General features: G+C 34.6%; 52 protein-coding genes and 1 riboswitch. Of the genes, 45 read left to right on the forward strand and 7 right to left on the reverse strand.

What is annotated here, in order from left to right:
• The 38 genes from ACH0B5_RS06385 to map form a co-directional block, all read left to right on the forward strand.
• Positions 1 to 306: hypothetical protein (locus ACH0B5_RS06385; RefSeq protein ID WP_406927593.1), on the forward strand; the 306-nt coding region annotated here is incomplete at its 5' end.
• 66 nt (positions 307 to 372) lie between these two features.
• Positions 373 to 564 (forward strand): gamma-type small acid-soluble spore protein, encoded by a 192-nt coding sequence (locus tag ACH0B5_RS06390; protein ID WP_406927594.1) that lies wholly within the window; start codon positions 373 to 375, stop codon positions 562 to 564.
• 84 nt (positions 565 to 648) lie between these two features.
• Positions 649 to 1,986, forward strand: a complete 1,338-nt coding sequence (locus ACH0B5_RS06395) for a DUF2252 domain-containing protein (protein WP_406927595.1) — start codon at positions 649 to 651, stop codon at positions 1,984 to 1,986.
• A gap of 18 nt (positions 1,987 to 2,004) precedes the next feature.
• Positions 2,005 to 2,799 (forward strand): arginase, encoded by a 795-nt coding sequence (locus tag ACH0B5_RS06400; RefSeq protein ID WP_341362679.1) that lies wholly within the window; start codon positions 2,005 to 2,007, stop codon positions 2,797 to 2,799.
• Between the two features lie 57 nt (positions 2,800 to 2,856).
• On the forward strand, positions 2,857 to 3,096 hold the full coding sequence (locus ACH0B5_RS06405) for a hypothetical protein (protein ID WP_122971525.1): 240 nt from the start codon (positions 2,857 to 2,859) through the stop codon (positions 3,094 to 3,096).
• A gap of 177 nt (positions 3,097 to 3,273) precedes the next feature.
• Positions 3,274 to 4,422, forward strand: a complete 1,149-nt coding sequence (locus ACH0B5_RS06410) for an acyl-CoA dehydrogenase family protein (RefSeq protein ID WP_406927596.1) — start codon at positions 3,274 to 3,276, stop codon at positions 4,420 to 4,422.
• Between the two features lie 52 nt (positions 4,423 to 4,474).
• Entirely contained in the window at positions 4,475 to 5,980 is a 1,506-nt protein-coding gene (locus ACH0B5_RS06415) for a class I adenylate-forming enzyme family protein (protein ID WP_406927597.1), read from the forward strand.
• A gap of 13 nt (positions 5,981 to 5,993) precedes the next feature.
• Positions 5,994 to 7,175, forward strand: a complete 1,182-nt coding sequence (locus ACH0B5_RS06420) for an acetyl-CoA C-acetyltransferase (RefSeq protein WP_341362675.1) — start codon at positions 5,994 to 5,996, stop codon at positions 7,173 to 7,175.
• A 232-nt stretch (positions 7,176 to 7,407) separates the two neighbouring features.
• The gene (locus ACH0B5_RS06425) at positions 7,408 to 8,628 is read left to right on the forward strand and encodes a carboxylate--amine ligase (protein ID WP_122971528.1); all 1,221 of its coding nucleotides are present in this window, start codon (positions 7,408 to 7,410) and stop codon (positions 8,626 to 8,628) included.
• Entirely contained in the window at positions 8,625 to 9,350 is a 726-nt protein-coding gene (cuyB, locus tag ACH0B5_RS06430; protein WP_122971529.1) for a cysteate racemase, read from the forward strand. The genes ACH0B5_RS06425 and cuyB overlap by 4 nt, the downstream gene beginning before the upstream one ends.
• Before the next feature lie 237 nt (positions 9,351 to 9,587).
• On the forward strand, positions 9,588 to 14,195 hold the full coding sequence (essC, locus tag ACH0B5_RS06435) for a type VII secretion protein EssC (protein ID WP_406927598.1): 4,608 nt from the start codon (positions 9,588 to 9,590) through the stop codon (positions 14,193 to 14,195).
• Positions 14,176 to 14,427: a ubiquitin family protein gene (locus ACH0B5_RS06440; RefSeq protein ID WP_122971531.1), complete on the forward strand. Its 252-nt coding sequence runs from the start codon at positions 14,176 to 14,178 to the stop codon at positions 14,425 to 14,427. The genes essC and ACH0B5_RS06440 overlap by 20 nt, the downstream gene beginning before the upstream one ends.
• 31 nt (positions 14,428 to 14,458) lie before the next feature.
• Positions 14,459 to 14,761 (forward strand): WXG100 family type VII secretion target, encoded by a 303-nt coding sequence (locus ACH0B5_RS06445; RefSeq protein WP_341362673.1) that lies wholly within the window; start codon positions 14,459 to 14,461, stop codon positions 14,759 to 14,761.
• Between the two features lie 18 nt (positions 14,762 to 14,779).
• Positions 14,780 to 15,085 (forward strand): WXG100 family type VII secretion target, encoded by a 306-nt coding sequence (locus ACH0B5_RS06450; RefSeq protein WP_122971533.1) that lies wholly within the window; start codon positions 14,780 to 14,782, stop codon positions 15,083 to 15,085.
• A 153-nt stretch (positions 15,086 to 15,238) separates the two neighbouring features.
• Entirely contained in the window at positions 15,239 to 15,976 is a 738-nt protein-coding gene (locus tag ACH0B5_RS06455; protein ID WP_122971534.1) for a hypothetical protein, read from the forward strand.
• A 5-nt stretch (positions 15,977 to 15,981) separates the two neighbouring features.
• Complete coding sequence (locus ACH0B5_RS06460) at positions 15,982 to 17,694, forward strand: Mbeg1-like protein (RefSeq protein WP_406927599.1); 1,713 nt, start codon at positions 15,982 to 15,984, stop codon at positions 17,692 to 17,694.
• 313 nt (positions 17,695 to 18,007) lie between these two features.
• A complete protein-coding gene (locus tag ACH0B5_RS06465; protein WP_122971536.1) occupies positions 18,008 to 18,739 on the forward strand; it encodes a hypothetical protein in 732 nt (243 codons plus the stop codon).
• Entirely contained in the window at positions 18,739 to 20,298 is a 1,560-nt protein-coding gene (locus ACH0B5_RS06470; protein WP_406927600.1) for an Mbeg1-like protein, read from the forward strand. The genes ACH0B5_RS06465 and ACH0B5_RS06470 overlap by 1 nt, the downstream gene beginning before the upstream one ends.
• 14 nt (positions 20,299 to 20,312) lie before the next feature.
• On the forward strand, positions 20,313 to 20,576 hold the full coding sequence (locus ACH0B5_RS06475) for a hypothetical protein (protein ID WP_122971538.1): 264 nt from the start codon (positions 20,313 to 20,315) through the stop codon (positions 20,574 to 20,576).
• Positions 20,577 to 20,586: 10 nt separating this feature from the next.
• On the forward strand, positions 20,587 to 20,892 hold the full coding sequence (locus tag ACH0B5_RS06480; protein ID WP_122971539.1) for a WXG100 family type VII secretion target: 306 nt from the start codon (positions 20,587 to 20,589) through the stop codon (positions 20,890 to 20,892).
• A 12-nt stretch (positions 20,893 to 20,904) separates the two neighbouring features.
• Positions 20,905 to 21,207: a WXG100 family type VII secretion target gene (locus ACH0B5_RS06485; protein ID WP_191707386.1), complete on the forward strand. Its 303-nt coding sequence runs from the start codon at positions 20,905 to 20,907 to the stop codon at positions 21,205 to 21,207.
• 25 nt (positions 21,208 to 21,232) lie between these two features.
• On the forward strand, positions 21,233 to 22,456 hold the full coding sequence (locus ACH0B5_RS06490) for an FHA domain-containing protein (RefSeq protein ID WP_406927601.1): 1,224 nt from the start codon (positions 21,233 to 21,235) through the stop codon (positions 22,454 to 22,456).
• Between the two features lie 18 nt (positions 22,457 to 22,474).
• Positions 22,475 to 23,242: a PP2C family protein-serine/threonine phosphatase gene (locus ACH0B5_RS06495; RefSeq protein ID WP_122971542.1), complete on the forward strand. Its 768-nt coding sequence runs from the start codon at positions 22,475 to 22,477 to the stop codon at positions 23,240 to 23,242.
• Between the two features lie 23 nt (positions 23,243 to 23,265).
• Positions 23,266 to 24,939: a serine/threonine protein kinase gene (locus ACH0B5_RS06500; RefSeq protein WP_406927611.1), complete on the forward strand. Its 1,674-nt coding sequence runs from the start codon at positions 23,266 to 23,268 to the stop codon at positions 24,937 to 24,939.
• A 15-nt stretch (positions 24,940 to 24,954) separates the two neighbouring features.
• Positions 24,955 to 25,536 carry a hypothetical protein gene (locus ACH0B5_RS06505; protein WP_122971544.1) on the forward strand — a complete coding sequence of 194 codons (582 nt, stop codon included), beginning with the start codon at positions 24,955 to 24,957 and terminating at the stop codon, positions 25,534 to 25,536.
• Positions 25,514 to 32,128, forward strand: a complete 6,615-nt coding sequence (locus ACH0B5_RS06510) for an Ig-like domain repeat protein (RefSeq protein WP_406927602.1) — start codon at positions 25,514 to 25,516, stop codon at positions 32,126 to 32,128. The genes ACH0B5_RS06505 and ACH0B5_RS06510 overlap by 23 nt, the downstream gene beginning before the upstream one ends.
• 14 nt (positions 32,129 to 32,142) lie before the next feature.
• Positions 32,143 to 32,367, forward strand: coding sequence for a hypothetical protein (locus tag ACH0B5_RS06515; protein ID WP_122971546.1), 225 nt, complete (start codon positions 32,143 to 32,145; stop codon positions 32,365 to 32,367).
• 201 nt (positions 32,368 to 32,568) lie between these two features.
• On the forward strand, positions 32,569 to 33,717 hold the full coding sequence (locus tag ACH0B5_RS06520) for a DEAD/DEAH box helicase (protein WP_406927603.1): 1,149 nt from the start codon (positions 32,569 to 32,571) through the stop codon (positions 33,715 to 33,717).
• 1 nt (position 33,718) lies between these two features.
• Positions 33,719 to 34,948, forward strand: a complete 1,230-nt coding sequence (locus tag ACH0B5_RS06525) for an aminopeptidase (protein WP_341362664.1) — start codon at positions 33,719 to 33,721, stop codon at positions 34,946 to 34,948.
• 139 nt (positions 34,949 to 35,087) lie between these two features.
• On the forward strand, positions 35,088 to 36,260 hold the full coding sequence (locus ACH0B5_RS06530; protein WP_341362663.1) for an exonuclease SbcCD subunit D: 1,173 nt from the start codon (positions 35,088 to 35,090) through the stop codon (positions 36,258 to 36,260).
• On the forward strand, positions 36,257 to 39,331 hold the full coding sequence (locus ACH0B5_RS06535; protein WP_406927604.1) for an AAA family ATPase: 3,075 nt from the start codon (positions 36,257 to 36,259) through the stop codon (positions 39,329 to 39,331). The genes ACH0B5_RS06530 and ACH0B5_RS06535 overlap by 4 nt, the downstream gene beginning before the upstream one ends.
• Before the next feature lie 222 nt (positions 39,332 to 39,553).
• Entirely contained in the window at positions 39,554 to 40,282 is a 729-nt protein-coding gene (locus tag ACH0B5_RS06540; protein WP_406927605.1) for a hypothetical protein, read from the forward strand.
• Between the two features lie 63 nt (positions 40,283 to 40,345).
• Positions 40,346 to 41,026 carry a hypothetical protein gene (locus ACH0B5_RS06545; protein WP_406927606.1) on the forward strand — a complete coding sequence of 227 codons (681 nt, stop codon included), beginning with the start codon at positions 40,346 to 40,348 and terminating at the stop codon, positions 41,024 to 41,026.
• 20 nt (positions 41,027 to 41,046) lie between these two features.
• Complete coding sequence (locus ACH0B5_RS06550; protein ID WP_406927607.1) at positions 41,047 to 41,502, forward strand: hypothetical protein; 456 nt, start codon at positions 41,047 to 41,049, stop codon at positions 41,500 to 41,502.
• 50 nt (positions 41,503 to 41,552) lie between these two features.
• Complete coding sequence (locus tag ACH0B5_RS06555) at positions 41,553 to 41,762, forward strand: hypothetical protein (RefSeq protein ID WP_406927608.1); 210 nt, start codon at positions 41,553 to 41,555, stop codon at positions 41,760 to 41,762.
• 20 nt (positions 41,763 to 41,782) lie between these two features.
• A complete protein-coding gene (locus ACH0B5_RS06560) occupies positions 41,783 to 42,490 on the forward strand; it encodes a hypothetical protein (RefSeq protein ID WP_406927609.1) in 708 nt (235 codons plus the stop codon).
• Between the two features lie 112 nt (positions 42,491 to 42,602).
• A riboswitch (TPP riboswitch) is annotated at positions 42,603 to 42,710 on the forward strand.
• Between the two features lie 137 nt (positions 42,711 to 42,847).
• Entirely contained in the window at positions 42,848 to 43,408 is a 561-nt protein-coding gene (gene thiT / locus ACH0B5_RS06565; RefSeq protein ID WP_122971920.1) for an energy-coupled thiamine transporter ThiT, read from the forward strand.
• 262 nt (positions 43,409 to 43,670) lie between these two features.
• Positions 43,671 to 44,423: a type I methionyl aminopeptidase gene (map, locus tag ACH0B5_RS06570; protein ID WP_341362656.1), complete on the forward strand. Its 753-nt coding sequence runs from the start codon at positions 43,671 to 43,673 to the stop codon at positions 44,421 to 44,423.
• Positions 44,424 to 44,449: 26 nt separating this feature from the next.
• Here the strand turns inward: map and ACH0B5_RS06575 are convergent, their stop codons facing one another.
• A complete protein-coding gene (locus tag ACH0B5_RS06575) occupies positions 44,450 to 45,181 on the reverse strand; it encodes a hypothetical protein (protein WP_341362655.1) in 732 nt (243 codons plus the stop codon).
• A gap of 519 nt (positions 45,182 to 45,700) precedes the next feature.
• Between ACH0B5_RS06575 and ACH0B5_RS06580 the strand changes: the two genes are divergently transcribed.
• Positions 45,701 to 46,252, forward strand: a complete 552-nt coding sequence (locus ACH0B5_RS06580) for a GNAT family N-acetyltransferase (RefSeq protein WP_341362654.1) — start codon at positions 45,701 to 45,703, stop codon at positions 46,250 to 46,252.
• A 60-nt stretch (positions 46,253 to 46,312) separates the two neighbouring features.
• Here ACH0B5_RS06580 and ACH0B5_RS06585 read toward each other — a convergent pair whose 3' ends face one another.
• On the reverse strand, positions 46,313 to 46,924 hold the full coding sequence (locus ACH0B5_RS06585) for a beta-class carbonic anhydrase (protein WP_341362653.1): 612 nt from the start codon (positions 46,922 to 46,924) through the stop codon (positions 46,313 to 46,315).
• A 95-nt stretch (positions 46,925 to 47,019) separates the two neighbouring features.
• A complete protein-coding gene (locus ACH0B5_RS06590) occupies positions 47,020 to 47,160 on the reverse strand; it encodes a hypothetical protein (protein ID WP_158599695.1) in 141 nt (46 codons plus the stop codon).
• Positions 47,161 to 47,543: 383 nt separating this feature from the next.
• On the opposite strand from ACH0B5_RS06590, the gene motA reads away from it, so the two are divergent.
• The 4 genes from motA to ACH0B5_RS06610 all read left to right on the forward strand — a co-directional run bounded on the left by motA (position 47,544) and on the right by ACH0B5_RS06610 (position 51,234).
• Entirely contained in the window at positions 47,544 to 48,347 is an 804-nt protein-coding gene (gene motA, locus ACH0B5_RS06595; RefSeq protein ID WP_122971923.1) for a flagellar motor stator protein MotA, read from the forward strand.
• Positions 48,331 to 49,089, forward strand: coding sequence for a flagellar motor protein MotB (gene motB / locus ACH0B5_RS06600; RefSeq protein WP_341362652.1), 759 nt, complete (start codon positions 48,331 to 48,333; stop codon positions 49,087 to 49,089). The genes motA and motB overlap by 17 nt, the downstream gene beginning before the upstream one ends.
• A gap of 139 nt (positions 49,090 to 49,228) precedes the next feature.
• Positions 49,229 to 50,320 carry a PfkB family carbohydrate kinase gene (locus ACH0B5_RS06605; protein WP_122971925.1) on the forward strand — a complete coding sequence of 364 codons (1,092 nt, stop codon included), beginning with the start codon at positions 49,229 to 49,231 and terminating at the stop codon, positions 50,318 to 50,320.
• Positions 50,317 to 51,234: a pseudouridine-5'-phosphate glycosidase gene (locus tag ACH0B5_RS06610; protein WP_122971926.1), complete on the forward strand. Its 918-nt coding sequence runs from the start codon at positions 50,317 to 50,319 to the stop codon at positions 51,232 to 51,234. Before ACH0B5_RS06605 ends, ACH0B5_RS06610 begins: the two co-directional genes overlap by 4 nt.
• Positions 51,235 to 51,281: 47 nt before the next feature.
• On the opposite strand, the gene ACH0B5_RS06615 is transcribed toward ACH0B5_RS06610, so the two are convergent.
• A complete protein-coding gene (locus ACH0B5_RS06615; RefSeq protein WP_122971927.1) occupies positions 51,282 to 51,503 on the reverse strand; it encodes a DUF1128 domain-containing protein in 222 nt (73 codons plus the stop codon).
• A gap of 173 nt (positions 51,504 to 51,676) precedes the next feature.
• Here ACH0B5_RS06615 and ACH0B5_RS06620 point away from each other — a divergent pair, with 173 nt between their 5' ends.
• Both ACH0B5_RS06620 and ACH0B5_RS06625 read left to right on the forward strand, forming a co-directional pair.
• Positions 51,677 to 52,009, forward strand: a complete 333-nt coding sequence (locus ACH0B5_RS06620) for a YtxH domain-containing protein (RefSeq protein ID WP_122971928.1) — start codon at positions 51,677 to 51,679, stop codon at positions 52,007 to 52,009.
• Between the two features lie 27 nt (positions 52,010 to 52,036).
• Positions 52,037 to 52,963, forward strand: a complete 927-nt coding sequence (locus ACH0B5_RS06625; RefSeq protein WP_122971929.1) for a YihY/virulence factor BrkB family protein — start codon at positions 52,037 to 52,039, stop codon at positions 52,961 to 52,963.
• 34 nt (positions 52,964 to 52,997) lie between these two features.
• Here ACH0B5_RS06625 and ACH0B5_RS06630 read toward each other — a convergent pair whose 3' ends face one another.
• The 3 genes from ACH0B5_RS06630 to ACH0B5_RS06640 form a co-directional block, all read right to left on the reverse strand.
• Positions 52,998 to 54,896 carry a heavy metal translocating P-type ATPase gene (locus ACH0B5_RS06630; protein ID WP_406927610.1) on the reverse strand — a complete coding sequence of 633 codons (1,899 nt, stop codon included), beginning with the start codon at positions 54,894 to 54,896 and terminating at the stop codon, positions 52,998 to 53,000.
• A 265-nt stretch (positions 54,897 to 55,161) separates the two neighbouring features.
• Positions 55,162 to 56,712: a fumarate hydratase gene (locus ACH0B5_RS06635; RefSeq protein WP_122971931.1), complete on the reverse strand. Its 1,551-nt coding sequence runs from the start codon at positions 56,710 to 56,712 to the stop codon at positions 55,162 to 55,164.
• 182 nt (positions 56,713 to 56,894) lie between these two features.
• The gene (locus ACH0B5_RS06640) at positions 56,895 to 57,092 is read right to left on the reverse strand and encodes an SE1561 family protein (protein WP_122971932.1); all 198 of its coding nucleotides are present in this window, start codon (positions 57,090 to 57,092) and stop codon (positions 56,895 to 56,897) included.
• Positions 57,093 to 57,476: the final 384 nt, after the last annotated feature.

Genomic DNA, 57,476 nt, shown 5'->3' on the forward strand with positions numbered 1-57,476 from the left:
GCAGGGAAACAATCTTTCGGTAACCCATCTATCGGGACAAACCCACAAAAAGTAAGAGAAGAAATCGCTCAAGAAGCGGGTCCATTTGCTTTCGGTAAAACAGGACAAGCTGGACAAGCAGGGAAACAATCTTTCGGTAACCCATCTATCGGGACAAACCCACAAAAAGTAAGAGAAGAAATCGCTCAAGAAGCAGGACCGTTTGCTCAATCAGGACCTTCTGCAAATCAAACAGTGACAGGTACTGATATCAATGAAGTAAAACGCCAAAACCAACAAGCAGAACAAGGTAAGAATAAGTTCTAGTTTGGAAAAACGCAAAACGCCTCTTTATGGGGCGTTTTTTATATCCTTTAGCGGGGTGATGGAAAGATGGATAACAATGGACATCGTTTTACTGTTGCTGGAACTGATATAGAAGAAGTAAAACGAAAAAATGCAGAAGCGGGTATGTCCTATAAAGAAGTGCTGCAATTGCTAGCTAAAACAGGTGGACATAACACGAAACAATACAGCACTACAAAGGTTGAGGAAGTTAAAAAGAAAATTCATCCATATAATTAGAGCCCATCTGGGTTCTTTTTTATTTTCATTCAATTGGTTTGAAATAATGGGTATAATTGTAATATGAGAAAAGGAGGGGTTGTTATGGAAGCGTTATTAAACCGTGTGAAAGACACAAGGGAAGTTTTACGAAAATTAGTTATTGATACAGTATTGAATGAATTTGATGGACACTGTATGGTATTGAGTGATGAGAAAAGAAAAATGAAGTATACAAAAATGATGGAAAGTCCTTTTCGTTTTTTTAGAGGCAGTGCTTATTTATTTTACTATGATATGTCAAAAATTCCGTTTTCCTTTCATACAAGTATTGATAAACCGACTTGGATTCAAGGTGACTTACATATGGAAAACTTTGGGGCTTTTCAAAACGAAAAAGGCGAGATTGTTTACGATGTGAATGACTTTGATGAAGGATACATAGGTTCCTATTTATATGATCTTATACGTATATCTGTAAGCATTGCATTATCTTGTGAAGCTCAAGGACTCTCTAATCATGAGCAACAAAGACAAATAAAAGCATATATTGATGCCTATTACCATCAATTGAAACGGTTTAAAAAAGGAAAGGATGATCCGTTTAGTTTAACCTTTACTGAACAAAATACAAAGGGTCCTGTAAAAAAGGTTTTAAAAAAGCTGGGGAAAAGACAACGAGACCATTTGTTAAAAGATATTACCTACATTAACAATGAGGGGAAACGAGTATTTTCTTGGTCAGAAGAAATTGAGCCGGTTTCCTTTGAAGAAAGTACGATGCTTAAAACGTTAACGGAGAACTACTTCCATTCGTTAGATATAGAAGATAAAAAAGATTTTTCCTTTTATACAATAAAAGATATTGCGAGAAAACATGGCACAGGTACAGCTTCTATTGGGTTAGATCGATATTACATTTTAATTGAAGGGGAAAAGGATGCAAACGGAGTGGATGATTTAGTACTTGAAGTAAAAGAAGTACGCACCCCAATACCAGCTTACTTTCTACCTTATCGCGAAAAATTTTGGAAAAAATACGACCATCAAGGGAAACGGGTTGTGGCAACTCAAAAGGCAATGCACCATTTAGAAGATCCTTATCTTGGTTATTTAACAATTGACGGACGGGAGTTTTACGTGCGGGAACGTTCACCTTATAAAAAGAAAGTGAAAATAACTTCCCTTTTAACGTCAGAGGATTTTGAAGCAACTGTCCAAATTATGGGGAAAGTGACCGCTAAAATTCATGCTCGGGCAGATGTTAATACGGAAAACGAACTGTTCAACCATGAAAGTGAAGAAGAAATTTTAAATGCAATTGGTCAAGACTTTGAAACGTTTTGCAATCAAATTATTTTTGTCTCAATGGCCTATAAAGAACAAGTCAATCAAGATTATGATCTTTTTTGCACGTGGGTTTCTGAGAAATGGAACGATTAAATAAGGTTGTTCTATCATTTGAAATTAAAATTTTTAAAAATTAAGATTGATATAGTAAGCCCATATGATTATATGAGCTTACTATTCGATATTGATTTTGAGGTGATAGAATTGACAAATAGCTTATTATCCATTGATTGGGACTATTTTATTTCCACAAAAAATCAAAACATTGTATCATTCGTTGAAAATAAACGAACCATATTAGATGATTGGTATAAACGATATTTACAGGCGAAAAGTAAGGGTATCAATTTACAAAAATTATACCAACTTTCTGAAGAGACGAAGACTTTTTGGCGCAAAATTAAAAAAGTATTTCATTATGATGGTGACACTCCTGTTTTTGTATCGGATTCCCATGCCTTATCCTACGATCTTGTTAAAATGTATCAATGTGACGAAGTATTTCTTTTCGATGCCCACTCTGATTTAGGGTATGGCGGATTATCCTCTTTAAAATTTGATGTCAATTGTGCTAATTGGTTAGGGAAACTATTACATGAAGATGTAATTGAACAGGCGAACATCGTTTATAGCCCTTACACTTTAGAAAAACCATCATTTTTTAAAGAAATCAACCGTTTATATAATGTAAACTATTTAAAATTTAATGATATTCAAGGAAAAATAAAAATACGTGCTATCCATATTTGTCGATCGGGAGCATGGAGTCCACCTTGGTTCGATTCAACATTCATTGAATTCATAAATAGTTTAGGTTTACGATACGAAATAAAGGATTGCCCTGCTCGAAATTGGAACCCGAATAATATTAGCTTTTCCGAGCAGTTAACCTATTTAATGGCTTAATCCTTTGGAATAATTTATCGATACTCACACACACTAAGTAAAAAGGAGTGGGTATTCATGAATAAAGAAAGAGATTCCTTTCCCGAATCGAAAAAGGTGTTTGAAGATTTACCTATAACAGATAAACCGGATATGGTCGATTCAGAGAATATTAGCCTTTTTGATTTACATGAAGATATGCAAACTGTAGACGCAATTCCAGTACAAGAATTAAATAAACGTGTAAAAACAGAAGATGATGAATTAATTACTGAAGTTTTTAGAAAAGAATCTCCCGATGAGAAAAAACATAGTTAATAGAAGGTGCTGCCTAAGTTAAAGGTGGCACTTTTTCTTTTATATTCTACTTTATGCCTCGATATTCTTGAAAAAATATAAATAAATTCTATGTCCTTATATTGAATAGTTCATAGGGCATTGTTAAAATTTAATTATATTTTCAGAAAAATCCAACAACTGATAGGGGAGATAGAGATGTCAGGGGATTTCTTTTCAGAAGAACATAATATGTTCCGGCGAACCTTGAGAAAAATGTTAGAAAAAGAAGCTTATCCATATTTCGAGGAATGGGAACGTAAGAGGGAAGTACCGAGAGCCTTTTGGTCAAAGTTAGGGGAACAGGGATATTTATGTCCGATGGTAAGTGAAACGTATAGTGGATTAGGCCTTGATTTTGGTTATTCTATGATTTTAGCAGAAGAGTTAGAACGGGTAGGAGCAGGGCTTGCTAGTGGCATTGTCCTCCATTCAGATATCGTCATTCCGTATATTGAACAATACGGAACGGAGGAACAAAAGAAAAGGTGGCTACCAAAAAGTATAACAGGAGAGTTCATTTCTGCTATTGCGATGACTGAGCCAGGAGCAGGCTCTGATTTAGCAGGTATTCAAACGACGGCTTATCGGGAAGGAGATTTTTATATATTAAATGGCGAAAAAACATTTATTACAAATGGAATTAATGCTGATTTCGTCGTCGTTGTTTGCAAAACGAATCCAAACGTTAATCCATCTCACAGAGGGATTAGTTTAATCGTTGTAGAAAAAGACACGCCTGGATTTAAACGGGGAAAAAAGTTAAACAAGATCGGAATGCATTCATCAGATACAGGTGAACTTATTTTCGAAGATGCAAAAGTCCCTGCTGAAAACTTGCTCGGGGAAGAAGGAAAAGGGTTTTACTATTTAATGGACAAATTACAACAGGAACGTCTGCTAGTAGCCATCGAAGTGCAAGTGGAAGCAGAGGAAATGTTCCGCATTACGAAGGAATATGTCAAATCTCGAAAGGCCTTTAACCGTTCAATTGCCGATTTTCAAAATACACAATTTAAATTAGCGGAAATGGCTACGGAAATTGATATTGGACGGAACTACATTCATACATTAGTAGCAAAACATATCGCAGGAGAAAAATTAGTAAAGGAAGTTTCAATGGCGAAATGGTGGATCAGTGAAATGGCAAAAAAAGTTGCTGCCGAATGTCTTCAACTTCATGGGGGGTATGGTTATATGGAAGAATATGAGATTGCTAGACGATTTAGAGATATTCCAGTAGCAGCGATTTATGCTGGGACGACAGAAATTATGAAGGGGATTATTGCAAAGGAAATATTGAAGTAACAAAAGTATGGATTAGGGGATATTCGGTTGTTCACAAATGATAACAGGGGGAATGGGAATGTTTATTACGGAGGTATTAGCACAACATGCGATGGATAGGCCAGATGCATCGGCAATTGAATTTGAAGGGAATCGATGGACATATCGGGAGCTATTAAATAATGCGCAGAAAATAGCGGGTTACATGCAACAGCAAGGATATAAAAAAGGAGACATCGTTGCGCAATTTATGCTTAATTCGGACTTGTTTATGGCTGTTTATTATGGGGTACAGCTTGCAGGATTGACAATTATGCCAATTAATACAAAGCTTGCACCTCCTGAAGTAGAATATATTTTTATGCATTCAGAAGCAAAGGTACTTATTTTTGATGAAAAAATGGAAGAGACAATTAAAGATTCTACTTATAACTTTAAAGAAAAAATCAATTTATCCAAAATACGTGAAATAATTCAAGCTGACTCTGTTCAATATGAGCCTGTTTCATTACAAGGAAATGATACTTCAGTCGTTATGTATACGTCGGGTACGACTGGGAAGCCAAAAGGAGTCATGCTTTCCCATCAGAATGTTTATGAAACAGCAGCTATTTGGTCTGAATCGATGAACATGACAAAAGATGATCGGATGTATATTTGTACCCCTCTTTTCCATTGTGCAGGAAGTCATGTATTTGCTGTACCAACAATGTTTAAAGGTGGTGCAGTGGTAATTGAAGAAGCCTTTTCACCAAGTCGTACATTGAAAAAGTTAGTTGAAACAGAGGCTACTATTTTCTTTGGTGTTCCAGCGATGTACACGATTTTATTAAATATGCCAGAGTTAACAAATTATCATTTTGAACATTTACGATTGTTTTGCTATGGAGCAGCGCCGATGCCCTATGAGCTAGTAAAACGGTTAAAAGACACTTTCCCTCTAGTGAAAGTTCAAAATTTATATGGACAAACGGAAAATTCGCCAGCCGCTTCATCATTAACAGATGAATATGCATTAGAGAAAATTGGTTCTGTTGGCAAACCGTTAACCCGTACACAAATTAAAATTGTGGATTCTTTTGGAGAAGAAGTGGCAGTAGGTGAGGTAGGAGAAATTTGTGTAAAAGGTCCCCAAGTGATGAAAGGTTACCTTCATAATCCGGAAGAGACATCGAATACGATTAAAAATGATTGGCTTTATTCGGGTGATTTAGGTCGTTTCGATGAGGAAGGTTTTTTATATATTGTCGACCGAAAGAAAGATATGATCATTCGCGGTGGTGAAAATATTTACCCAATCGAAGTGGAGGAAGTATTATATCAAATTCCACAAGTTTTAGAGGCGGCCATTGTTGGTGTACCCCACGAAGTATATGGGGAAGTACCGAAAGCGTTTGTTGTATTGAAAGAGGGTCACACCGTTTCTGAAGAAGAAATCGTAACATACTGTAGTACACAGCTGGCAAAATATAAAGTGCCGATTGAAGTTGAATTTTTAGATCAATTACCTCGTAATGCATCGGGGAAAGTATTGAAACATACGTTAAGACCGCAACAAAGTAAAGCAACTCATTTATAAGGGAGGGAAATAGATGGAAAATGTTTATATAGTAGATGGTGCACGTACTGCTTTTACATCCTTTGGCGGTTCCTTTTCTAAAGTAGATGCAGTGGAACTTGGCACATCCACTGCAGTAGAAGCATTGAAAAGATCCAATGTTCGACCGGAACAAATCGACCATGTCATCTATGGGAGTGTCATTGCATCCAATGTAAATGCCTCCTACTTAGCACGGCATATAGGGTTAAAAGCAGGTGTTCCAAAGGAAGTTCCTGCATTAACGTTAAACCGTTTATGTGGTTCAGGGATGCAATCGATTGTGACAGCAGCTCAACATATTTTATTAGAGGAAGGGAATATTATCCTTGCTGGTGGAACTGAAAACATGTCCCAATCTCCTTATGCGAATTTTGAGCAACGATTCAATGGATCAAAAATGGGGAACTTACAATTTGTTGATATGCTACAAGCTACATTAACGGATCAATATACTGGATCAGGTATGGGGATGACTGCAGAAAAACTAGCTGAAATGTATAACATATCTCGTGAAGAACAAGATGAATTTGCCCTTCTATCGCATAAAAGAGCATCCCGTGCGCGGGAATCGGGCTATTTTAAAGAAGAAATCGTACCTTTCACTGTCCAGTTAAAGAAAAGTGAAATTTCCATTGAAATCGATGAACATATAAAAGACAACACAAATATAGAAAGCTTATCGACCCTTCGCCCTGCATTTAAAAAGGATGGAACAGTTACTGCTGGTAATTCGTCAGGTATAAATGATGGTGCGGCATCTATTGTAGTTGCAAGTGGAAAAGCTATAAAAGAAAATGACCTACAACCTATAGCACGTATTGTTTCTTGGGGAGTTGCGGGAGTTGATCCTTCCATTATGGGGATTGGTCCAGTCCCTGCAATAAAACTGGCTCTACAACGGGCTAACTTAGCGCTACATGATATAGATTTAGTCGAAGTAAACGAAGCCTTTGCAGCCCAGTACTTAGCTGTAGAAAAAGAACTCGGATTAAATCGCGACATAACAAACGTAAACGGTGGCGCTTTAGCATTAGGACATCCAGTTGGAGCGAGTGGTACACGAATCATTTTAGCCGCAGCTTATGAACTCAAACGACGTGGAGGGAAGTATGCTGTTGCTAGTCTTTGTATTGGCGGCGGACAAGGAATTGCGTTAGTGATTGAAGCGGTATAATCGTTTGAAGTGCTAGTGAAAAAACGACTAGCACTTTTATTAATGGGAAAATTTACGGGAAAGGCAATTTTAGTTACGTATCCTTATTAACATATTTCTAAAATGTGATAAACTATTTTTTATACTGACATGACTGTAAAATTTACCGTTTCTCAGTAAGTCAAATTTCATTCAATTACATCGATCAATTTTATTTTTAACTACTAAAACAACTAAAGTGAGCTGAAACATAATGGAACAACCATTTTTACCAATATTATTAGGTTCTGACATGAACGCTTATGGCATGGCGCGAGCATTTTACGAGGCTTATGGATTAAAGCCACTCGTATTAGGGCGCTCCCATTTAACAGCGACCCAAGATAGTCGCATTTTAAACTTTCAACAAATTGATAAATTAAATGAACAGGATGTATTTGTTCCTGCCCTTGAAAAAGTAGCAAAGCAATTTCCTGATAAGAAATTGTTATTACTCGCTTGTGGCGATGATTATGCGAAGTTAATTATTAAAAATAAGCCAGAACTTGAAAAATATTTCACGGTGCCATATATAGATGAATCGTTAATGGATCAAATTTTATTAAAAGAAAACTTTTATAAAATGTGTGAAAAATATGATTTTAAATATCCTGGTACAACAACGGTTACTGCTGATAACTATGAAAACTTCACGCCACCTTTTGAATATCCAATTATTTTAAAGGCATCCAACTCAGTAGCTTATTGGGCATGTAAATTCCCAGGGAAAAAGAAAGTGTTTGTGGCAAATAATGAAGAAGAAAAAACGGCTATTTTAAAAGCAATTTACAGTTCTTCTTATCAAGATACAATGATTGTACAAGAATTCATTCCTGGTGATGATTCTTATATGCGTGTATTAAATGCGTATGTTGGAAAAGACGGCAAAGTTAAATTAATGTGCCTTGGAAATCCAATTTTGGAAGAGCACTCACCTGAAGGAATCGGTAGTTATGCGGCAATCATTACTACGTTCGATGAAAAATTAATGGACAAAGTTCGTTTCTTTTTAGAAGATATCGGGTACACAGGTTTTGCTAACTTCGATATGAAATATGACGTGCGTGACGGTGAGTACAAGCTATTTGAAATTAATTTGCGTAACGGACGCTCAAGTTATTTTGTTACAGCAGCTGGCTATAACTTAATGAAATATGTTGCAGATGATTATATGTTAAACATTAAGCAAGAGTTAACATATGCGGACAACAAACATTTATGGATGATTATTCCAAAAGGCGTATTATTTAAATACGCTTCCAATGAAAAGATGAAAATTGAAGCAAAAAGTTTAATTCGCCAAGGAAAATGGACAAACTCATTGTTTTATAAAGAAGACATGAATCCGAAACGTTGGGTTAAACTAACGTTAAATAATTTAAATTATTTCCGTAAATATAAAAAATACTTTAACAAAAAAGGTTTGGAAGAATGAGAAAAACATTAGGTATTATTGGTGGTGTCGGACCGTTAGCAACTATGTTTATAGGCGAAATGATTGTTCGCCGTACGAAGGCATCAAAAGATCAAGAACATGTCCATACTATTATCGATAATGATACTTCGATTCCAGATCGTACAGCATATATTTTAGATCAAACAAAGGATAATCCAGTTCCTTATTTAATAAACGATGCTAAAAAGCTTGCTAATGCTGGAGCAGATTTAATTTGTATTCCTTGTAATACAGCCCATAGTTTTTATGATGAATTGCAGATGGCTTCCCCCGTCCCGGTATTACATATGATACGCGAGACGGCGAAAAGAGCTGCAACGTTAGGAGCAAAACGAGTTGGGATTTTAGCCACAGATGGCACATTAACATCAGGTGTTTATCAAAGGGCTTTAATGGAACAGCATATTGAACCTGTTATTCCAAATGGCATGATTCAGCAGCAAGTCATGTCAGTTATATATGACTATGTGAAGGCAGGCAAAGAAGTTTCGATTTCCCAATGGCAAGTAATCGAGCAAGCAATGCTTCAAATGAACTGCGATAAAATCATATTAGGTTGTACAGAGCTATCAATAGTAAATAAAGAACTAAAGCTAAGTAATCGTTACATTGATTCTCTTATTGTCCTTGCGGAAAGTGCCATCGTTGCATGTGGGTATGAATTAGCACACCCTAATGTTCCGTTAAAATTGAACGTATAAACTAGAAATATTTGGATGTAATAGTGAGTATTTACCTGTATATAAAAGGTAAATGCTCATTTTTTTTATAGTTAAATGGTCCTTCTTTGAATTAATAATTGGTAGGTAAGGGTCATTTACCTTTAATAGGAAATAGTAGATAATGGGTTTTGAAATAAATACCAAAAAAATGAGTAATAATTGGTAAAAAAACTTATTTTTCAGTAATATAAAACTTTTTCAGGAGGTTAAATAAAAGTGATCGTCACATTGCTAAGTAAAAAGAGTATTTCTTCTACTATTTTGCCTGAAAAAGTTACAGGTCAATATTGGATATATGATAATGCAAATACGAAAGAACTAATCAGTATAGAAGCATCTTCTAAACAAGAATGGATATTAAAATCAAATAAAAACTATTCCATTTTAGATTCAAAAGGCAGCCGAATTAAAAATACGATTTTAAGCCCTTTAAGTATTTACAATCTAAGTGTCAAAGACGACACAGATAAAACTTTCATTTTTACTGAACCAAATACATTAGACCGTCAAGAGTTCACGAAATTATTAGTGGATCGTGACATGGAAATTACATTTGGTCGTTCTGAACAAAATGACTTTGTGTTAGATAATCGTTTTGTATCCGGGTCACATTTCAAACTCAGCTTGCATAAGGATCAGTGGCGTATTAAGGATTTAAATAGTACGAATGGTACGTATGTAAACGGGGAACGGGTTTCAGAAAAAGATTTAAACTTTGGCGACTTAATATACGTAATGGGTTTTAAAATTATTGTAGGAAGTTGTTTTATTGCTTGTAATAATCCAGATGGAAGCTTACATATTAAATCTCCTTTATTACAGCGCTTTGAGCCGCAAGAGATAGAGGAAATCAATGAAGATGAAGAAGAAATTGAAAACATAGAACCTGATTATTTTTATCGTTCTCCCCGATTTAAACGGGACATTGAAAAACCTGTGTTTAAAGTAGATTCTCCTCCTCCAAATGCAATTGGTGAAGAAATGCCGATTATGCTTGTCATCGGACCATCCGTAACGATGGGGATGGCTTCTATGGCTACTGCCCTTTTCGCCATTAATAATGCGATGGCTAACGGTAATATAGCAGCTGCCACTCCGGCAATTATCATGTCCTGTAGTATGTTAATCGGTACGATTTTATGGCCAATTCTTTCCAAAAAGTATGATGCAAAACGGAGACGGAAAAAAGAAAAGAAACGCCAAGAAAAATATAAAAAGTATTTGGATCATTTTGCCGCAATTTTTAAAGATGAATGTGATCGACAGTCGGCCATATTACATGAAAATATTGTAACGGTGGACGATTGTATTGGCCGGATTGAAAATAGAGGACGTAATTTATGGGAGCGGGATTTTGGACAAGATGACTTCTTAAAATTAAGAGTTGGATTAGGCCAAGAAGAGTTAAATGCAGAAATTAAATTTGCAGAGAAAAAGTTCTCAATCGAAGATGATAATTTACAAGAAGAATTATATACATTATGTGAAGAACCAAAGATATTAGAAAATGTTCCAAAAACCATTTCATTATATGAAGATCGCTTTGCGGGTGTTATCGGCGAGCGGGAAAAAAGTATCGAATTTGCGAAAGGGCTCATTTTCCAACTATCAGCTTTATATAGTTATGATGAGCTGAAAATGGTGTTCGTTTACGATAAAGATGAAGAAGAAATATTTAAATTTACAAAATGGCTTCCCCACGTTTGGAATAACGAGCGTTCTTTCCGTTTTATCGCTTGTGATAAAAATGAAATGAAAGAACTATCTGCTTATTTAGAGAAGGAAATCGAATCTCGTAAACAAGCGAACGATTCAGAAATCGAAGAAGTTAAACCTTATTACGTCATTTTCTCTATGAGTAAAGAACTTGCCAAACGTGGTGAAATGTTCAAACAGCTATTTGGAGAGAAAAAACAATTAATGATGAGTGTCGTAACGTTCTACGATGAGTTAAAACATTTACCAAAGGAATGTACAAAAGTAGTCGAACTGAAAAATAATAAAGGTTATTTATTCGATAAAAATGATATTTCGGGAAAAATTGTAGAATTCGAACCGGATATTGACGTAAAGGCAGATGCTGAAAAATTAAGTATCCAATTAGCGAATATTCCCTTAGATATTTCCGATGGAAGATTTAATTTACCGAAAGTTATTACATTCCTCGAATTATTCGGTGTTGGAAAGGTAGAACATTTGAATTCCTTAACTCGCTGGAAAGAAAATGACCCGACAAAATCTTTACAAGCTGAAATCGGGGTAGACACTTTAGGCGAAACATTTATGTTGGATTTACACGAGAAATTCCATGGTCCCCATGGTTTAGTTGCTGGGATGACCGGTTCAGGTAAGAGTGAATTTATAATTTCGTATATATTATCTCTTGCTGTGAATTACCATCCAAATGAAGTGGCCTTTATTTTAATCGATTATAAAGGCGGCGGTATGGCAAAATCCTTCGAAAACTTACCTCATACAGCAGGTATTATAACGAACTTAGATGGGGCAGCTATTAAACGGTCCCTCGTATCGATTGAAAGTGAATTAAAAAGACGCCAAGCGATATTTGCACAAGCAAGTAAACAAGTTGGTGAGAGCAATATCGATATTTATAAATATCAACGTCTATATCGTGAAGGTGTCGTAAATGAACCATTACAACATTTATTCATTATTTCAGATGAATTTGCTGAGTTAAAAACCCAACAGCCTGAGTTTATGGCGCAACTTGTCAGTGCGGCACGTATCGGTCGTAGTTTAGGGGTGCATTTAATATTAGCAACCCAAAAGCCAAGTGGAATCGTGGATGATCAAATTTGGAGTAATAGTAGATTCCGTGTCAGCCTGAAAGTTCAAGATAAAGCAGATAGTATGGATATGCTGAAACGTCCGGAAGCTGCCGAATTGAAAGATACAGGTCGATTCTACTTACAAGTAGGGTATAATGAGCTGTTTGAATTGGGTCAATCTGCTTGGGCGGGAGCTCCGTATTATCCATCTGACAAAATTGTAGTTGAAAAGGACAATAGTATCGTCGTAATTGATCGCAACGGAAGACCATTACGAGAAGGAAAATACGATAAGAAGAAAGCGTTAAATAGCAATCCGAAAAAACAATTAGACGTCATTACCCAATATTTAAATAAAATTGCTGATGAAGAAAATATTAAAATTCGTCAATTATGGTTAGAGCCAATTCCAAGCATGATTTTATTAGATGCTTTAATGGAAAAGTATCCTCAACCAAAAACTTCAATTGCATTAAATCCGCTTATTGGGGAATACGATGATCCTGAAAATCAAAAGCAAGATGTATTGCGCCTTCCTTTAACCCAGGAAGGAAATGTAGTCGTATATGGTGCTGCAGGTAGTGGGAAAACAACGTTTATAAATACGATGGTTACATCGTTAATGAAGGAGCATACGCCAGACGAAGTCAATATTTATTTATTAGATTTTGCTTCTGAAACTTTACGTGCTTTTGAATCGGCACCACATGTTGGAGATGTTATTTACGCCCATGAAGGAGAAAAAGTAAGTAATTTATTCCGCATGTTGAAATTAGAAGTCTCGAATCGTAAAAAAATGTTTGCTGACTATGGTGGAGATCAAGCTTCCTATATTCGTCTAACAGGCAATAAGGTTCCTTCCATCGTTGTAGCAATTAATAACTTCTCTGCCTTCACAGAATTATTTGAAGAGAAGGAAGAGGCGGTTGCCTATTTATCCCGTGAAGGAATGAAATATGGTATTTACTTTGTTCTTACGGCTTTAAGTGCAAACTCTGTAAGGTTCCGATTGTTACAAAACTTTAAGCAACAAATCGCTTTACAGTTAAATGATGAAAATGACTACACAATGATTGTAGGGAAAACGGGTGGATTAGTTCCATCGAAACATAAAGGACGCGGATTAATTAAATTAGATAAAGTGTATGAGTTCCAAGTGGCGCATATAACGGAAGAGAATATTCCTTATCCATTTATCGTCAATATGTGTAATGAAGCTCAAAAGGCATGGGGCAAACCGGGAGCAAAACGTATCCCGATTTTACCGAAGAATGTGGATATCGAATTTTTATCTAATTATATTTCAGCTGAAAATACATTAAATCTGCCAGTGGGTGTTGAAAAATCATCATTAAATGTAACCCACTATCCATTTAATAAATTTTATATTAACCTTGTTCTTTCAAATGGAGAAGGTTCAAATATATTTGGAAAAGAGCTGGCCCAATTTATCGGTCAAAAAACAACTCTTCCAATTGAAGTAATAGATTTCAAGCGTGAATTAGAGGTAATGGATTCGCCTCATATTATACGCCACGAATCTTTAGAAGCTTGCAAACAAGCGATCAATGAATTATTTAGTTTAGTCTTATACCGTAATAATACGTATAAAGACGCCTTAGAATCTGGAACAGAGATTGAACCATTTGAACAAAGGGTTTATATGATTCAATCTGTTACGGCATTAAAATCCCAGTTAACGGGTGAAGATGCTAAAAAACTAGAGCTTATCCTTGAAAAAGGTAATGTTAAATATAATATTACGATTATTTTAGTAGAACAATCGAAAAACTTATCAAGCATAACGTTTGAACAATGGTTTAAACAAAATGTCAGCTTAACGGATGCCATTTGGGTTGGTTCGGGCATTACCGATCAATTTAAATTGGAAATTAAAAATGTAAATGCCGAAATGCGTGCTGATATTGATATGACAGATGAGTTTGGATATGTTGTACGAAATGGGAAAGCGACAAAAGTGAAATTGTTAAATCCGATAAAGGAGGAAGAATTTGATGAACAAAGTGTTAGTTGAAATCTTTCTACCTGCATCGAATAGAAGCTTTGATGTGTATCTACCTTTGGAAAGTCGATTAAGTGAAGTGCTACCTGTTGTGAGTGCTTTAATCACTGATTTATCTGGAGGAACATTTAAAGCAAACAATGAAACCATTTTATGTGATTTTGAAACAAGCATTATTTTCAATATTAACATGACAGTTTCAGAGCTCGGTATTCAAAACGGCTCGAAACTAATGTTGATATAAATTTATTATGAATTGAAGGGAGACGAAAAGAATGAGCAAACGTATTCGCGTTACACCAGAGGAACTAGGCCAAGCTTCAGCAAAATTCTCAGAACTTGCAGGTACTTATACTGATATTTATACTCAGCTTTTACAACAAGCAAGTACAATGGGGCAAGCATGGGAAGGGGAGGACAACTTAGCCTTCGTTAACCAAATTACTGGCTTCTCAGAAGATTTAAAAGCGATGGCGAATCACCTAGAGCAAGCTAGCCAAGCATTAAAAACGCAACAACAAAACTATGAGCAACGCCAACAAGCAAACATTTCTTCTGTACAAAAATTAACGAATTAATAGAGAGGATGATTTTTTATGGCAGGACATATTCGCGTTGATACTGGACAGGTAAATCAAATTGCATCAACAATCGAAACGTTAAATAAACGTTTACGTGAAGAATTAGAAAACAGTAAAAAAACGATTTTAAACTTAGGGAATACTTGGGAAGGGGAAGCTTCTCAAGCAACAATCGATTCTTATAACAGCTTTTCAAATCAATATTTCCAAACATACGAAGACATCTTAAATCAATATGTAACATTTCTACGTACGAACGTAGATCAAGGTTACTTTGAAACAGAATCAGCAAACACAAACTTAGCTGACGCATTTAAATAATACTTAGCATGCATGACAAATCTAAAGACGATGGGATAACCATCGTCTTTAGTTGAAGTTGAAAATAATTGGATATACTTTATATAAATTTTTGAACGATATGAATTAAGCGAAGTATTAAAAGCACTTAATTTCAAAAACGGGAGCTTAAATATGAAAAATGTATTAAAAGTTTTATTAACTATTTGTTTTGTAATGGGAGTGAGTGGGTGTATGAATTCAAATACAGGTGATAGTAATACTACAAACAGTGGGCAAAAGGGAAAAGCAGAGTATCTAAATGAACAAACATTAAATTACTTGGAGAAATATGATGATACTTTTAAAGTGGAAAATTTAACTTTACGAGGGGTAATAGAACCCTTTCACACTTTTGTAATAAACTCTTCAAAATATGATGAGAATTTCCATGTCTATATTTATGAAGAAGGAGATAGCTTAACGTTTAAAGACGATTACTTTCAGTTAGATATGTCAAATGAGGCTTCTGAATATATTTACTCCTTAATTCAATCAAAATTACCAAATGCAAGTGTAAAAGTGGAATTTCTTGATCGAACAATTGATTACAAAGGGGAGATTAAGAACTTTCAAGATTATATAAATTTAGGGGAGGTTGCTATAGATAGTTATATTTTTATAGAGAATATTGATTATGAAAAAAGTAGTGATTTATTTAAAGAAGTAGCATTAGAACTTGATAGTCACGACATAATAGGAACTGTACAATTTTTATCGACTACTACCGATATAAGTGAAATAGTTCCAACAAAAACGTTAAATACATTATTGAATTTAGAAACGGTCGTTGCATCACAAACATTTGCAATTGATTCGTCAAAAAAAATTATAACTACACCTGTAGAAAAAACTCCCAATTTTGAGGATTGATAGTTATGACAAAACTTTCCTATGAACAAATTGCAGTATTAGATAATTTAATTTATTGGGATTTCCCTAAGTCCGGAACTGGCACTTGGACAATGGAACGAATTTTGATGGATATGGAGAGAAAACTTAATCTCAAAAATTTTGAAAGTCCAAATATGATGTCAAGGGATGATTGGATAAAAATAAAAAATATAATAAAAAATGATAAACAATTAATGAATTATACAATGGTAGAGTATCGAGACCCTAGTCAAAAATATCCTGAACTTGAGAATGCTAATACTTCATTAGATTTTTATCCGATGCGAGTAGCAACATTTGTTGATAATGTGGAAAATCCTGAAGATGTAAATGTTGTTTTTAGAGGTACTTCATCAAGTTTTGAATGGAAAGATAATTTACAACTTTTGTATTTACCAGAAACTTTAGTACAAGAAATGTCATTGTATTATGTTGATAATGTACTAGATGAAAGATATGGAAACAGTATTCATACTTCTGGTCATTCTAAAGGTGGTAATAACGCTTTTTATACTGCTCTTTTTAGCAATAGAGTTTCTACAGCTTTCTCTTTAGATGGAGTTGGAGTTTCACAAGAGATAATAGAAAATAATCGAGAAAGAATAGATGAAATACGTCCATATTTGACTTTAGTTAGCGCTGAAGAAGATTATGTAAATCCACTTTTAAATAATATTGCAGGGAAAACTATCTATATTGAAATTGAAGAAGGGAGAGACTTTACTCAAAACCATAATCCATCACTAATCTTAAATGAGGATGGAAAGTTTAATAAAGAAGTAGAACAAGGGGAATTAGGGAAATTTTTTGATGCAATATCTAATCAACTATATACCATTGATTCTCATAATCTTCAAAGGATAATCGAATATGGGTTATTAGATATTGTTCAACCCATACTTGATGGGAAGATAGAACTTAATAGGGATTTATTAACTGGTAAATTACTGGATAGTGTATCTGAATTAATTGCAGATGCTGATTTACTAACATTTAGTTATAAATATTTTAAAGAAGAAAAAATATATAATGTAATTGAAGATAAATATGGTTCTTTTACAGCATCTATTTTTAAATTTATTATTGAGATAAATCCAATTAATAAAGCTGTTAATTTAGGTATTGATTTTGCAGAAGAAAATTTTAAAGGCGTCGTTTTAAGTATATTGAGTGTAGTAGATGCAGTTACTTGGATTATAAAAGCGTATGAAACTGCCAAAGAAATTACAGAAAATTACATAAATATATTAACTAAAAGTGCCGAAGTCTTAAAAGAGAGAATAACCTCAACAATTCAAAATTTCATTAATACTGGAAAAGCATTAAAAAAAGCAACTGTTAATTTCTTGAAGCAGGTAATTAATAGTGTAAATTTATTAATAAGTAATACTCTTAAAAAAATATTTACTTCATTCATAGGGACAAATAACGAGGCAAAAGCAACCCCATATATCAACTTAAATACTAATTCATTAAGAAATTACGCTGATCGTTTAGAAAAAGTGAAGTCCCGTTTGGCAGAGTTAGACAGTGATATGACAAGTTTAATTTTTACTGAGTCACTTCCTGCTGTTATTAGTGCGATTCGCACAAATAATTTTCCGTCCCAAAGAAAAATTCAAAAGTGTATCAACTACTTAGATGGTACGGCAGAGGCTTTTGAAAAAGCTGAAAAGAATATATTAAGTCAAGTATAACGGCGCTACTAAAATTGATATTTAAAAAGGTAGGTGGTTATTTTCGCTTGACTTTCTATTTAATGAAACATGCTTCGAAGTATTACAGTTCTTTGATAATCGTTACGGTACTAAAAATAATGATACATTAACAGAATATATTCAATCAAAAAAGAGAGACATTATTTTTAGTGTCGTTGCGAATAATCAAGGAAATACATCTATTTTTAAAAACAAATAATCGTGGCAAATTATTCACACAATTTTGCTCTAACCTTTTTCCTTATAATTGGAATGAAGGTTTAAATATTTCTAATGAAAGTAGGCATATGATATGAGGAAATTATTAAAGAAAGTGGGCGTATTTGTAATGGGCATTTCCATCTTAAGTTTACTAGGGTGCAGTGATGTAAATGAAAAAACAGCTAAAGTTATTGAGGAAAAATTATCAAAAAAATACAATGAATCCTTTGAAGTGCAATATATAGGGGAACGCTGGGGTACGAAAAGCAATGATACGGTAACGACGTATGTAAAAGCATTAGATTCCAACATTCTATTTACTGCCGAAATGGATACTTCTGAAAATATTGTTGAAAATTACCCAGATATGCTTTTAATGAATAAATTTGCATCGGTTTTTAATAAAGCGATTGAAGGTCAAGGCTTAGATGCTTCCTCGTGGATAAGAATTCATCCAAAACAATCTGTTGAAATTACGAAAGATATGACGATTGAAGACTATCTAGAAAAATCGAAATCCGAGTATGTTCATGTAGAAATCGTCATGAAAAATGATGAAAGCATTACAGCGGAGAAGTTAAAAACGATTGTACAGCAATCCTACAATCAGTTTAATGGCCCTTCTATTTCTGCAACGTATTGGCTATTCAATGATGATGAATATAAAAAGGTGAATGAAACTTTAGCGAAAGTAGTAAATATTGTTCCTTCTGATTTAGAAAGTTATGACTATGATAGTACAGTTTTTGTTGAATTAACGGAAAATGGCTTCGTAGAATCCGATGAAGAAATTAATAATAGCCTGGGTGGAGGGACTAATTAATGGCTTTAACTGATTACGAGAAAAAAATCGTTACAGATATCGCTTATCAAGACCTTGTTTATTTTAAAAAAGAAACTGCTGAAGAATCTAACAACGTCATGGATCAAATAAATTTAATGATTAGTGAGGGTAAAAATTTTAAAGGTGAAACTTTATCTGATGAAAAAATAGAAGAATTAACTAGAGTGAAAAATAGATTAACAGAAATAGGTGCCGAAGATTGGAAGGTTAGCTATGTGCAAAATCATAATGAACCTGAACAAAGTGGCTTCTATGGAGTTTTAATCGATACAGGGGAAGAATATGCAGCTGGTTTCCGAGGTAGTGAAAATCCAGGAGAGTTAGGGAATGCGAAAAATGACTGGTATGAAGCGGACCTTAAATTAGTAACAGATATTCAAACAAAGCAACAGCAGCAAGTAGAAGTATTTTTATCTAACTTAAACGAAAAGGTAAATTTAGATAAGTACGGAGAGTTAGAGTTTGCAGGTCATTCGTTAGGTGGCAATCTTGCTGTACACGCAGCCATTATGGCTGAACAATATGAGAAGATAAATAATTTTAACATTGCAGGTTATAACTTAGATGGACCTGGTTATTCTTCAGATTATATTGCAAAACATCAAGAACGCATTCAATATTTGGCGGAAAACGGTAAAGTTGAACATTATCAATGGAGTATTGTAGGGGCAATATTAATACCTATAGTGGAAAGACAAACATTAAAAACAGAAGGGAAAGATAGTGGGTCGTTAATTGCTGAGCACTCAACGGACACTTTAGATTTTAATGGAGATCAATTTGTTATAGGTAAACAGGAACAGAAAGAAAGCATAATGGCTAGTGTTACTAGTTTTGTAGATAAATTGCCTACTGTATCTAAAAATCTATTAATAGATACGTTGGGTGGAATGCTAGTAGCGGCTATTTGGACCAAAGAGAAAATTTTTAACGATCAAGGGCTTACGAATTTTGGCAAAGGGCTTATCGCAGGAGCTATTGTCATTGTAGGAGGAGCTTTACTGGTAGCTGGACCTGCAGCAGTTTTAGCAGCTGTTGGAACAATCATTGCTGGTGTCGTTCAAATTGCGATAAGAGCAGCCATTGCTTTTATAGGTGTAGTTTTAGTTGAAACAATCGCAGAGTTTACAATTAATATGATCAAAGGGATTGCTAATCAAATAGGTGAAGCGGTTCAGTGGACTGGAAAGCAAATTGCAAGTGTCATTGATAGCGCCATCGATATTATCAATAAAGCAGGAGGATTTTTCCAAGATTTATTTGGTATAACAAAAGCAGTTGCAACACCTTATATACAATTAGATACGAATTCACTAAGAAACTATGCAAATCGTTTATCGAAGGTAAAAACTCGATTAGCCGAATTAGATAGTGATATGACAAGCTTAATCTTTAGTGAGTCCCTTCCTGCGGTAATAAGCGCTATTAAAGCGAATAATTTCCCCTCACAAAGGAAAGTTCAACAGTGTATTAACTACTTAGACGGCACTGCCGATGCTTTTGAAAAAGCGGAAAAAAATATTTTAAGTCGTGTATAAGGAGTGAACAATACATGGGTAGAAGTTTAGGCCAAATGCAATCGGAATTACGGAGCATCATTAATGAACTTGAAAGTATTGCCAGCGGTATCGGTAGTAATTTCAAAGGAATTGGTGCCGAACAATGTTCAAGTAAATTACAAGATTTTATAGAAGAATGCGAAGCTTCTATTAAACATCTAGATCATATAAAAGAAGTTCGAAGAGAAGAAAAACGAAAAGAACGGGAACGTCAACGAAAGTTGGAAATGTTATTGAATGGTAAAACGATGATTTAGGAGGGTCTCCATGTCAGAGCAAATTATTGTAGATGTTGATAAAGTAAAGAAAATTGCTAGCAACATTTCATCTTGTAATAAAGCAATCCATAGCGGCATATCCGATGCGGAGCAAAAAATAAAGTCGTTAAACTCCAATTGGGAAAGTGCTGCAGCCGATGCGGTTATTACGAAATTTTATTCGATTAAAAATGACTTCCATTCGAATCGATTTAAAGTCGTTCAAAACTTTTCAACGATATTAAATCAACAAATTTCAGATGGATATAAACAAACAGAAGATACAAACGAATCTTTAGCGAATTTATTTAAGTAGTGGAGGTGTAAAATGGGTAAAATCTCAGTCAATTACAATCACTTCGAAACGGCTGCAAAAGAGATCGAAAGCTATATTAAATTACAAAAAAGTGAGATGGAAAAAGCAACACAAGAAGTCATCACTTTAGGTACAGTTTGGCAAGGGAAGGACTACAATCAGTTTTATAAACAGTGGAATGAATTAGATGATTCCGATTCAACAACTGTTTCTTATCAAAAGTCGCTCCAATCCTATGCAGACTTACTAAGATACACGGCAAGTGAATATAAAAAAGCGCAAGAAAAAGCAATCGACCTAGCAAATAAGATTTAAACCTTTCATTTGAAGGAGAATTATAATGGCAATAACAAATTTAAAACAAACTCCAAATGGTTATTTAGTAACTGCTAAACTCGTTGAAAGTGAAGATATTAATCAACGTCAATTAGAAATGATTAATCATCATCAAAAGTTTATAGCGGGTCGTTATGAAATAACGAAAAAATATAGTCAATTGATTTTTGAAGTAAATCAAATGTTGCCATTAAAGATTTATTTAAAACGTATTATTTGGAAGCATCAATTTTTTAAAATTGTTGAGGAGTTAATCGAAATCGTTAAGGGCAGTGAAGAAATCCACTCGAATCCTGAAAACATATTGTTGGATTTCGATTATGTATTTATTAACCCTACAACAATGGAAATGCAAGCAATTTTATTACCATTAGTAAATAATCATAACCCTTTATCAGTAAAAGGATTTTTTCAAGAGTTTTTACATCAATGCTTATTAGCTAGTACGGAAAATCATGACTATACGACTCGCTATTTTGAGTTTTTTAAAAACAATCAACCATTTTCTTTACAAAGATTTGAGCGGATGTTCTTTGAAATTTCGGGGAAATCAATGGAGTTAGTAAATGAAGACAAAGTAGTTCAAAAACCTTTGCCGAAAGAGCCGGTGAGTATAGCTTATAACCCTATTCAGCGAAACAAGGATTTGAATAAGCAACGGGAAGCTTTTTCGACGAACAAAAGTGTAACGAGCCTCCAAGAAATGCCTCCAAAAACAATCTTTTGTATGGAATGTGGTACTAGTCTCGTTCCTAGTGCAAAATTTTGCATCAGTTGTGGTCATCCAGTGAAAGTTGTACCACCAGTTGCTCACACATTCGTGTATTTAAATGAAGAAAGCTCAACCGAAACCTTTAGTGAAACTACCGTATTAGGCAACTCAGATGAACTCGAAGGCACAACCGTTTTAGGTTCTGAAGAGCTAGAACGAGATATAGTTGCCTACCTACAACGAAAAAGTACGCAAGAAAAAGTCATTATTGATCGGGATGAGTTTAAAATTGGAAAAGATCCTTCCCAATGTGATTTTGTCATTTCTGATAATAAGGCAATAAGTCGATACCATGCGAAAATCATTCGTAGAAACAATCGGTTTTATATTGTTGATTGTCATTCTACAAATAAAACCTTTGTTGAAGGATTGGCCATCTTGCCTGAAAGTGAAATGGAAATTTTCGCAGGAACAAATCTTAAATTTGGAAATGAAGAATTTTTATTTTCCATATAAATAAAGGTGGAAGAATAGATGCAAGTATTGACCGCTTTACATACTGATGTAGGCATAAGGAAGCAAACAAATCAAGATAGTCTCTTACTAAAAGTAGCGCAAACTTCTGTTGGGAAAGTCGTATTAGCGGTTGTTTGTGATGGGATGGGTGGATTGGAAAAGGGCGAATTAGCAAGTGCAACGGTTATTTCCGCCTTTTCCAAATGGTTTGACAACGATCTACCTCCACTTTTACAAAATCATAATTGGAATGAAATTCAAGCTAGATGGAACTTACTTTTAAAAGAGCAAAACCAACGAATCGGAGAATATGGAAAAAGGTTAAATATTAACCTTGGTACTACTTTTTCGGGGTTATTAATTATTGATGAACACTTTTTCTTAATTGGCCACGTTGGAGATACACGAGTATATAAAATTGATTCCAAATTAGAATTGTTAACAGAAGATCAAACATTAGTGAATAGAGAAGTTCAAAGAAAAAACTTAACCCCAGAACAAGCTGAAAAAGATCCGAGAAGAAATGTACTTTTACAATGTTTAGGGGCGTCTCGAGTTGTAGAACCACAGTTTATATCAGGAATACCAACATTACATACAGTGTTCATGCTTTGTTCGGACGGCTTTAGACATATGATTTCTAAAGAGGAAATCTATCAAGCCTTTGCCCCAGAAAAGCTAATGACGGAGCAACAAATGAAAAATAAAGCGATTGAATTAGTTGAATTAAATAAAGTTCGCAATGAAACTGATAATATCTCAATTATTTTAATAAAAGTAGATTAAAGGTGGAAAATAGATTGGCTTCAATGAATCGAATTATTGATAACAAATATGAGATTTTAAGAATGATTGGACAAGGTGGTATGTCCAAAGTTTATTTAGCGATGGACTCCCGCTTGAACAAACAATGGGCTATAAAGGAAATTAGTCGAATCAATAAGAACGGTTTTAGTGAAGTGAATTTAAAGGCCGCACTCGATGAAGCAGATATGATGAAACGTCTAGATCATCCAGCTCTTCCTCGTATTGTAGACATTATTCAAGAAAAAGACGTAATCTATGTAGTAATGGATTACATTGAAGGGGAACCTTTAAGTAAATTATTGGAAAATGGTAATGCACAGCCTCAAGAACAAGTTATTGAATGGGCTAAACAACTATGTAACGTACTAGATTATTTACATACGTGTAACCCACCAATTATTTACCGTGATATGAAGCCAGGTAACATCATGTTAAAGCCGGACGGACAGTTAAAGTTAATCGACTTTGGGATAGCACGGGAATATAAAGAAAATAAAGTAGGGGACACGGTTAATTTAGGTACTAGAGGTTATGCTGCGCCCGAACAATTTGGTTCCCATGGACAGACAGATGCACGGACGGATATATACTGTCTAGGAATGACTTTGTACCATTTAGTAACAGGAAGAAGTCCAGCTGAGGAGCCCTATGGAGGAGTTCCCATTCGAGAATTAAATCCAATACTTTCAAGCGGACTAGAGAAAATTATTTTAAAGTGTACGGAAGCAAATCCTAACGATCGTTATCAATCTTGTGCAGAGCTTTTATATGATCTAGAGCGATATGACGAAGTTGATGATACGTATCGTCAAAACCAAAAAAAGAAATTAAAGCGCTTTGGAATCGTTTCAGCTGCTGCTGTATTTTCAATAGTTTTTGGTGCATTTGCCCAAGTTATGAACGCCCAAAAAGTAAACAATGATTACGAAGTAAACTTAGATTTAGGGGATACTGCTACGACGCAGGAACAAAAAATCAATTATTATGAAAAAGCTATCGATATTAAACCAGAAAAACATGAAGCCTATTATGCATTACTAACAACCTTTAAAGATGATGCAAGCTTTCAAATTGAGGAAGAACAAATACTGAAGAAAAAAATTAATCGTAACTTAGCTGAATTAGTAGAAACAGATCATTATAGCGATTTAGCTTATGAAATTGGTAAAACATATTGGTATTACTATGATTATGGGTCAGAGAATACAGACGATAATCAGCTAACTAGAATTAAAGCTGCAAAAACATGGTTTTCTGACGTAGTAGAAGATCCGGAAAATGAGCACTATGCCCAAGCTAAAATCTATGAATCTATTGCTACTTTCCATGAAGAAGTTAATTTGAAGGTTGAAGAAGCGTCAGATCAAGGAATGTATAAAGAATATTGGGAAAATATCGAAGCCCTTCTCGATTTCACAATCGAAAATAAAAATGAAAGTGAAATAGTGAAGTTGGAAGTTTATAAGCTTATTACGAATGCTTTAGAAAATGAAGTGCGTAAATTTGCAAGTGACGGCATTGAAAAAGATGATTTATTAGAAGTATTTTATACTGTGCGTTCATTAGTAGATGAATTGGATGTATCGACGGATAAAACGATTAACTTAAAGGAAAGTATTACTAGCCGTTTTGACGAAGTAGTTAAAGCGATTGATACTGCCTTTATTGAGCAATAGAGAGGAGACGATTACATGGATGCACAAATATGGTTTACTTTGTCCATTGTAGGATACTCCCTTGGAGGGCTCTTATTAATAGTGGCAATTATTATGTTTTATAAAATGGGTATTCTCGCTATTTATAATGATTTAACAGGTAAAACGGCTGAAAGAAAAATTCGTGAGATTCGGGAAAGTACTGAAAATGCCCATCGAAATTATTCAAGGGTTACCCAATACGATCCGGTTTCTACAAATAGTCCAGTTACTAGAGGGGACAAAAAGCAGCAATTCAATACACCGACAGCTAAAACATCAACAGCCCAAGAAGTCTTCGTTGAAGATGCAACAGAACTTCTAGTAGAAGAGACAACATTGTTAGCAAGTGATGTTATTCCTACTCCTATCGAAGAAACGACTGTACTTGGAGCACAATATGGGACAACCGTATTAAGGGATGAAGGTACGACGGTTTTAGATGAAGGAATGACAAAATTAAATAGTGTGACAGAAGATATTCATGAAGAGTTTGTATTAGAAAAAGAAGTCATTGCAGTACATACAAATGAAACTATCGGAGGTGTAAAAGAAAGTGGACGAAAGGAAACGAACTAACTTATTAACAAAAGTATTTTACCTCTTAGTTGCTGTTACTTTAGTAACTTATAATATGCCATTTTATTTGGTATCACAAATTATTTCGGCAGAAGCTGTTGAAGAGCAGGATACTACAAATGAGTCCAACGTAGAAGGGGAAGTTACTTCAACCGAGCCAACTTCAGAGCAAGGGGAAACTGCTCCAACAGAACCGACAGCAGGTGAAAACGCAACTGTAACTAATCCGACACCAGAAGAAGTGACCCCAACTGAACCAACGCCTGAAGAGGGAGAAGGTACCCCAACAGAGCCGACACCAGAAGAAGGGGACACTACCCCAACAGAGCCAACACCAGGTGAAGGAGAAACAACTCCAACGGAACCGGGTACAGGTGAAGAGGTAGTAACCTACCAATTTTCAGTATTAGCCAAAGAAGTGGATGGAGCTTCTGGTCAGGTGACATTAAATAACCAAAATACGAAGGAACCGATTGAATTTAAAAGTAATGACCAAGTGACATTAAAGGTGGATGCCAATACAGGAGCTTATATTGCTGATATTAAAATTAATGGTACTTCTATTCCTTTATTGGATGAGACATCTTTACAAGGGTTAACACCATTGCAAATTGAGAAGAAAAAGCATGAAGTAACTACTTTTGAAAAGGTGCTAGATTCCTACAATAGCGATGTAACGATTGAAGTAACCTTTGCAGTCCAAAATTACTTTATCGAATTTAATTCTGACGTTACTGTTCATGTAGTTGATACGGATGAATCGGATTATACGATTGAAAATCAACTAATTAAAGTAAATCCAAATACAGATATTAAAGTAGAAGTTCAACCTACTGAAACATCTAAGGTGATTAGTAGTTTCGTAGTAGATGAAACAGAACTAATCAATTCAAATGATGTCACTGTTGAAACATATGAAGAGCAAGTAACAAAGTTAACTTATACGTTTGAAAAAGTTCAACAAAATGTAAATGTGAAAACGACTTTAGTAGATAAAACGTATCCGTTTGTTGTAACGGGAAGCAATAATATTTCGGTTGAAGCAACAGAAGAAATCGTTACCCATGGTCAAAATATTAGCTTTTTAATGAAGTTTAATAATGATGATATAAACTTCTCAGGTTTTAAAATAATAAAAGGCTTGGAGACTTTACAACCTTTAGATGTAGATAATAATGAAATATTAACAGAAGATGAGTTAACAAGTGAATTCTTTACGGTTTCAGAAACTGATATTGAAAACGAGTTAAAAATCGAATTATTGAATGTTACGACAGAAATCGAATTACAAGTACTTGAAAGTTCGGTACAAAATACAATTATTGATCAACTAACAGAAAATAAAATTATGGTTACTGGGTTATCAGAAGAAAACTTACGTAACCAAGATGGTCATTCTTACTACTTGTTAGGAAAAGGAGCAGTTGTTACCTTTACACACGAGGATAATAAAAAATTTAAATTGGGAGATGACGGAAAATATCAATTCGAACATAAGTTTACAGATAAAAATATTCAAATCGAAAAAATTTCCGTTAGATCATCGATATTTAAGAAAAATTCCTTTGAACTAAACGAACCGTTAACGATTGTTTTTGATTCAGAGGCTCCAAAGTTTGAGCAAATTGATATTTCTGGTGAAAACCGTTATGAATCCGAAGAAGGAGACATTTGGCATAGTTCGGTTACAAAAGTATCTGGTTTGATTAATAATGAACCGCAAGATTATCAAGGTATAAGCTATGCTTCTGATATTGCTTCTGTTCAATATCGTTTAGTAAGTGAAACAGAAACTACTTTTACAGATGCATCATATAACGCTGATACAAATGAGTTTTCATTTAATATTCCAGAAGAGATGATGAAAACTTCAGCCCAATATGAATTACAAGTAACTGATAAGGCAGGCAATACGACAAACAAAATCATCAGTGTGAATGTCGATACTACGGCACCGTCCCTTATTGGAGAAAAAGCCGCTATTAACATCGTTCAAGACGAAACAAATGCGATTGAAGGATTTATTCGTTTTTTAACATTTGGTGCATTTTTCTCAGAAAAATTTGAAGTAACTGTAAATACAGAAGACTCACAATCAGGGGTAAAAGAAGTACAGTTAAAATCTTCAGATGAAGATGCAGAAATCGAAACAAAATCGGTGTCTGAAGATGGAACAGTCTATACATTTGAAGTTGATTCTGTAGATGAAATTGTTGATGGAAGTCTTTCAGTACTTTTAATAGATAATAACAATAACACAACGGAAGAAATTCAAGTGACAGATGCCAATTCCAACCTATTAAATGAAGATGGAAAAATTGTCTTAGATAAAGATGCTCCAGTTGTTGAAATGAAGGCACCTGAAGCGAATTACGTAAGAGATGAAAATCATTATTATAAGGACAATATTGAATTGCCAATCTCAATTGAAGATGTAGGGGCAGGTTTAAGAAGTGTTGAAGTGAAAGTAAATGGAGAAATCGTTCCGTTAGATAATGCGAACTTCCATTCACAAATTACGAAAACTTTCAATACCATTATTAATACTTCCGACTATACGCTTGACGATGGAGAATTTAAGGTAGAAGTAGAAGTTGTTGATAATGCGGGCAATAAGACATCATCAACGAAAACGGTCTATATCGACAAAATATCTCCGCAACTATCCGACAAAATTATATTTACAAAAGTAAATGAAGGATCCTTCGCAGAGTTTCTAAATATTATTACCTTTGGTGCTTTCTTTAATGAAAAAGTGAAAATCGTCGTTCAATCGGCTGATACCGAAAAAGGTTCAGGTATCGAAACGGTAGAAATAACAAGTGCAAGCGGTGACGTTGAAATAGTTAAAACGGATGCTACGGAAGATAATGAAAAAGTTACCTTTACAATTGATGCTGATCAATTTGAAGGGGCATTCAATATTACATTAAAAGACTATTTAGGTAATGAATACACAGCTTTAATAAATAATACGAACTCAAATCTAGCTGATGAAGAAGGTAGTATCGTATTTGATAAAAAAGCGCCTGAAATCAAAGCGACGATTGATATGCCAGAAAAAACAACGAATATCAACTTGCATGGAAAAGAGTATTACAGCCAAGATGTCACATTTAAAGTAGAAACGAATGATGTAGAAGCTGGTATTCATAAAGTTGATCTTTTAATAAATGGTAAAGAAATCCAGTCTTATAACTATTCAGAGAAAACGACTGAACAAGTTTATACCATTAATACGAAAGATTTGAATGTTAGTGACGATGGTTCCTATGAGTTATCCGTTATAGTTGAGGATAATGCAGGCAATCAATCAGAGCTCGAAAAAACGGTTTATATTGATAAAGAGGCACCTCAATTAGATGGAGAACCTGCGATTACATTATCTACAGTAAACGATGGTGCTATTGGTAAAGCGATTAATTTCTTAACTTTCGGTACTTTCTTTAATGAAAAAATTAAAATTAAAGTTCATTCAAAAGATAACGAAAATGGATCGGGTATTAAAGAAGTCAAATTAGTCGGTTCAGACGAAGGAAAAACAATTGAACTTGTAGATTCGGATGTGTCGAAAGAAAATAATACATTTATTATTGAGGACTCTTCTTATGAAGGGACAATAGAAGTCATTTTGACGGATTATACAAACCATGAAACAAGAGCTTTAATTAATACGGATAATTCCAATATGGCATCGATTACTGGGTATGTACAAATTGAAGACGTTGCTCCAGTGGCTAATATCGAAATTATTCCTAATAAAGGTGTCATTGCAAACGATCAATCAATTTATAATGGGGATGTTGTATTTAAAGTTTCCGCAAAAGACGCGGAATCAGGATTAAATAAAGTAGACATCAAAGTAAATAAACATCAATTATTAAAAGACTTTTCTTCGAATGATAGTAAACTAACGGAAGAGCAAGTTTATGAATTGAAAACAAGTGAAATTCCAATCAATGAAGATGGTTCTTATCGCGTTTCCGTGTATGTGGAAGACAATGCAGGAAATACCTATAAGAAAGAAACGACGATTTATAAAGATATTACAAATCCAGTCGTTGATGAATATCGCTTTTTAACGAAAACTTCTAATGGTAACTTCGTAGCTGTTGATTCTACGAAAGAATTAAAAAATGTAGTAGAAATTAATGAATACGGATTTTACTTTAAAGAAGAGACACAAGTCATTGTAAATGCATATGATCCACAAGTGAAAAACGAAAAAACGAGTGGCTTACAATCCATCAAAGCGTACTTACACGATTTTGATAATGGAAAATATTATGCAGTTCAATCGAATGGTTCGTTAAAAGAAATTTCGAAAGCACAAATTGGACAAATTGCACCAATTAAAACAAACAGTCAAATTGTTATTAAAGTACCGAAAAACTTTAAAGGTCAAATTTATGCAATTCCAACAGATAAAGTAACGAACACAGGGAAATCTTTTTCTCCTGACGGTACGGTAGTTGAATCTACAGCTCAACATGAAAAAGAAACTCATATTAACATTGAAAAGCCTAATACAACGTTAAAAACGAAATCTGGACAAGATTTGTATAATAAAGATGTTCCGATTTCTGTGTCAATCGTCGATACGTATTCAGGAATTGCCGAGATTGAGTGGTCTGTCGTATCGAAATATGATACGAAAAATAACCAATCAGGAAAACTTGTTATTCAAAATGATGGTTCATTATCAGGGGCAAAAGAAGGTTGGTCAAAAACATCTACTGAGAAGAACTTAGTCTATGAAATGACAAAAAATATTGTTGTGAAAAATAATAGTAATGGTATTGTGTTGAATGTGAAGATGAAGGATAGAGCAGGTCATACATCTACTGAAAAAATCCAATTCAGTATAGATAAGTCAACACCAACTATCGACGTAGTTTATGACAATAATTCACCGGATCCACAAAATAATGATTACTATAATGAAAATCGTACAGCAACAATTACGATTACTGAGCGAAACTTTAATGCCGATGATGTGCTGGCATCCATTCAAAATTCAGACGGTGTTATACCAAAGCTAACTGGCTGGACAACTTCTTATAATGCAGAAAATCCAGACCAATCTAAGCATGTAGCACGAATTGCCTATACGGCAGATGGGGACTATACATTTGATATTGACTATAAAGATTTAGCCAATAATAAAGCGGCAGATTATGAAGCAGATGAATTCACAATTGATAAGACAGTGCCAGAAGTGAATGTAACTTATAGCAGTTCAAGTGAACCTGTTAATGGAAAATACTATAATTCGGCTCGTACTGCTACTATATCTGTGAAGGAACATAATTTTGATCCAAGTCGAGTACGAATTACAAGTTCAGCTAGTGATAATGGCGTTGGAAAACAAGCGCCAGTAGTTGGTGGCTGGTCTCGCAGTGGAGATGTGTACACAGCGGTAATTAATTATAGTCAAGATGGTCATTACACATTTGACATTGATTTTATGGATATGGCTGGTAATGAAGCGAAGGATTATGTAATGGACGAATTTGTGATTGACCAAACTGCGCCAGAGCTGAAAATTACAGGTGTCGAAAATCAAGTAGCCTATGCTGATAAGGTAAGTCCAGTTATTACGTATTCCGATACAAACTTTAATGCAGAAGGTGTCTCGGTATCACTTGTTGGTGCGAACCGAGGAGAAGTACAATTTAAAGCAACGAAAGCAGATGTACAAAACGGTCAAAGCATTATCGTGGAGAATTTCGAAAAGGTTGAAGAAAACGATGATATTTATACATTAACAGCTACTGTTCGTGATATGGCTGGTAATGAAACGAAACAAACGATTATGTATTCTGTCAATCGATTCGGTTCCAATTACTTATTCTCCGAAGATGTTCAAAAAATAATTAACGGCTATATTAATAAGGAAATCGACATCGTCGTTCAAGAAATTAATGTGGATAACTTAGCAAGGGAAACAGTCCAAGTGAAACTTGCAAAAAATGGTTCTCCAACAACGTTAGCTGAAGGAACAGATTATGCCGTTTCCCATTCGGGCGGTAACGGAAAATGGAGCGTATATGAATACGTCATCGATAAAAAGTTATTTGTAAATGACGGGAAATATAATGTATCGCTCTACTCAAAAGATATGGCTGGTAATATAAATGACACGACGGATTCATCAAAAGAGGCAGAGATTGTCTTCTTTATGGATAAAACAAAGCCGGTCATTACACCACTCGATATTGAAGATGATCAGCAATATCCTGTTGATAAGAAACAGTCGAATATTTCCGTTGTGGATAACTTAGCATTAGGTGATATTCATATTCTCGTAAATGATGAAGAAGTTGAATATGATATCATTGAAGGAAATTATTCCTTCTATATGAATAATTCGACGAAAACTCAAGATGTTCAAATTTCGGCGGTAGATAAAGCAGGAAATGAAACGGAACTTGCCGTGGAAAACTTGCTTGTTACGAAAAATTTATTCGTTCGCTGGTTTAATAATAAGCCGTTATTCTATGGTTTATTAGGCGGAGGAGGCTTGCTATTATTAGCAAGTGGTGGTTGGTTCATATTACGCAATCGACCAACTGAAGAAGCTCAAGAATAGATGGAGGTAATGCTATGGAGCTAAATTTAATACTTAATATCGTCAGTATCGTTTTAAGTGTAATTGCCTTCATTTTAATTTTCATCCTTTTTAGTAAGGTTAAAAAACTATCAAAGCAATTAAACAAAATAACGAATGCAGAAACGAATAAAAGTATGACATTGGTCATTTGCAGAAACTGTGGGTCTCAAATGAATTCCAATTTATTAGTTTGTCCGAAATGTAAAACTGCTCGTTAAATAGAGTGTTTTCGTTAATGATTTAAAGTACAGCTAGTCTCAAAATTACTATGGGGCTAGCTGTTTTTCTTCTTAGATGTAGGAAGATTTAGTCATTTTTCGCCAGATATTATTAAAACGTATAAAGAATGTTGAATTTTCGAGTATTTCTGCAATAATATGGTACACTAAACGCAAGTAACTTAAGGTAGGTAAACGTAAATGTCTGTAATTAATTTATTGAATGAAACATTACAAAGTAAATGGAAATTTGAAACAACAATGAAAGTCCAGGATGAAATGATTCCGGCAATGCTTGATGGTAAAGATATCGTAGCAGAATCACCAACGGGATCAGGGAAAACGCTGGCATATGTTCTCCCGATATTAAATAAAGTAGATGGAAGCAAAAAACAAATCCAAGCTTTAATTGTCGCTCCATCTCAAGAATTAGCTATGCAAATCGTTGAAGTAATCCGTGAATGGACAGCTGGAACGGATATTACAGTTCAGCAATTAATCGGTGGAGCAAACTCTGCACGACAAATTGAAAAACTGAAGAAAAAACCAACGATTGTAGTTGGAACACCAGGTCGTTTAAATGAACTGGCTCGGGCGAATAAATTAAAACTAAAAGAAATTCAAATGGTCGTACTTGATGAATGTGACCAATTACTTAGCAGAGAATATCGTGTGATTGTCAAATCCTTTATAGAAGGTGCTGCGTACGGAAGACAAGTTGTCGTTGTATCAGCAACAATTACCGACGAAATTAAGCTTGTGGCAAGCCGTATGATGTTTGAACCTGTTTTAATTGAGATTAAACCTGAGGATATGGTGCAAGTAGGAAAAGTCGTTCATTCCTTTATAAAAGTAGATGAGCGGGATAAAACCGATATGCTTAGAAGGCTTTCAAATATCGAAGGTTTGCGCGGTTTAGCGTTCGTTAATAACATTGACCAAGTGTTAATGAAAGAAACAAAATTAAAATATCGGGATGCTAAAGTCGTAACATTACATTCCGATATGAAAAAAGAAGAACGAAAAAAAGCCCTTGATGCTTTTAGAAAAGGGGATTCACGTATTTTAATTGCGACAGATATCGCTGCCCGTGGATTAGATATTGAAGGGTTAACCCATGTAATCCATGTAGATGTTCCTCGCACGATGGAACAATATACCCATCGTTCAGGTCGTACTGGTCGAGCAGGTGCTGATGGTGAAGTAATGACATTGCTTTCTTACAAGGATGAAAAAACGTATAAAAAGTTAACGCGTGAATTAAATGTAAAACCAGTTCAAAAAGTTTGGTACCAAGGAAAGGTAGTCGAAGGGAATTCAAAAACAGTTTCACAAAAGAGAGGGAAATGACATGACTTTTGAAGAGAAATTGGAACAATATGCCGAATTAGCAGTAAAAGTAGGAGTGAACATTCAAAAAGGGCAATACTTACTTATTAATACTTCCACTGATACCCTTGATTTTACTCGTATCGTTGTAAAAAAAGCTTATGAGGCAGGAGCTGGAAGAGTTCAAGTGAACTTAAGTGATCCTGTTTTTACCCGAGCATTTTATGAATTAGGGGCAGAGGAAGAATTTAGTCAATTTCCAAAGTGGATTGTCGCCCAACGTGATGAATTAATTGAACGTAAAGGTGCGCTTTTATGGATTGATGCAGAAGATCCCGATTTACTAGCAGGTGTACCAACTTCTCGACTTTCAGCTCAACAAAAGGCTTCAGGAAATGCATTAGTTCGTTATCGTAAAGCAGTGATGAATGATGAGATTGCTTGGTCCATTATTGCGGTTCCTTCGAAAAAATGGGCAGCAAAAGTGTTCCCAGATTTACCTGAAGAAGATCAAATGGCCGCTTTATGGGAAGCAATTTTCAAAACCGTTCGAATCGGCGAAGGGAATGCCGTTGAAAAATGGCACGAACATGTTAATAATCTAGAAAGCCGTGCAGCCCAATTAAATGAAAAGAAATTTGTTAAATTACATTATAAAGCCCCTGGAACAGATTTAACGATTGAGCTTCCAGATAAACATTTATGGGTATCAGGTAGTAGTAAAACGCCGGACAATACAACATTTATTGCCAATATGCCGACGGAAGAAGTGTATACATTACCTGCGAAATATGGTGTGAACGGTACGGTAAGCAATACGAAACCATTAGCATACCAAGGAAATATTATCGATGAATTTACGCTAACTTTTGAAAAAGGAAAAATTGTAGAAGCAAAAGCTGAGGTAGGGAATGAATTATTACAAGAATTAATCACTTCCGATGAAGGTTCAGCTTACTTAGGTGAAGTAGCTCTAGTGCCACATGAATCACCTATTTCTTCTTCGGGAATTTTATATTACAATACATTGTTTGATGAAAATGCTTCAAACCACTTAGCTATCGGGGAAGCATACCCAACGTGTTACGAAGGTGGCCGGGAGTTGGAAGAAGGGCAATTAGAATCTTTAGGCATTAATGTTTCCATTACCCATGTGGACTTTATGATTGGAAGCTCCGAAATGGATATCGATGGAATATTAGCTGATGGAACAGAGCTCCCGATTTTCCGAAAAGGGAACTGGGCATTTTAAGTAAATGAATTAAAAATTACCTTGATAAAAGGACCAATTTTCACGAATGTTTGTTCGCGGAATAGGGTCCTTTTTTAATCGAAAAATGTTACAATAGTAAAAATAAATTGGTGAAAAAATGAATGGAGGTTCGACGATAATGAAAATATTTCATACCGCAGATTGGCATTTAGGAAAGCTTGTACAAGGAATTTATATGACGGACGATCAACGTTATGTGTTAGAACAATTTTTACAAGCAATTGATGAAGAACAACCCGATGTGATCATTATTGCCGGTGATTTATATGACCGGGCATTGCCTCCAGTTGAAGCAGTTGATTTATTAGATGAACTATTAGCTGAAATCGTATTGAAACGGAAAGTGCCGGTATTAAGTATCGCAGGAAACCATGATAGCCCAACACGTTTGCAGTTTGGAAGTAAGTTAATGAGTGAGGCTGGTTTACATATTGTTGGGGAGTTATCGTCCAATTTACAACCGATTGTATTGGAGGATGAGTTTGGAGAAGTCCATTTTCATTTAGTTCCTTTTGCTGAACCTTCTTTAGTGAAACATATTTTTGAAGATAACAATATTAGTAGTTACGATGATGCGATGAAAAAGGTCATTGAGTCCATTGAGGAGAAAATGGATAAATCAAAACGGCATGTATTTATTGGACATGCCTTTGTAACACCTTATGGAGAACATGCAGACAATACAAGCGATTCCGAACGACCTTTAGCGATAGGTGGTTCCGAATGCGTCAGTGCAGAACATTTTAAACCTTTTCACTACACAGCCCTTGGTCACCTACATAAAGCCCACTATGTATTAAATGAAACGATTCGTTATGCTGGATCACCTTTAAAATACTCGGCATCGGAAGCCAATCATGAAAAAGGTTATTTAATCGTTGAATTGGATGCTGATGGACAAGTATCAGTCGAAAAGCGAGCTTTCCGTCCAAGAAGGGATTTACGAATCGTTGAAGGATCTATTCAAGAAATATTAAAACATTCAATTAGTGAAGATTATGTATTTGTTCGATTGACCGATCTAACTCCGGTGGTAGGGGCAATGGAACAAATTCGAACGGTTTATCCAAATGCCATGCATGTAGAACGTAAAACTTTACCAAGATTAGAGTCATCAGAACAAGGGGAAGCCATTCGCAGGGAACAAATGGATGAGCTTAGTTTATTTAAAGCATTTCATCAAGAAATTTTAGGAGAAGAACCTTCTAATATTGCTCAGCAACTATTTGAGGAAGTGTTACAAGAAATGCTCGAAGAAGAACGGGAAACAAAAGAGGTGGTCGTGAAATGAAGCCAATTAAATTAACATTGAGAGCATTTGGTCCATATAAAAATGAAGAAGTAATTGACTTCACTGAGCTACAAGATAACCGTTTATTTGTCATTTCAGGTTCGACAGGTGCAGGGAAAACGACCATTTTTGATGGAATCTGTTTTGCTTTATATGGCTTTGGTAGTGGCCAGGACCGGAAAGACACGAAAATGTTGCGTAGTGACTTTGCAGAAGATAATGTACATACTGCGGTAGAACTCATTTTTGAAATCCATGGAAAAATTTATCGTATACTGCGACAACTTCCTCATGTGAAAGAGGGGCGGAAAACCGCTACTGGTGAAAAATATGAGTTCTTTGAAATCGTAAATGGACAAGAAATACCTGCTGTGGAACGTCAAAAGGTAACGGATATTAATGACAAAATAGAAAATATTATCGGCTTAACCTACGACCAATTCAGTCAAATTGTCATGTTGCCTCAAGGGGAATTTCGTAAACTATTAACCTCCCAATCGGATAATAAAGAAGCAATCTTGCGTAAAATTTTTAAAACAAATCGATACGGCGAGATGACGCAAAAGTTAGAAGAAAAGAAGAAATTGGCCGACCAAGAGTTAGATAGAGCGCGAACTTTGAAAAATAGTTACGTAGCTCAAATTGCTGGGGCACTTCCAAGAAGGGATTCCACTCTCTTTACTGTATTAGACCAAAATTCAAATATCTATCAAATCCAGGATGCTCTAGTTGAGGAAATTCAATATTATCAACAAAAAATAAAAGATGATCAAAAAAACTATGAGCAAGCGGTTGAGAATCATCACGAAAAGTACAATCATTTTTTGGCTGCTAAAGCTTTAAATGATCGAATTGATTCCTACGAAAAGAAGAAGCTGACATTACAGCAATTAGAGCAACAGAAACCCCTTTATGAACAAAAGAAAAAAGAATATGAAGCTGCCATTTCCGCGGGTAAAATTCAACCTTTAAATCAACAATGCCATGCTTTATATCAGGACAAAGTGAAGCAGCAACAGATTCTTTCAGAAATGATGCAGCGGTTGGAACAGGCAAAAAGAGATTTAACGGATGCCCAAAATGCTTATGAACGGGAATCTTTAAAACAATCAGAAAGGGATGCATTAGCCCAAAAAGTAAATGAACTTCAAAAGCTTGTCCCCCTTTATGAACAAATTGAAAAACAAAATCAAATCGTCCATTCTTTGGAAACGGAAGTACAAGGTGCAAAAAAAATCTTCGAAAAGGTGGACAAACAATTAGCCACTGAAAAGGAGCAAATGGCTCGCATAAATGGTTTAGTTGAACAATTAGAAGAAAAAACGGGAAATTTAAACGAGCTTCTTGAGCAGCAAGTGTATTTGCGAGAAGTCGTGAATACGTTCGCCCGTTATAAAGAGTTAGTGGTTAAGGCAAATCAATTCAAAGAGCAATATGAAAAGATTGTTGAGGAATATTATGCGGCTCGAACAGATTATGAATTGGAAGAGAAGAAATGGTTAAGTAACCAAGCTGCCCTTCTTGCTACAAACTTAATACCTGGAACACCTTGTCCTGTTTGTGGTAGTACCGACCATCAACAAGTAAATTTGAATCACGAGGAAGCAGTGGATGAAAATTCATTGAGAAATAGAAAGTCTTTGTTAGCCAATGTAGAACAACGGAAATATTCGATTGAAGCGAATTATAATACATTGCAGGAGCAAGTAAAAAAATATGAACTAGAGCTAGGACGATTAAAAGTTTCGATTGATAATGAAGACACTTTCATTCAACAATTGAGTGCGGTAAATGAAAACGTGCAACAAGTAAAATTAGGAATGGATAAACTAGCTCAATATAAAAAACAATTAAAACAAATGAAAGAAAACTATGAACAATTAGAGCGCATACGAAAACAAACGGAAGAAACTTTCAGACAAAAAAATGAACAGCTTTTAAAAGAAAATATTATCCTTTCGGAACAACAAAAGTCTATTCCTCCTCATTTACAAGAGTTGAGTCAATTACAGCAGGTAATCCAGGAAACGGAAGTTCAAAAAAATGCTTTATTGGCACAATGGGAAAAGGTCCAAAAGCATTTATTAGAAGTGGAAAAGTTTGTTGCGACAACTGAAGAAGGAGTAAAACAAACGACTAAAAATATTGAGCATTTAGAAGAAAAGTTAAAGCATGCCAAAGAGCAATTTAAACAATCGATGGCTGATGCAGGATTCGATAATTATAAACAATTTGAATCGTCTTTACGAACGGATGAAGAAATTCAAAATTTACATCAATTGTTTATGGAGTTTTCAAAAAAACTACACACATTATCCACACAAGTAAAAGAAGAAAGTATCGAGTTAGAAGGGAAACAAAAGGTAGATTTAACGGTGGCAGAAACGGAAGTCCAAAGGTTAAAGGATGAATATGAAAAAGCATTACAAAGGTTAAATGCTTCAAAGGATTGTGAGCGCCATGGGATTGATTTTTCAGAAAAACTTGATCATGTAGCGGACCAAATCTTCCACTTAGAAGAAAAGTCGAATCAAATTATTAACTTATATAATTTGCTCCGCGGTCAAAATAGTAAAAAAATATCCTTTGAACGCTACATTCAAATGGGATATTTGGAACAAATTACGGAAGCAGCCAACATTCGATTGAAAAATTTGTCCAATGGTCAATATTACTTACAATGTTCAGACCGTCAAGAATCCCATGGACGCCAAAGTGGTTTAAGCTTAGATGTGTATGATACGTATACTGGGCAATCAAGGGATGTAAAATCTCTTTCAGGAGGAGAGAAATTCAATGCTTCTTTATGTCTTGCTTTAGGAATGGCGGATGTTATTCAAAGTTTCCAAGGCAATGTAAAAATCGATACGATGTTTATCGATGAAGGATTCGGTTCCCTTGACGAAGAATCGCTTATGAAGGCCATTGATACATTAATCGATCTCCAAAAATCAGGAAGAATGATTGGGGTCATTTCCCATGTTTCTGAGTTAAAAGCAGCAATGCCGGCAATTTTACAAGTTGAAAAATTAAAAGAGGGCTATAGTAAAACATCCATCGTCGTAAAGTAAAAATAGGCTCATTTTCTTATTCAATGAGAAATAGAGATTCTAAGAATAAAAAACTTAACAAAGAATATAAATAATCATAAATTTATAGCAAAAAGAAAAAGGCGATGGTAAATCCATCGCCTTTTGTTAAATTTAGGAAGAATTTGGTACCATTATATTTATAAGCAATTTGAACTTGTGGAGTAAATTGGGGTTAACACAAAGGTAAAGGTAGGTTTATGAATGAAATTCGATTTAAAAAGGATAGGTAGATTATTAATCACACTCTCTATTGTAAGTCTATTAGGATGTAGTGATGTAAATGAAAAAACAGCTAAAATCATTGAGGAAAAGTTATCCGAAAAGTACAATGAATCCTTTGAAGTTCAATATTTAGGGGAACGGAGGGGGACGAAAAGTAATGATACGGTAACGACGTATGTGAAAGCATTAGAATCTGACATTCTATTTACAGCCATTATGGACAAATCAAAAAACATTATTGAAAATTACCCTGAGATGCTTTTAATGAATAAATTTGCATCGGTTTTTAATAAAGTGATTGAAGATCAAGGATTAGATGCTTCTTCATGGATTAATAGTTATACTGAACAATCCTTTGATATTACAACAGATATGACAATCGATGAATATATTGAAAAATCGAAAACGGACTATATTTTCGTTGAAATTGTCATGAAAAATGGTGATAGTATTACAGCAGAAAAATTAAAAACGATTGTACAACAAACTTACAATCAGTTTAATGGCCCTTCTATTTCCGCAACTTATTGGATATTTAATGATGATGAATATACAAAAGTGAATAAAATGTTAAAGAATGTGGCAAATATAGATCCCTCTGATTTAGAAGGTTATGACTATGATAGTAAAGTTTTTGTTGAGTTAACAAAAGATGGTTTCGTCGATTCGGACGAAGCTATAAACAACATGTTAAATCGGGGAAATTAATTAAAAGTTATGCGAGAGTAGGTTGGAAATGAAAACAAAATATTGTTTTTAGATAGTGTTGTGATGGTAGCTACACTCTTGGCTCTATGTGGATGCAGCTCATTAAATGAAACAACGTCTAACAAGATTGAATCATCGCTTGAGGATAAATATGGTATTAAATTTGAAGTGTCCTCAATTGGAGGAAGATCCCGTAGAGGTGGAAGCGGCACGGTTCAAACATATGTTTACCCCCAAAATGACGAAACACTCCATTTTAATGCGATTACAACAAAAGAGGGTGAATTAAAAGACGATTATATTGGACGAATTATTAGTGAGAATATAAATGAAGAAATAAAAGGTGAAATGGATGGAGTCGAATTACAGACTTCTACTAATATGTTTTATCTTAGTGCTAATGATAAAGAAGAAACAAATCTTGATATCACGCTAGCTGAATATGTTGAAAAATATTCTCCTAGATATATTACAACTTCAGTTATTGTAAAAGAGAATTCGACAATTACATCTACTTCATTTCAGCTTATTATGGAAAAGATTCACAGCGAAATCCCAGAAATAGGATATTATATGAATGTTTTTTTAATTTCGGATAAGGATTACGAAAGCTTTTTGGAAAAGCCTAGTAGCTTATCTTTCTTTGATAAATCTAATTTAAAAGATTATAAGATTTTGAATGAATATAGACTTTATATCGATAAAGATGGTTTTAAAGATTACACATCAAACAAGAATAAGTAGGATAAAAGGAAAAATTAAATATGAGAAAAAAATTTTATATCATACTAACCATTTGTTTAGTAATAGGTATAGGTGGTTGTATTGGGAAAGAGAAAGAAGAAAGTGTTTCTAAAGAAACAGAAGTTGAAGCATTAAAAAATGAAGCCATGGACTATTTAAGTAAATATGATGATGAATTTGAACCGTTATCTTTTACATTGAAAAATGTAATGGAACATTATCATACTTTAGTTGTGCATTCAAAAAAATACAATACGAATTTCAAAGTCTATATTGATGAGACCGATGAGGACAAATTTAACGATAACTATTTTCTTTTAGATTTAGAGCAAGCTGGTTCGGAATATATGAATACTATCGTTAAAAAGTTCTTTCCTAATGCTGTTACAAAAATAGAGTTATTAAACTTAACTTTAAAAGCGTATAAAGAGGGAATTGATAATTTTGAAGACTACTATATAGTGATCAATTTTTAATTTCACTATATGTTTTTGACAGTACACTCTCTTTCGAAGATAAAACTAAAATGAATCGTTTATTAGAGGAAATGAGACAAAATAATAAAACTATGAGAATCATATTTGTACAAACAAGAGCAGAGGGGGATTTAGAAAATTACGTAAAGAATCACAGTTTAAATGAATTATTAACATCAGATCTCCCACTAAAAAGTTTAGATTATTCTAGCAAGAAAAATGGAGAAATTGAAGAGGGGACTATAGAGAATCATACATAGTTCCGATTGGAGTTATTTTTATGAAAAGAATGTTAATGATACTATTAATGATTTCTTTAATAATAGGAATAGGCGGTTGCATTGGGAACGGGAAAGAAGAAAGTGTTTCTAAAGAAGAAGCAGTTGAAGCATTAAAAAATAAAGCCCTTGATTATTTAAGTAAATATGATGATGATTTTGAACTGGTATCCTTTCAATCTGCAAGTTTGATGGCACAGTATAATGATTTGGTAGTTTATTCAAGTAAATACGATGCAAACTTCAATGTGCATATAAAAGATGGTGAGAAAGATGAAGAAATGGAGTTTACCGATGATTACTTCACTTTAGACTTAGTGGAACCAGGTTCCGAATATATGAACGAAATTGTACGAGAATACTTACCAAATGCGAATACAAAAATAAAATTATTAACACAAAGTATAAAAGAATACAAAGACGGTATTGAAGACTTTGTAGATTATTATAATAGTAAATATTTCTTGATTAAATTGTATGTTTTCGATAGCACTCTCTCATTTGAAAATAAAAGCAAAATAAATAGTGTTTTAGAGAGATTAAAAAGTAAACCAATCATGGTGGAGTTTGTGCAAATAAAGGAGCAAGCTAAAGTTGAAGATTTTGTTAAAAATCATACATTAAATGAAATTTTAGAATCGGAGTTACCGATAAAAAGTTTAGAGTTTACCATTTCAAAAAATGGAGAAATTGAAGGAACGATTAAGTAAGCTAGTATTTCTCCTTTTCTTTTTTAAGACACATATCTTTATCTTAATAACCTAGTTGAAAAAATCATATACTTTGATACAATAAATGTGTTCTAACAATAAAAAATGATGTATTTACCACAAGGGGAGCTGATGAAGTCAGCTGAGATTGTGCACTTATTGCACTAACTCTTTGAACCTGTAAGTTAGTACTTGCGAAGGGATGTGGATAGAAACCGACTCCATTCATGGCGTTTAGGCTCTGTCCTGACGCCATTTTTATTTGGAGTAAAGGGGCATTGTTTCCAAATAATAATGGGCGAAGATTTCTATTCCTTCTCAATGTTCTACATCGGAATAAAAGAGAGGAGAGTTGTTATGAACAATAAAAGATTATTAATGCTCGTTGAAATTGCTATTTTCGCGGGAATTGGTGTTGTGTTAGACAAATTATCGTTTTCGTTATGGGCACAAGGTGGCTCTATTAGTTTTGTGATGGTTCCGATTCTTTTAATCGCTATTCGTTGGGGATTATCTGCTGGAATAATCACTGGACTATTAATCGGTCTTATCCAAATCCTTCTTGGTGGCTATATCCTTCACTGGGCTCAAGGGTTACTAGACTATATTGTTGCCTTTTCAGTAGTCGGATTTGCAGGTATATTCCGCAAGCAAATCGTCGATGCTGCTACGAATTTAAATAAAAAAAGAATGGGATTATACATTGTTTTTGGAACAGTTGTTGGTGGATTGTTGCGTTACGCAGCACATACCATTGCTGGTGCGATTTTCTTTGCAGAGTATGCAGGAGATCAAAACGTCTGGGTGTACACAATCGTTTATAACGGATCTTATATGATTCCAGCGATTATTTTAACTGCGATCGTTGGTGTACTAATCTTTACGGCTTCTCCTAGATTACTAAAAGCCAATTCTTAATAAAATAAATTCTATAATATGATAAAGAAGAACCAAGAATCGATACGGTATTCTTGGTTTTTTAGTTGTTTAAATAGAAACAATGAAAGTTCGAGAAATGTTTTATTACTGAATAGATAATCCCATCATTCGATCTAAAAAAGGACTACGTATAGATAATTCTGAAAAGAAAAAACGATTTCCTATCAGGTGCAATTGTCATAAAAACCTTTTCGATTATGGTATATTATATAAAGATATGTATATAGGAAGGACGTTTAACATGATTGTTCAAACAAAAGAAGAATTAGAAGCATTGAAAAAAATTGGCCGTATTTGCGCTGAAATTCGTGAAGCCATGAAAGCAGCAACAAAACCGGGTATTACGACAAAAGAGTTAGATGAAATTGCAGGACGTATGTTTGAAGAGGCAGGCGCAATTTCTGGACCAAAAGGAGAATATGATTTCCCTGGTTATACTTGCATTAGTGTAAACCACGAAGTTGCCCATGGGATTCCTGGTTCAAAGGAAATTAAAGAAGGAGATATGGTCAATATTGACGTTTCTGGTTCTTTAAATGGATATTTTGCGGATACGGGTATTTCCTTTGTTGTAGGAAGTGGTTATACTGAAAAGGAAAAGCTATGTACGGTTGCAAAATCTGCCTTTGATCGTGCGATGACAAAAGTAAAAGCGGGCTCAAAGTTAAATCGAGTTGGTAAAGCAGTTGAACGGGAAGCGAGAGATAATGGTTTAACTGTTATTATGAATTTAACTGGTCACGGGATTGGCCGTTCCCTACATGAAAAACCAGATCACGTTTTAAATTATTATGATGCTTGGGATGCAACGATTATGAAGGAAGGAATGGTTTTAGCTGTAGAGCCATTCATATCCGAAAAAGCAGAACATATTGTGGAAGCTGGAGATGGGTGGACATTTATTACACCTGACAAATCTTTAGTAGCACAAATCGAACATACGGTTATTGTTACGAAAGACAAACCAATCATCATTACACAAATTGAAGATTAAAAAAAAATTCCTGTTCACTTGAAGAATTACTTCAAGTGCGCAGGATTTTTTTTCATAAAGAATATGCCCACTACCAAAACACCTATTAAGAAAAGAGCGGCGGTCGTTACTAAAAGTTCATCAAAACCATTTGAAACTGCAATTCCTAAATAACACCATATAAAAACGATTGGATACACAATATCAAAATGATGATAACGAAGATGTAGTGCAATGGCTGTACCGATTGTCATAAGAATAACTGTCCAAAGGGCACTGCTTAAACCGAAACCTTTCCACTGCATATCAACAAGTAAGTACCAACCATGTAGAATTAGTAGATAGGTAGACCAACTAAAATAAATAGCAATAGGCATTCTTAATTTGAACAATTCCTTTTTTAATGGATAAGTTAAATAAAGTCCAAATAATAAAATGACTTGTATAAAAAATAAAACAAAGGATAGTAAAAAATGTTCACTATGCCAACTCCACAGGGAAGCAATCTGAAAAATAACTACACATAAAAAAAGAATAACTTGGGGTATCGAAATAAAATAATCAGTGCGGCGTAATTTTATGTAGTTATATATCCAAAGGAAAAGAAAAATGAACACAAGAACCCATATGTAATAAATAAAATTAGCTGGTGCAAATAGAATCGGTAAACGATCTATAATTTGAATAGTGGAATGCCCTTTGAATTGTAGCCAAAATGCATTGACTGTAAAAAGTGTGACTACAATAACCGATGTAAATAGCAGGATTATACGACCCATTCTTTCCTCTCCTTTCTATAAAATTATATACATTTACTAAGATTTGAACAACAATTTCCAAATAGTAATAAAATTTTGGAAAAACCTAAACAATCTTTCAATTGCTTTCGATAAAAAAATACAGATATAAAATATAGCTACAGTTCTCCTAGTTTTCAATGGATGTTTAGAGCATATGAATTATAATATCCTACTTTTGATTAGATGGTGAATCCCTTTTTTGAAAATAAGTAACCTTTACTAATATAATGTTCAAACATTTAGAAAGCATAATAAGCTGGGCGTAAATATTCAGTTTATTGTATGCATACATGTAATAGTGGATAAAAAATAAGCGATTATTAATAAGAAGTATTTTAAAGGAATTTTTTTAATCATCAAGAATAATTTCTTAAGGGTTGTATAAAGACGTTCATAATGTAAATGATGGAAACAGTTGGATAAAATTTGAGGAAAGGCTTTAAGGTATACGGGATGGTAAAAAAATTTTTGAATTTACTACATAAAAAGGGTGATCATTTGATAAAGCTCGAAAGTGATCGATTATTATTACGGACATTAGTGGAATCCGATGCAAAAAATTTAGCGGATTTAATGAGAAGGAATAAGTATTTTTGGTCTATCCACGAACCTCTCCATGAGGATGAGTTTTACACGGAAGAAGCTCAATTTAAAAAAATATTAGAGAGTATGCATTTGCTACGAGCAAATCGAGAATATTCCTTTGGTATTTATGAAAAGGGAAGGAATTATTTAATCGGTCATATTTCGTTATATGCCATAAAAAGGTTGCCTTATAATAGTGCGTTCATCGGGTACTCGATTGATGAAAATTATACTCGAAAAGGTTTTGCTACGGAAGCAGTTAAACAAGTCGTTGAATTTGCCTTTCAAAATGTACAATTACATCGTATTGAAGCCTATGTATCACCGAAAAATGATGGTTCCATTAAAGTATTAGAAAACGCCCATTTCGTTCGAGAAGGTCTATTAAGAGAGCTTTTATATATTAACGGCCGTTGGGAAGATCATTATTTATATTCTTTACTACGATATGATTATTATTCATAAACGTTTTCGTACAATAAAAGGGCTAATGTTAAACGATCGTTTAAGATTAACCCTTTTACATTATTGTTCAATTTTTGTCGTATCAATCAAATTATTTTTCGTTAAATATTCATTCCCATCGGAAAGTAAATCCAGCTTCCCAGTATTCGGATCCATGATTAGTCCGTGGACAGGCGTTCCGTTTGGCATTAATGGGTGATTGCGAATTAAATCAACGCTTTTCAAAACACTTGTTGAAACATCTCCAAATCCTCTAAGCCACTCCACTAAGTCAATACCTGAAAATTTTACAGTATTAATAATATCTTCATTTACACCACGTTCAATCATATGGTGAATCATCAATTCTGGATCAATTGCACTCATCCCACAATCATGATGGCCAATCACATATACTTCATCTGCTTTTAGTTCATAAACAGCTACTAATAAGCTACGCATAATAGCTCCAAAGGGATGGCTAACTTGTGCCCCGGCACTTTTTACTATCTTTACATCTCCGTTACGCATATTCATAGCTTTTGGAAGCAATTCAACTAAACGAGTATCCATACAAGTTAAAATAACTGATTTTTTATCAGGAAATTTTGATGTAATGTAGGGTTCGTATTGTTTAAATTTAACAAATGACTCATTAAAACTAAGAATTTCATTTAAAGATGATTTCATCATTCCACAACCCCTTATTGTTGATAGCTTAAATTATAGTATATATGAAAAAAGTCGACAAACCCGGAATGGATTTGGTCGACTTAACGAATATTTCATTAATATTTTTCAGTTGGTTTAGGATCGATTTTAACAGATGATGCAGAGTTTAAACCGACGCGTAAGTAATGAATGAACATAGCCATAGCAATCATAATTACTACGAAAAAGCCCACTACAGTAGAAATATACATACCCATTGTTGAAAGACTCCTTTCTTATAAACAAGTGTCATTGTTTCCTATTATACAATATATTCATAAACAATTGTATCTTAAGATGAAAATTAATATTGGCAATTTCACGAAGCTTTGAGAATGAATTGCTAATATTTTTTATGCTAAAGCTAATAAATATACTAATTTATTATTATATTTGGCTAATTATACCTAATGAACTTAATTATTATGTATTATTCTTTTTACTCATTGGCCGATACAAATATTAACCTAGTTAAATAGTGTTGTTTTTTGCTGAATAAACAGGAAAAAATGATGAACCTGGCACTTTCTGAAATAAGGATGTAAAAATTATAGAAAACATGTCGAAAAAAATAGTAGGTTGAAGATTTGGAGGAGCGTATATGGATTTATCAACGATAATAGGGATTGTTCTTGGTATTATTGCTGTATTTGTTGGAATGGTGTTAAAGGGTGCTAGTTTAAGTGCTTTAATTAACCCTGCTGCTTTTTTAATTATTATTGTAGGAACAATTGCATCTGTAACAATTGCTTTCCCGACAAAAGAATTAAAGCGAGTACCAAAGCTATTTAAAATTTTATTTACTGAAACAAAACTTAAGAGTGACATAGAAATTATTAAAATGTTTTCTGAATGGGCTGACTTAGCAAGAAGAGAAGGTTTACTTGCATTAGAGGTGAAAGCATCTGAAGTAGAAGATCCATTTTTAAAAAATGGTCTTACGTTAGCGATTGATGGTCAAAATGCGGATTATATTCGCGATGTACTAACGGAAGAAGTAGAAGCATTGGAAGATCGGCATGCAAGTGGTGCACAAATTTTCTCCCAAGCCGGTACATATGCCCCAACTTTAGGGGTATTAGGGGCAGTTGTAGGTTTAATCGCTGCCTTAAAGGATATGAGTGATATTGATAAACTAGGTCATGCCATTTCTGCTGCCTTCGTTGCAACGTTACTTGGTATTTTTACTGGATATGTTTTATGGACTCCGTTTGCCAATAAGTTAAAACGAAAATCAGCAGAAGAAGTAAAACAAAAGTATTTAATGATTGAAGGTATTTTATCTGTATTAGAAGGGGAAGCACCAAGGGTAATTGAACAAAAATTAGCTTCCTACTTAACAATGGATGAACGCCAACAAATTATGAATGAAAGCGGGGCGGGTGGCCTTGGCAAAGAAAGCTAAAAGAAAAAAGCACGACGATCATGTGGATGAGTCATGGCTTTTACCCTACTCGGATTTATTAACGCTACTATTGGCATTATTTATCGTGTTATTTGCTTCTAGTACCGTAGATCAAGAAAAGTTAGAACAAATGTCTGCTGTTTTTAGTGAAATATTTGATGGCGGTTATAGTTTTATGGAACACTCTTCCGTTGTAGAGTCTTCGAATACTGTAACAGACGGTGTTTCGGTAAGTGCCTATGTTCAAGACCAACAAGAATTACAAGCAATCCAAGAGCGGGTTGATAATTTTATTGCGGTCAATGAATTAGAAAGTACTTTCGCTACGAAAATGACGGACGAAGGGTTATTAATTACAATTCGAGATAGTATATTGTTTGATCCAGGTAAGGCAGATGTGAAGCAAGATTATGTAGATATTGCCGATGAGCTATCGAAACTATTACAAATGGATCCAGCCCGTTATATTGTCGTTACAGGACATACGGATAACGTCCCTCAAAATACCGAGGAATTTAAATCGAATTGGGAATTATCCGTGATGCGGGCTGTCAATTTAATGAAATTAATTATCGACCATAATCCTGAGCTAGATCCAAAATATTTTAGTGCAAAGGGATATGGGGAATATTCGCCTATTGCTTCAAATGAGACAGAAGAAGGAAGAGCGAAAAACCGTCGTGTAGAAGTGTTGATACAACAACTTGTTCAAGAAGATGGTACAAAAGTAAATGAACAATAATAAAAAACCCGAAAGTAAATTATATTACTTTCGGGTTTTTTCATTTGAAAAATTATTTTGACTAATGTCAAACAAAAGTTTATAATTTTAAACAAATGTTTCACCATTAAAACAATTGTACATATAAGGTGGTATGTCAGTGAATGAAAAAGAGCTGCTCGTTCTTCAAGCGATAAAGAACAATCCTTTTTTATCACAACAAGAAATGGCTGAACAATTAAGTATGTCGAGGCCTGCTTTAGCCAACATTATTTCTGGCCTTATTAAAAAAGGAGAAATTGTAGGACGAGCTTATGTATTACCGGAAAAAAATTCAGTCGTTGCCATTGGCGGTGCCAACATTGACCGAAAATTCCATATTGATGGCCGTGTACAATACGGGACGTCCAATCCGTCGAGTGTAACGGAAAGCGTCGGAGGCGTAGCAAGAAATATTGCTGAAAATTTAGGAAGGCTCGGCAATGAAGTGAAATTAATTACATTACTCGGACAAGATCAAGATGCGAAGGTTATTGAACATGAAAGCAAGGCGTTTATGGACTTAAATTATATTGAAGTCTTTTCCGATTTGAAAACAGGTTCCTACAGTGCGGTATTAGATCAAACGGGAGAACTTGTTTTAGCAATGGCAGATATGTCGATTTACGATCAACTTCAGCCGTCTATTTTACAAAAACATGAAGCGATATTGAGTAACGCTAAATGTATTATTGTCGATTTGAATTGTCCAAAAGAAACGGTAGTTTATTTACAAAATCTAGCCTGTTTAAGAGATATCCCCTTTGTAATTGTCCCGGTTTCAGCACCGAAAATGAAAAATATGCCGGATGATTTAATCGGTGTTACTTACTTCATTTGTAACAAGGAAGAGGCCGAGATGTATTTGAATATCCGTATGATGAATGATCGCGACTATACAGATGGTGTGAAAAAACTGCTCGAAAAAGGCGCGAAAAACGTCGTTCTAACGTTAGGAGACCGTGGTGTAATCGTTGGAAACGTAAATGGTATTTTTTATTTTGATGCAGTGAATGTAGCGGAAGTAATCGATGTAACGGGAGCTGGTGATGCCTTTGTAAGTGCTCTCGTGCATGGCGTATTGTATGGAGAATCATTTTCTGATGCGGTAAAGTTTGGTCTATATAATGCTGCCAAAACTTTACAATCCGATAAAACGGTAAGACAAGAACTAAATGCAGATGAAATTAATCATTGGAGGGAACAATTATGAAAAATTATTTATCATTTTCACAAGAAGTATTAGAGGCAAAAGAAAAAGGATTACCTATCGTTGCCCTTGAGTCAACAATTATATCCCACGGCATGCCGTATCCTCAAAATGTACAAACTGCTAGAGAAGTAGAACAAATTATTCGAGATATGGGTGCTGTACCAGCTACAATTGCGATTATCGACGGTAAAATTAAAATCGGTTTAACAGATGAAGAATTAGAAATGTTCGGGAATGCCAAAAATGTGGCAAAAGCTTCACGTCGTGATTTAGGCTATTTATTAGCTACGAAAAAAATTGGTGCAACAACAGTAGCAGCAACAATGATTGCAGCTGAATTAGCAGGTATTGAACTATTCGTAACAGGTGGAATCGGTGGTGTACACAGAGGCGCGGAAAACACGATGGATATTTCTGCAGACTTAGAAGAATTAGCTCAAACAAATGTAGCTGTAGTATGTGCTGGTGCGAAATCTATTTTAGATATCGGACTTACACTAGAATATCTTGAAACAAAAGGTGTTCCTGTTGTAGGATTTGGAACAGATATTTTACCTGCATTCTATACAAGAGAGAGCGAGTTTAGTGTTAACTTCCGTCTAAATACTGTGGAGGATGTAGCAAATATGATGAGAGCGAAGTGGGAAATCGGTTTAAACGGCGGTGCTGTCATTGCTAACCCAATCCCTGAAGAAGATGCCCTTGATGCCAAGTTCATTAATAATATTATCGAAGAGGCTTTACAGGAAGCTGAGGAAAAAGGCATTAAAGGGAAAGACGTGACACCATTCCTACTTGGTAAAGTGAAAGAATTAACGGAAGGTGAATCATTAAAAGCGAATATTGCCCTTGTAAAAAACAACGCTAAAGTTGGAGCAGGCATTGCTATTGCTTTAAATAATAATAAAAAATAAAAAAAGGAAGTTTCCAACGAGGATGTTGTCCTTGTTGGAAACTTCTTTTATTTACGTAATGCACCTAATTCTGAAACGATCGCTTGCATCTCACTAGGGCTGAACGTGTTTCTTTTCATAACCATTTCGTAAAGATACAATATGTCTTCGTAATTTTCATCTGTAAAATGCTCTGATTTCATAGCGTCCACATTGACCATTCGAAGCTTTTCTTTAATTTGCTCAATCATATAGATGACATTGTCCCGCGATGGTTTAGTTAAATCCATTGTGACCCCACCTTTCAAAGTATCCAATTTATCATTTCATTACTGGCCCTTCCTGTCAATAACATTTAGTGCTTGCTTTAAAAAACTATTATTTTTTTATAGAATGGTACTGTGAAGAAATAATTACCATTATACATGAAAATGTTTTAATCTTGTTTAGGAGGAAAACATAAATGAGTGAAAGTAAATTATTAAAGTCAATGGTTGTAGGAGCAGTAGCAGGTGCTGTTATAAGTATGTTTGACCGTAAAACAAGAGAACATGCAATTGAAACAACAAAAAAAGTGAAAAGTACGTTTGTTTATTATGCAAAAAATCGAGAAGAACTACAACAATTAATTGAACGAAAAGTAGAAGAGGCACAAGAATTATATGTGGATCTTTCGGGAAATATTAATACGATTGTAAGTAAATTAAATGAAGTGAAGGAAATACCGAATACAGTCCAAAGCATTGTAAATGATACGAAGAAGGTTATTTCCAATTCATCTAAAAAGGAATCGTAAAATTTAATCGAGGGGAAGTGGGCGAAATTGAGTGAAGAGCGAAAACCATCCGTATCAGAGACGTTATCGTTAGTAAAATCCTTTATAGATCCTGATGAATCGAAAATCGACATTACTACGGGTAAAGGGTTTATACAAGATTTAATTGTTCGAATGAGGGATGTAGACATATCCGGAATGGGCGCTCAATTAGCCTACTTCTTTCTACTGTCCTTTTTCCCGCTACTCATTTTTATGGTTACTTTACTACCTTATTTAGATTTGGATGAAGAACATGTTTTCGATTTCCTTCAAAGTATCGTACCAACAGAAGTTTTTTTGCTTACCCAAGGAACGATAACCGAAATTTTAACGACCCATCAAGGTGGTGGATTGTTATCTATCGGGGTCATCGGGACAATTTGGTCGGCATCTAGGGGAGTCAATGCGTTAATTAAAACGTTAAATGACGCCTATGAAACTGAAAGGAAACCTGGATTTATTAACAGAGGGTGGTCTCTCGTTTTTACAATCGCCCTAGTCATTCTCATTCTGCTAGCCTTATTAATACCGATATTGGGGCATCAATTTGCCTTTTCGTTATTTAGTTATTTAGGTGTCGAAGAGACCTTTTCAGAATTTTGGAGATTTGTCCGATGGATTATACCTCCAATATTAATATTTATCGTTTTAAATTTAATGTACTGGATTATACCGAATACAGAGCCGAAATTACATATGATTAGTGTTTTACCCGGTGCCTTTTTTTCAACGGTGTCATGGGTCGTACTAATTTATGGTTTTTCCTACTATGTGAATAATTTTGGAAACTATACTTCTACTTATGGAAGTATTGCTGGCATTATTATTTTAATGCTTTGGTTATATTTCACCGGAATGATTTTAATATTTGGTGGATTGTTAAATGCAACAATGCATAAAAGAAGGATAGTTAAAAAAGGATATAATGAATAAAGCTTTCGCTAAAATTTAGCGAAAGCTTTTTAGTTTATAATTTTAACATTCTTAAACCGTTTAAAATAACTAAAATGGTACTGCCTTCATGTCCGATTACACCAAAGGGTAGGTCGACTACTTGTATAAAGTTAGAAATGATTAATAGACAAATAACAGCGATAGAAAAGAGAATATTTTGCTTCACAATTTTTTGCATTTTTTTTGATAAACGAATCGCATAAGCAATTTTGGATAAATCATTTTTCATTAATACAACGTCTGCTGTTTCAAGTGCCACATCTGTTCCGCCTCCCATAGCAATTCCAACTGAAGCGGTTGCTAATGCAGGAGCATCGTTAATACCATCTCCTACCATTCCGACATTTCGATAAGTTTGTAAATAATTTTTTATATGATTTACTTTCGTTTCAGGTAAACATTCGGCGATAAATTTATTAACACCAGCCTCGCTTGCGATTGTTCGAGCGGTTTTCTCATTATCTCCTGTAAGCATCGCAACTTCAATTCCTAGCTCTTTTAACAATTTTACAGCCACTTTTGCTTCATCACGGACTGTATCTTTCATAGCTACTAAAGCGGCAATGCCTCGTTCATCTTTCATAAAGATAACGGTTTTACCTTCTTCAGCTAACTTTTCTGCAGCATTGTTTGCAAAGTTTGTAGCTTCAAGTTTCCCGACAAATTCTGGTTTCCCAACTAAGTAAGAATGATTTTGGTCATGGGCTTTTAACCCCCATCCCGGAACATCTTCAATTTCAACACCTTGTATCATATCGATTTTTTCTTGTTTAGCATAGTTCACAATAGCTTGTGCTAGAGGATGATTTGCTTGTGATTCGATGGAAGCTAAAGTAGCAATCGCATCTCTTTCGTTTAAGTCTTCTCTCACGATAATATCAGTAACAGTCGGAGTACCAACCGTTAAAGTCCCTGTTTTATCGACCGCTAAAAGATTTAAGGCACTTAGTTGTTCTAAATGAACACCACCTTTAAAAAGAATGCCATTTCTTGCACCGTTTGAAATCGCAGCAAGGGTCGCTGGCATGATGGATGCTACAAGGGCACACGGCGATGCAACGACTAATAATACCATTGCACGATAAAATGTTGTTGTCCAATCCCAGCCAAGTAAGTAGTGGGGGAGGAATAACATAAGTCCGACAGCAAGCAGTACAAATTTTACATAAGTCCCTTCAAAACGTTCGATAAACTGTTGGGAAGGAGATTTTTCACTTTGGGCAGATTGTACAAGGTTAATAATTTTTTGGAATAACGTTTCAGAGTTCGGTTTGGTCATATTGATTGTAATGGTACCGTTTAAGTTCACAGTACCAGCATATACATGTTCACCGACTTGTTTTGTAACAGGCATAGATTCTCCGCTAATAGCCGATTCATCAATAGAAGAAGTACCTTTTAGAATTTGACCGTCAGCAGGAATACGTTCACCTGGTTTGATGAGTAAGTGATCTCCAACCTTTAATGTAGAAACGGGAACTTTCATCGGTTCAAAGGTACCCCGAACTAACCATGCTTCTTCAGGCTGTAAGTTCATAAGCGCTGAAATTTCACGATGGCTTTTATTCATTGCATAAGATTCTAAAGCACCACTTAAAGCAAAAATAAAGATTAGAATTGCTCCTTCAGTCCAATACCCGATAATGGATGAACCGATAGCAGCTAACACCATTAATAATTCAACATTTAATGTTTTGTTCTCAATTGTGTCGAGGAATCCTTCTTTTGCTTTCGCGTATCCACCGATAACAAAAGCACTTAAATAGGCGATAATCGCTGCTGTTATAAGTCCGTTTGATTCCATACGCCAAGCTAATAATGTTATGAAACCTGATAGTAAAGCAGCAATAAGTTCTTTATGTTCTTTTATATTCTCAATTAGATTATTATTTTCTCGATTAGAAGTATTCATTTTAGCCTCCTCATGATAATGAATATCAATATCAAAACTCATATAATTCAATATTGATAATAATTTTCAATTGCCATATGAGTTTTTAATAATTCTTATTAATTTATAATTATTATAATATAGACGTGTGGAATTGTAAAACATATTTGTTTTACTCATGAAAAAAGTTGATGTAAAGGGAGGGGGAGGAAAAGAAAAAACCTACAAGAATCAATGATCCTTGTAGGTTTTGATGAACAAATATTGATGAAATTACATTGTTTAATTAGAATACTCTTTCCGCATATTGGGAAAGTTTTTCTAATGAAGATTTTTCAACGTCTGCGTGTAAAGAGTTACCGTGGGAGTCCATTGTAACAACAGCAGTGAATCCTTCTACATTTAAGTGCCACATTGCTTCTGGAATGCCGAACTCTTGTAAATCGACACCATCTACACTTTTAATGCAATCCGCATAGTACTGGGCAGCACCGCCGATAGCGTTTAAGTAAACACCGCCATGTTCTTTAAGGGCAGCAAGTGTTTTCGGCCCCATACCACCTTTACCGATAACAGCACGGATACCGAATTTTTTCATAATGTCACCTTGGTAAGGCTCCTCGCGAATTGAAGTAGTAGGACCAGCAGCTTTAACAGTCCAGTTACCATTTTCGTCTTTTGCCATAACAGGTCCACAATGGTAAATAATTTGACCGTTTAAGTCTACAGGTGCATCGTGGCTCATTAAGTGGTGGTGAATTGCATCACGACCAGTATACATACGACCGTTGATTTTTACAACGTCGCCTACTTTAAGTTCACGAATTTGTTCTTCAGTAATTGGTGCAGTAAGTTCTACTACTTTACTTTCTGAATTTGTTTCAGCTTTTGGCTCATCACGGAATGTAACTTTTTCTCCTTCTTGATAATGCCATTTTTTAATTTCACCAGTTGTCGCATCAATATCGATGGCCATACGACGGTAAGCCCAACAGTTATAAGCAACGGATACATAGAATGATGCTGGGATACGGTGCATAATGCCAATTTTACATCCTAGTAATGTTGCTTCACCTCCGAAGCCCATTGTACCAACGCCGAAAGTATTCGCTTTTTCAACGATATATTCTTCTAATTTTGCTAAATCAGGGTTTGGATTGACATCGTCAACGGGACGGAATAATTGTTCTTTTGCAAGATCATATCCAGAAGAACGGTCCCCACCGATTCCAACACCGATAAAACCAGCTGAACAGCCTTGTCCTTGTGCTTGCCATACAGAGTGTAAAATACATTTACGGATACCATCTAAGTCACGTCCAGCGCGGCCTAAACCTTCTAATTCGCATGGTAAACTGTATTGGATGTTTTTATTTTCACACCCGCCACCTTTTAAAATTAATTTAACTTCAATATAATCTTTCTCCCATTGTTCAAATTTCACAACTGGAAGTCCGTCTCCTAAATTATCTCCACTGTTTTTCCCAGTTAAAGAGTCAACTGCATTTGGACGTAATTTAGCATCTTTAGTTGCTTGAACAATTGCGTTTTTAATAGCAGCTTTAATTTCTAATTGGTTAACACCGATTGGAGTTTTTACTTTAAAAGTAGGTAAACCTGTATCTTGGCAAATAGGTGAAACGTTATCTTCTGCCATAACGATGTTATTTGTAATCGTGTCTAAGCTCATTGCAGCACGTGTTCCGGCATTTTCAGCTTCTTTAGCTTTTTTAATCGCACGGCGAACGTCTGCTGGTAAATTAGTGGAAGTTTCGCTCACTAAGTCATAAAGACTTTTTTCTAATGTTTGTAAATAGGATGTCGCTACTTGAGACATTTATATTCCCCCCAGAATATTAAAGAAATTTACTCTCAATTCTATTATACCTTTTTCATTTCACGAAAAAAAGAGAGATAGAGAGTTAAGGTTTTTATTCTATCATTTTTTAATGGTTTAACTTTTCTTTCCAATATAAAAACCATCCGAATAGTTCAGATGGTTTCATTCGATTTCATTACTTATTCTTTAGTTGAATCGTTACGGTGATTGAATTGGTCCATTTTTTCTTCAACATCATCGATAATTTGAATGAGTCTGTCGATATCCTCAATATCTGCAGTTTCGGGATCAATGGCATCTAAAACTTCAACAAAAATTTGAAGACGCTCTTTTAAATAATTCACTTGTTTATTTTTATCGGTAATAGGGTTCGACATGATTACACCTCTTTCGTCATGACCATCATAGCGAATTTACTGTGAATGTTCAAATGTTATGTGGAAAGGGAAGAGGGATTCAGAACAAAAATAAAATTAGTCTGAATATTTACAAAATTAAATTTATATGATAAATTATATTTAACTAATCGAAAGGAGATGGTCGAAAAGAAGATGCTCACTCTACGAAAAAGAAGGAGGGAGTTTAAACAATTTTTCGGCTATCGAATGGCCGAAACGTAGTTTATTCAATCAATTATGGAGTTAACTGAACTGTAGAAACCTTAGTGATGCAATCGCACTGACCTAAAAAAATGAGACAAATAAAAACACCTTTCGTTGAAAAACGGGTATTAAACCTATAAATCCAACGTGGAGGTGTTT

It is taken from the genome of Ureibacillus sp. 179-F W5.1 NHS (assembly GCF_045369345.1).
Lineage (GTDB): Bacteria > Bacillota > Bacilli > Bacillales_A > Planococcaceae > Ureibacillus > Ureibacillus halotolerans.

Coding starts and splice junctions, on each gene's coding strand:
- ACH0B5_RS06390 (WP_406927594.1), top strand. CDS start 373: ATGGATAACAATGGACATCGTTTTACTGTTGCTGGAACTGATATAGAA.
- ACH0B5_RS06395 (WP_406927595.1), top strand. CDS start 649: ATGGAAGCGTTATTAAACCGTGTGAAAGACACAAGGGAAGTTTTACGA.
- ACH0B5_RS06405 (WP_122971525.1), top strand. CDS start 2,857: ATGAATAAAGAAAGAGATTCCTTTCCCGAATCGAAAAAGGTGTTTGAA.
- ACH0B5_RS06410 (WP_406927596.1), top strand. CDS start 3,274: ATGTCAGGGGATTTCTTTTCAGAAGAACATAATATGTTCCGGCGAACC.
- ACH0B5_RS06415 (WP_406927597.1), top strand. CDS start 4,475: ATGGGAATGTTTATTACGGAGGTATTAGCACAACATGCGATGGATAGG.
- ACH0B5_RS06420 (WP_341362675.1), top strand. CDS start 5,994: ATGGAAAATGTTTATATAGTAGATGGTGCACGTACTGCTTTTACATCC.
- ACH0B5_RS06425 (WP_122971528.1), top strand. CDS start 7,408: ATGGAACAACCATTTTTACCAATATTATTAGGTTCTGACATGAACGCT.
- cuyB (WP_122971529.1), top strand. CDS start 8,625: ATGAGAAAAACATTAGGTATTATTGGTGGTGTCGGACCGTTAGCAACT.
- ACH0B5_RS06440 (WP_122971531.1), top strand. CDS start 14,176: ATGAACAAAGTGTTAGTTGAAATCTTTCTACCTGCATCGAATAGAAGC.
- ACH0B5_RS06445 (WP_341362673.1), top strand. CDS start 14,459: ATGAGCAAACGTATTCGCGTTACACCAGAGGAACTAGGCCAAGCTTCA.
- ACH0B5_RS06450 (WP_122971533.1), top strand. CDS start 14,780: ATGGCAGGACATATTCGCGTTGATACTGGACAGGTAAATCAAATTGCA.
- ACH0B5_RS06455 (WP_122971534.1), top strand. CDS start 15,239: ATGAAAAATGTATTAAAAGTTTTATTAACTATTTGTTTTGTAATGGGA.
- ACH0B5_RS06460 (WP_406927599.1), top strand. CDS start 15,982: ATGACAAAACTTTCCTATGAACAAATTGCAGTATTAGATAATTTAATT.
- ACH0B5_RS06465 (WP_122971536.1), top strand. CDS start 18,008: ATGAGGAAATTATTAAAGAAAGTGGGCGTATTTGTAATGGGCATTTCC.
- ACH0B5_RS06470 (WP_406927600.1), top strand. CDS start 18,739: ATGGCTTTAACTGATTACGAGAAAAAAATCGTTACAGATATCGCTTAT.
- ACH0B5_RS06475 (WP_122971538.1), top strand. CDS start 20,313: ATGGGTAGAAGTTTAGGCCAAATGCAATCGGAATTACGGAGCATCATT.
- ACH0B5_RS06480 (WP_122971539.1), top strand. CDS start 20,587: ATGTCAGAGCAAATTATTGTAGATGTTGATAAAGTAAAGAAAATTGCT.
- ACH0B5_RS06485 (WP_191707386.1), top strand. CDS start 20,905: ATGGGTAAAATCTCAGTCAATTACAATCACTTCGAAACGGCTGCAAAA.
- ACH0B5_RS06490 (WP_406927601.1), top strand. CDS start 21,233: ATGGCAATAACAAATTTAAAACAAACTCCAAATGGTTATTTAGTAACT.
- ACH0B5_RS06495 (WP_122971542.1), top strand. CDS start 22,475: ATGCAAGTATTGACCGCTTTACATACTGATGTAGGCATAAGGAAGCAA.
- ACH0B5_RS06500 (WP_406927611.1), top strand. CDS start 23,266: ATGAATCGAATTATTGATAACAAATATGAGATTTTAAGAATGATTGGA.
- ACH0B5_RS06505 (WP_122971544.1), top strand. CDS start 24,955: ATGGATGCACAAATATGGTTTACTTTGTCCATTGTAGGATACTCCCTT.
- ACH0B5_RS06515 (WP_122971546.1), top strand. CDS start 32,143: ATGGAGCTAAATTTAATACTTAATATCGTCAGTATCGTTTTAAGTGTA.
- ACH0B5_RS06520 (WP_406927603.1), top strand. CDS start 32,569: ATGTCTGTAATTAATTTATTGAATGAAACATTACAAAGTAAATGGAAA.
- ACH0B5_RS06525 (WP_341362664.1), top strand. CDS start 33,719: ATGACTTTTGAAGAGAAATTGGAACAATATGCCGAATTAGCAGTAAAA.
- ACH0B5_RS06530 (WP_341362663.1), top strand. CDS start 35,088: ATGAAAATATTTCATACCGCAGATTGGCATTTAGGAAAGCTTGTACAA.
- ACH0B5_RS06535 (WP_406927604.1), top strand. CDS start 36,257: ATGAAGCCAATTAAATTAACATTGAGAGCATTTGGTCCATATAAAAAT.
- ACH0B5_RS06540 (WP_406927605.1), top strand. CDS start 39,554: ATGAAATTCGATTTAAAAAGGATAGGTAGATTATTAATCACACTCTCT.
- ACH0B5_RS06545 (WP_406927606.1), top strand. CDS start 40,346: ATGGTAGCTACACTCTTGGCTCTATGTGGATGCAGCTCATTAAATGAA.
- ACH0B5_RS06550 (WP_406927607.1), top strand. CDS start 41,047: ATGAGAAAAAAATTTTATATCATACTAACCATTTGTTTAGTAATAGGT.
- ACH0B5_RS06555 (WP_406927608.1), top strand. CDS start 41,553: ATGAATCGTTTATTAGAGGAAATGAGACAAAATAATAAAACTATGAGA.
- ACH0B5_RS06560 (WP_406927609.1), top strand. CDS start 41,783: ATGAAAAGAATGTTAATGATACTATTAATGATTTCTTTAATAATAGGA.
- thiT (WP_122971920.1), top strand. CDS start 42,848: ATGAACAATAAAAGATTATTAATGCTCGTTGAAATTGCTATTTTCGCG.
- map (WP_341362656.1), top strand. CDS start 43,671: ATGATTGTTCAAACAAAAGAAGAATTAGAAGCATTGAAAAAAATTGGC.
- ACH0B5_RS06575 (WP_341362655.1), bottom strand. CDS start 45,181: ATGGGTCGTATAATCCTGCTATTTACATCGGTTATTGTAGTCACACTT.
- ACH0B5_RS06585 (WP_341362653.1), bottom strand. CDS start 46,924: ATGATGAAATCATCTTTAAATGAAATTCTTAGTTTTAATGAGTCATTT.
- ACH0B5_RS06590 (WP_158599695.1), bottom strand. CDS start 47,160: ATGGGTATGTATATTTCTACTGTAGTGGGCTTTTTCGTAGTAATTATG.
- motA (WP_122971923.1), top strand. CDS start 47,544: ATGGATTTATCAACGATAATAGGGATTGTTCTTGGTATTATTGCTGTA.
- ACH0B5_RS06610 (WP_122971926.1), top strand. CDS start 50,317: ATGAAAAATTATTTATCATTTTCACAAGAAGTATTAGAGGCAAAAGAA.
- ACH0B5_RS06615 (WP_122971927.1), bottom strand. CDS start 51,503: ATGGATTTAACTAAACCATCGCGGGACAATGTCATCTATATGATTGAG.
- ACH0B5_RS06620 (WP_122971928.1), top strand. CDS start 51,677: ATGAGTGAAAGTAAATTATTAAAGTCAATGGTTGTAGGAGCAGTAGCA.
- ACH0B5_RS06630 (WP_406927610.1), bottom strand. CDS start 54,896: ATGAATACTTCTAATCGAGAAAATAATAATCTAATTGAGAATATAAAA.
- ACH0B5_RS06635 (WP_122971931.1), bottom strand. CDS start 56,712: ATGTCTCAAGTAGCGACATCCTATTTACAAACATTAGAAAAAAGTCTT.
- ACH0B5_RS06640 (WP_122971932.1), bottom strand. CDS start 57,092: ATGTCGAACCCTATTACCGATAAAAATAAACAAGTGAATTATTTAAAA.